The organism is Roseibium sp. SCP15, assembly GCF_040329435.1.
Lineage (GTDB): Bacteria > Pseudomonadota > Alphaproteobacteria > Rhizobiales > Stappiaceae > Roseibium.
Genome location: NZ_JBDZYI010000001.1, coordinates 1314805 through 1371472 on the forward strand (window position 1 = coordinate 1314805; position 56668 = coordinate 1371472).

Annotated in this window: 60 protein-coding genes (1 of these 60 cut by a window edge); 15 read left to right on the forward strand and 45 right to left on the reverse strand. The window is 54.5% G+C overall.

The window, feature by feature from the left end; translation table 11 throughout:
- The 5 genes in view from ABLO27_RS05925 to glp are tightly spaced (at most 23 nt apart) and all read left to right on the forward strand, a layout consistent with a single transcriptional unit that may run on beyond the window.
- Positions 1-1111, forward strand: partial view of a peptidylprolyl isomerase gene (locus tag ABLO27_RS05925; protein WP_353031235.1) — the 3' portion only. Its footprint begins 782 nt before the window's first position; 1111 of the gene's 1893 nt are visible here — the last part of the coding sequence; the start codon falls outside the window, past its left edge; it ends in the stop codon at positions 1109-1111.
- Positions 1112-1134: 23 nt separating this feature from the next.
- On the forward strand, positions 1135-2148 hold the full coding sequence (gene trpD / locus ABLO27_RS05930) for an anthranilate phosphoribosyltransferase (protein WP_353031236.1): 1014 nt from the start codon (positions 1135-1137) through the stop codon (positions 2146-2148).
- Between the two features lie 4 nt (positions 2149-2152).
- On the forward strand, positions 2153-2965 hold the full coding sequence (gene trpC / locus ABLO27_RS05935; RefSeq protein WP_353031237.1) for an indole-3-glycerol phosphate synthase TrpC: 813 nt from the start codon (positions 2153-2155) through the stop codon (positions 2963-2965).
- A 7-nt stretch (positions 2966-2972) separates the two neighbouring features.
- On the forward strand, positions 2973-3485 hold the full coding sequence (gene moaC, locus ABLO27_RS05940) for a cyclic pyranopterin monophosphate synthase MoaC (protein ID WP_353031238.1): 513 nt from the start codon (positions 2973-2975) through the stop codon (positions 3483-3485).
- Positions 3485-4690, forward strand: a complete 1206-nt coding sequence (gene glp, locus ABLO27_RS05945) for a gephyrin-like molybdotransferase Glp (protein ID WP_353031239.1) — start codon at positions 3485-3487, stop codon at positions 4688-4690. Before moaC ends, glp begins: the two co-directional genes overlap by 1 nt.
- Before the next feature lie 15 nt (positions 4691-4705).
- On the opposite strand, the gene ABLO27_RS05950 is transcribed toward glp, so the two are convergent.
- The 14 genes from ABLO27_RS05950 to ABLO27_RS06015 all read right to left on the reverse strand — a co-directional run bounded on the left by ABLO27_RS05950 (position 4706) and on the right by ABLO27_RS06015 (position 22550).
- Complete coding sequence (locus ABLO27_RS05950) at positions 4706-5980, reverse strand: HlyD family type I secretion periplasmic adaptor subunit (RefSeq protein WP_353031240.1); 1275 nt, start codon at positions 5978-5980, stop codon at positions 4706-4708.
- A gap of 62 nt (positions 5981-6042) precedes the next feature.
- Positions 6043-7791 carry a type I secretion system permease/ATPase gene (locus ABLO27_RS05955; protein WP_353031241.1) on the reverse strand — a complete coding sequence of 583 codons (1749 nt, stop codon included), beginning with the start codon at positions 7789-7791 and terminating at the stop codon, positions 6043-6045.
- Positions 7792-8079: 288 nt separating this feature from the next.
- A complete protein-coding gene (locus ABLO27_RS05960; RefSeq protein WP_353031242.1) occupies positions 8080-8880 on the reverse strand; it encodes an FAD binding domain-containing protein in 801 nt (266 codons plus the stop codon).
- 34 nt (positions 8881-8914) lie between these two features.
- On the reverse strand, positions 8915-9397 hold the full coding sequence (locus tag ABLO27_RS05965; protein ID WP_353031243.1) for a hypothetical protein: 483 nt from the start codon (positions 9395-9397) through the stop codon (positions 8915-8917).
- Entirely contained in the window at positions 9398-11758 is a 2361-nt protein-coding gene (locus ABLO27_RS05970; RefSeq protein ID WP_353031724.1) for a xanthine dehydrogenase family protein molybdopterin-binding subunit, read from the reverse strand.
- Positions 11759-11969: 211 nt separating this feature from the next.
- Positions 11970-12461 (reverse strand): (2Fe-2S)-binding protein, encoded by a 492-nt coding sequence (locus tag ABLO27_RS05975; RefSeq protein WP_353031244.1) that lies wholly within the window; start codon positions 12459-12461, stop codon positions 11970-11972.
- Between the two features lie 133 nt (positions 12462-12594).
- Positions 12595-13299: an SRPBCC family protein gene (locus ABLO27_RS05980; protein ID WP_353031245.1), complete on the reverse strand. Its 705-nt coding sequence runs from the start codon at positions 13297-13299 to the stop codon at positions 12595-12597.
- Between the two features lie 240 nt (positions 13300-13539).
- Positions 13540-15759, reverse strand: coding sequence for a bifunctional diguanylate cyclase/phosphodiesterase (locus ABLO27_RS05985; RefSeq protein WP_353031246.1), 2220 nt, complete (start codon positions 15757-15759; stop codon positions 13540-13542).
- A gap of 7 nt (positions 15760-15766) precedes the next feature.
- Entirely contained in the window at positions 15767-17368 is a 1602-nt protein-coding gene (locus tag ABLO27_RS05990) for a sensor histidine kinase (protein ID WP_353031247.1), read from the reverse strand.
- A gap of 436 nt (positions 17369-17804) precedes the next feature.
- Positions 17805-18614, reverse strand: coding sequence for a response regulator transcription factor (locus tag ABLO27_RS05995; RefSeq protein ID WP_353031248.1), 810 nt, complete (start codon positions 18612-18614; stop codon positions 17805-17807).
- Between the two features lie 297 nt (positions 18615-18911).
- On the reverse strand, positions 18912-20258 hold the full coding sequence (locus tag ABLO27_RS06000; RefSeq protein ID WP_353031249.1) for a FliI/YscN family ATPase: 1347 nt from the start codon (positions 20256-20258) through the stop codon (positions 18912-18914).
- A complete protein-coding gene (locus ABLO27_RS06005) occupies positions 20227-21030 on the reverse strand; it encodes a hypothetical protein (protein WP_353031250.1) in 804 nt (267 codons plus the stop codon). The genes ABLO27_RS06000 and ABLO27_RS06005 overlap by 32 nt, the downstream gene beginning before the upstream one ends.
- On the reverse strand, positions 21027-21758 hold the full coding sequence (gene flgF, locus ABLO27_RS06010; RefSeq protein ID WP_353031251.1) for a flagellar basal-body rod protein FlgF: 732 nt from the start codon (positions 21756-21758) through the stop codon (positions 21027-21029). Before flgF ends, ABLO27_RS06005 begins: the two co-directional genes overlap by 4 nt.
- Before the next feature lie 3 nt (positions 21759-21761).
- Positions 21762-22550: a DUF1217 domain-containing protein gene (locus ABLO27_RS06015; RefSeq protein ID WP_353031252.1), complete on the reverse strand. Its 789-nt coding sequence runs from the start codon at positions 22548-22550 to the stop codon at positions 21762-21764.
- A gap of 176 nt (positions 22551-22726) precedes the next feature.
- On the opposite strand from ABLO27_RS06015, the gene motA reads away from it, so the two are divergent.
- From motA to ABLO27_RS06050, 7 genes are all read left to right on the forward strand, one after another.
- The gene (motA, locus tag ABLO27_RS06020) at positions 22727-23626 is read left to right on the forward strand and encodes a flagellar motor stator protein MotA (protein ID WP_353031253.1); all 900 of its coding nucleotides are present in this window, start codon (positions 22727-22729) and stop codon (positions 23624-23626) included.
- A 3-nt stretch (positions 23627-23629) separates the two neighbouring features.
- Positions 23630-24589: a flagellar motor switch protein FliM gene (locus ABLO27_RS06025; RefSeq protein ID WP_353031255.1), complete on the forward strand. Its 960-nt coding sequence runs from the start codon at positions 23630-23632 to the stop codon at positions 24587-24589.
- Positions 24570-25136: a hypothetical protein gene (locus tag ABLO27_RS06030; protein ID WP_353031256.1), complete on the forward strand. Its 567-nt coding sequence runs from the start codon at positions 24570-24572 to the stop codon at positions 25134-25136. Before ABLO27_RS06025 ends, ABLO27_RS06030 begins: the two co-directional genes overlap by 20 nt.
- Before the next feature lie 116 nt (positions 25137-25252).
- Positions 25253-25528, forward strand: coding sequence for a flagellar motor switch protein FliN (gene fliN, locus ABLO27_RS06035; RefSeq protein WP_353031726.1), 276 nt, complete (start codon positions 25253-25255; stop codon positions 25526-25528).
- Positions 25529-25582: 54 nt separating this feature from the next.
- A complete protein-coding gene (locus tag ABLO27_RS06040) occupies positions 25583-26647 on the forward strand; it encodes a flagellar motor switch protein FliG (protein WP_353031257.1) in 1065 nt (354 codons plus the stop codon).
- A 51-nt stretch (positions 26648-26698) separates the two neighbouring features.
- Positions 26699-27775: a flagellar biosynthesis protein FlhB gene (gene flhB, locus ABLO27_RS06045; protein WP_353031259.1), complete on the forward strand. Its 1077-nt coding sequence runs from the start codon at positions 26699-26701 to the stop codon at positions 27773-27775.
- Between the two features lie 24 nt (positions 27776-27799).
- Complete coding sequence (locus ABLO27_RS06050; protein ID WP_353031260.1) at positions 27800-28246, forward strand: hypothetical protein; 447 nt, start codon at positions 27800-27802, stop codon at positions 28244-28246.
- Between the two features lie 116 nt (positions 28247-28362).
- On the opposite strand, the gene ABLO27_RS06055 is transcribed toward ABLO27_RS06050, so the two are convergent.
- The 31 genes from ABLO27_RS06055 to flgB all read right to left on the reverse strand — a co-directional run bounded on the left by ABLO27_RS06055 (position 28363) and on the right by flgB (position 54551).
- On the reverse strand, positions 28363-29337 hold the full coding sequence (locus tag ABLO27_RS06055; RefSeq protein ID WP_353031261.1) for an isopenicillin N synthase family dioxygenase: 975 nt from the start codon (positions 29335-29337) through the stop codon (positions 28363-28365).
- Between the two features lie 278 nt (positions 29338-29615).
- On the reverse strand, positions 29616-30074 hold the full coding sequence (locus tag ABLO27_RS06060; RefSeq protein WP_353031263.1) for a hypothetical protein: 459 nt from the start codon (positions 30072-30074) through the stop codon (positions 29616-29618).
- The gene (locus ABLO27_RS06065) at positions 30071-30469 is read right to left on the reverse strand and encodes a hypothetical protein (protein WP_353031264.1); all 399 of its coding nucleotides are present in this window, start codon (positions 30467-30469) and stop codon (positions 30071-30073) included. The genes ABLO27_RS06060 and ABLO27_RS06065 overlap by 4 nt, the downstream gene beginning before the upstream one ends.
- Positions 30469-30894 carry a rod-binding protein gene (locus tag ABLO27_RS06070; protein ID WP_353031265.1) on the reverse strand — a complete coding sequence of 142 codons (426 nt, stop codon included), beginning with the start codon at positions 30892-30894 and terminating at the stop codon, positions 30469-30471. The genes ABLO27_RS06065 and ABLO27_RS06070 overlap by 1 nt, the downstream gene beginning before the upstream one ends.
- A gap of 144 nt (positions 30895-31038) precedes the next feature.
- Positions 31039-31419 carry a flagellar biosynthesis protein R gene (locus ABLO27_RS06075; protein ID WP_353031266.1) on the reverse strand — a complete coding sequence of 127 codons (381 nt, stop codon included), beginning with the start codon at positions 31417-31419 and terminating at the stop codon, positions 31039-31041.
- Between the two features lie 4 nt (positions 31420-31423).
- Positions 31424-32200 carry a flagellar biosynthesis protein FliR gene (gene fliR / locus ABLO27_RS06080; RefSeq protein ID WP_353031267.1) on the reverse strand — a complete coding sequence of 259 codons (777 nt, stop codon included), beginning with the start codon at positions 32198-32200 and terminating at the stop codon, positions 31424-31426.
- Complete coding sequence (gene flhA / locus ABLO27_RS06085; RefSeq protein ID WP_353031268.1) at positions 32197-34287, reverse strand: flagellar biosynthesis protein FlhA; 2091 nt, start codon at positions 34285-34287, stop codon at positions 32197-32199. The genes fliR and flhA overlap by 4 nt, the downstream gene beginning before the upstream one ends.
- Positions 34288-34550: 263 nt before the next feature.
- Positions 34551-34817 (reverse strand): flagellar biosynthesis protein FliQ, encoded by a 267-nt coding sequence (gene fliQ / locus ABLO27_RS06090; protein ID WP_352943580.1) that lies wholly within the window; start codon positions 34815-34817, stop codon positions 34551-34553.
- A 31-nt stretch (positions 34818-34848) separates the two neighbouring features.
- Positions 34849-35250, reverse strand: a complete 402-nt coding sequence (gene flgD / locus ABLO27_RS06095) for a flagellar hook assembly protein FlgD (RefSeq protein WP_353031269.1) — start codon at positions 35248-35250, stop codon at positions 34849-34851.
- Between the two features lie 11 nt (positions 35251-35261).
- Positions 35262-35732, reverse strand: coding sequence for a flagellar biosynthesis repressor FlbT (gene flbT / locus ABLO27_RS06100; protein ID WP_353031270.1), 471 nt, complete (start codon positions 35730-35732; stop codon positions 35262-35264).
- 4 nt (positions 35733-35736) lie between these two features.
- Entirely contained in the window at positions 35737-36087 is a 351-nt protein-coding gene (flaF, locus tag ABLO27_RS06105; RefSeq protein ID WP_352943574.1) for a flagellar biosynthesis regulator FlaF, read from the reverse strand.
- Positions 36088-36135: 48 nt separating this feature from the next.
- Complete coding sequence (locus ABLO27_RS06110; protein ID WP_353031272.1) at positions 36136-37182, reverse strand: flagellar hook-associated family protein; 1047 nt, start codon at positions 37180-37182, stop codon at positions 36136-36138.
- A gap of 5 nt (positions 37183-37187) precedes the next feature.
- Positions 37188-38678, reverse strand: coding sequence for a flagellar hook-associated protein FlgK (gene flgK / locus ABLO27_RS06115; protein WP_353031273.1), 1491 nt, complete (start codon positions 38676-38678; stop codon positions 37188-37190).
- Between the two features lie 33 nt (positions 38679-38711).
- Positions 38712-39986 carry a flagellar hook protein FlgE gene (locus tag ABLO27_RS06120; RefSeq protein ID WP_353031274.1) on the reverse strand — a complete coding sequence of 425 codons (1275 nt, stop codon included), beginning with the start codon at positions 39984-39986 and terminating at the stop codon, positions 38712-38714.
- A gap of 160 nt (positions 39987-40146) precedes the next feature.
- Entirely contained in the window at positions 40147-40734 is a 588-nt protein-coding gene (locus tag ABLO27_RS06125; RefSeq protein ID WP_353031276.1) for a transglycosylase SLT domain-containing protein, read from the reverse strand.
- Positions 40688-41995, reverse strand: a complete 1308-nt coding sequence (locus tag ABLO27_RS06130) for a flagellar hook-length control protein FliK (RefSeq protein WP_353031278.1) — start codon at positions 41993-41995, stop codon at positions 40688-40690. Before ABLO27_RS06130 ends, ABLO27_RS06125 begins: the two co-directional genes overlap by 47 nt.
- A complete protein-coding gene (locus ABLO27_RS06135) occupies positions 41992-43221 on the reverse strand; it encodes a chemotaxis protein (RefSeq protein WP_353031280.1) in 1230 nt (409 codons plus the stop codon). Before ABLO27_RS06135 ends, ABLO27_RS06130 begins: the two co-directional genes overlap by 4 nt.
- Complete coding sequence (locus tag ABLO27_RS06140) at positions 43221-44696, reverse strand: MotB family protein (RefSeq protein ID WP_353031282.1); 1476 nt, start codon at positions 44694-44696, stop codon at positions 43221-43223. Before ABLO27_RS06140 ends, ABLO27_RS06135 begins: the two co-directional genes overlap by 1 nt.
- Positions 44696-45334, reverse strand: a complete 639-nt coding sequence (locus ABLO27_RS06145; protein ID WP_353031284.1) for a hypothetical protein — start codon at positions 45332-45334, stop codon at positions 44696-44698. The genes ABLO27_RS06140 and ABLO27_RS06145 overlap by 1 nt, the downstream gene beginning before the upstream one ends.
- On the reverse strand, positions 45334-46980 hold the full coding sequence (gene fliF, locus ABLO27_RS06150; protein WP_353031286.1) for a flagellar basal-body MS-ring/collar protein FliF: 1647 nt from the start codon (positions 46978-46980) through the stop codon (positions 45334-45336). The genes ABLO27_RS06145 and fliF overlap by 1 nt, the downstream gene beginning before the upstream one ends.
- A 140-nt stretch (positions 46981-47120) precedes the next feature.
- Entirely contained in the window at positions 47121-48044 is a 924-nt protein-coding gene (locus ABLO27_RS06155; protein ID WP_353031288.1) for a flagellin, read from the reverse strand.
- Positions 48045-48339: 295 nt separating this feature from the next.
- The gene (gene fliP, locus ABLO27_RS06160; protein WP_353031290.1) at positions 48340-49083 is read right to left on the reverse strand and encodes a flagellar type III secretion system pore protein FliP; all 744 of its coding nucleotides are present in this window, start codon (positions 49081-49083) and stop codon (positions 48340-48342) included.
- Entirely contained in the window at positions 49080-49580 is a 501-nt protein-coding gene (locus tag ABLO27_RS06165) for a flagellar basal body-associated FliL family protein (protein ID WP_353031292.1), read from the reverse strand. The genes fliP and ABLO27_RS06165 overlap by 4 nt, the downstream gene beginning before the upstream one ends.
- Positions 49581-49610: 30 nt before the next feature.
- Positions 49611-50315, reverse strand: a complete 705-nt coding sequence (gene flgH, locus ABLO27_RS06170) for a flagellar basal body L-ring protein FlgH (RefSeq protein ID WP_353031294.1) — start codon at positions 50313-50315, stop codon at positions 49611-49613.
- Positions 50315-50851, reverse strand: a complete 537-nt coding sequence (locus ABLO27_RS06175; protein ID WP_353031296.1) for a MotE family protein — start codon at positions 50849-50851, stop codon at positions 50315-50317. The genes flgH and ABLO27_RS06175 overlap by 1 nt, the downstream gene beginning before the upstream one ends.
- A gap of 132 nt (positions 50852-50983) precedes the next feature.
- Positions 50984-52087, reverse strand: a complete 1104-nt coding sequence (flgI, locus tag ABLO27_RS06180; protein ID WP_353031298.1) for a flagellar basal body P-ring protein FlgI — start codon at positions 52085-52087, stop codon at positions 50984-50986.
- Between the two features lie 3 nt (positions 52088-52090).
- Complete coding sequence (flgA, locus tag ABLO27_RS06185; protein ID WP_353031301.1) at positions 52091-52549, reverse strand: flagellar basal body P-ring formation chaperone FlgA; 459 nt, start codon at positions 52547-52549, stop codon at positions 52091-52093.
- A 16-nt stretch (positions 52550-52565) separates the two neighbouring features.
- On the reverse strand, positions 52566-53354 hold the full coding sequence (gene flgG / locus ABLO27_RS06190; RefSeq protein WP_353031303.1) for a flagellar basal-body rod protein FlgG: 789 nt from the start codon (positions 53352-53354) through the stop codon (positions 52566-52568).
- A gap of 53 nt (positions 53355-53407) precedes the next feature.
- On the reverse strand, positions 53408-53740 hold the full coding sequence (locus ABLO27_RS06195) for a flagellar hook-basal body complex protein FliE (protein WP_353031305.1): 333 nt from the start codon (positions 53738-53740) through the stop codon (positions 53408-53410).
- A 2-nt stretch (positions 53741-53742) separates the two neighbouring features.
- Entirely contained in the window at positions 53743-54159 is a 417-nt protein-coding gene (flgC, locus tag ABLO27_RS06200; RefSeq protein ID WP_353031307.1) for a flagellar basal body rod protein FlgC, read from the reverse strand.
- Positions 54160-54170: 11 nt separating this feature from the next.
- Complete coding sequence (gene flgB / locus ABLO27_RS06205) at positions 54171-54551, reverse strand: flagellar basal body rod protein FlgB (RefSeq protein WP_353031309.1); 381 nt, start codon at positions 54549-54551, stop codon at positions 54171-54173.
- A gap of 182 nt (positions 54552-54733) precedes the next feature.
- On the opposite strand from flgB, the gene ABLO27_RS06210 reads away from it, so the two are divergent.
- The 3 genes from ABLO27_RS06210 to ABLO27_RS06220 all read left to right on the forward strand — a co-directional run bounded on the left by ABLO27_RS06210 (position 54734) and on the right by ABLO27_RS06220 (position 56569).
- The gene (locus ABLO27_RS06210) at positions 54734-55264 is read left to right on the forward strand and encodes a hypothetical protein (protein WP_353031311.1); all 531 of its coding nucleotides are present in this window, start codon (positions 54734-54736) and stop codon (positions 55262-55264) included.
- Between the two features lie 9 nt (positions 55265-55273).
- Positions 55274-55642, forward strand: a complete 369-nt coding sequence (locus ABLO27_RS06215; RefSeq protein ID WP_353031313.1) for a PilZ domain-containing protein — start codon at positions 55274-55276, stop codon at positions 55640-55642.
- A 153-nt stretch (positions 55643-55795) separates the two neighbouring features.
- Positions 55796-56569, forward strand: coding sequence for a FadR/GntR family transcriptional regulator (locus tag ABLO27_RS06220; protein ID WP_353031315.1), 774 nt, complete (start codon positions 55796-55798; stop codon positions 56567-56569).
- Positions 56570-56668 lie beyond the last annotated feature (99 nt).

Consider the following 56668-nt stretch of genomic DNA (forward strand, 5'->3'; position numbering starts at 1 on the left):
CGATTTCTTCCAGCCCGAACGTCGTAAAGTGCGGCAAATGTCGTTCCCATCCAAGGAAGCTGCAGAAGAAGCGGCGGCCGAACTAAATGACGGCAAGACATTCGAACAGCTGATGTCTGAGCGTAATTTGGGCAACAATGACGTCACACTAGGTGTGATGTCGAAGAGTGACTTTCTTGACGAGGCACTTGGCGAGGCTGCCTTTTCCCTGAACGAAGGGGAATCCAGCGACGCTGTGGAAGGCCGTTTCTCCACGGTCATCTTGAATGTCGAGGAAGTTCTGCCAGAGAGCACGCAGCCATTTGATGAAGTCAAAGCTGGCATCATCGAAGAACTCGCAAAAGAGCAGGCAGAACGCGAAATTCTGGATCTTCTGGATGAAATCGAAGATGCACGCGCAGGCGGCGCTTTGCTGGATGAAGTTGGCGAGCGTTTCTCATTACCTGTTGAAGCTCCGCAGGCCTTCGACGCGTCAGGCATGTCAATGGCCGGAACCAATGTTGAGTTGCCAGAAGCTGAAGGCCTTGTTGCAGGCGCTTTCGACAGCGACGTCGGCATCGAAAACGACGTTCTTCAGCTCGGAAACCAGGGCTTCCTCTGGTACGACGTCGCCAAGGTGATCCCGTCGCGTGATCGCGATCTTTCCGAGGTTCAAGAGGATGTTATTGAGGCCTGGAAAGCCGATGAACTGTCCAAACGCCTTGACGAGACGGCAGCGGACCTGCTCGCGAAGGCCCAAAGCGGAACCCCGTTCATTGCACTGGCAGCTGAAAAAGGTCTCGAGGTGAAGAGCGTGTCGGACCTGAGAAGAAACACGCCGTCAGGTGACTTCGGCAATGAGGCCGTTTCCGCAGCGTTCAATGGACCGGTTGGAACCAGTGCAACCACGAATGCGGCAAGCGGCGGTAACCGCGTCGTCTTGAAGATAACCGCAACTTCAACGCCGGAGTTCGATGTTTCCGCGCCTGAAGTCTCTGCCCTTGGTGATCAATTGTCTCAACAGATCCAGGATTCGCTGCTTGGTCAGTTTATTACGGATCGCGAAGCCAAAGCCGGAGTGGAAATCAATCAGGCTGGCATCGCTCAGGTCATTGGCCTGAACCAGAATTGATACGAAGCGGATGGAAGACTGAAATGACCACGTTCAAGGACATCATCGCCAAAGTGGCGGATGGTCACGCTTTGAGCCCGGCGGAAGCGAGAGAAGCTTTTGACGTGATCCTTTCAGGATCCGCAACACCTTCGCAGCTCGGCGGCTTCCTGATGGCCTTGCGGGTCCGCGGCGAAAGCATCGCAGAGGTCACGGGTGCTGTGGCGACCATGCGGTCCAAGATGCTTCCGGTCGATGCTCCCGCGGATGCGATCGACATTGTCGGTACGGGCGGAGACAATTCCGGCAGTTACAATATATCGACCTGCACAGCGCTCGTGGTCGCCGGATGTGGCGTGCCTGTTGCCAAACATGGCAACAGATCGCTTTCCTCCAAATCCGGAGCTGCGGAAGCTTTGGCCCAATTGGGTGTCGATATCGACATAGCTCCTGAGAAGATTTCCAATTGCATCAACAGTGCCGGAATAGGCTTCATGTTTGCGCCGTTGCATCACGCCGCGATGAAACACGTTGGCCCAACACGGATGGAACTGGGCACCCGCACCATTTTTAACCTGTTGGGTCCGTTGTCGAACCCCGCAGGTGTCAAACGGCAGATGGTCGGTGTCTTCGCCCACAAATGGGTCGAACCTGTTGCCCATTCCCTAAAGGAACTGGGCTCAGAAAAAGCGTGGGTCGCGCATGGCTCCGATGGTATGGACGAAATCACGACGACCGGCCCGACCTATGTCAGCGAATTGAAGGATGGCCAGGTACGGTCCTTTGAGATCTCCCCGGCAGATGTCGGTCTTCCTGTATCAAAGGCAGAAGATCTCAAGGGTGGACAACCTTCTGAAAACGCGAAAGCCCTTCGCGAAGTGCTCGCTGGTGCCAAGAACGCCTATCGCGATATCGTGCTGTTCAATTCAGCCGCTTCCCTGCTGGTCGCAGACAAAGTGTCGAACCTGAAGGACGGCGTTGAAATGGCAGCCAACTCGATCGACAGCGGATCTGCTGCCGATACGCTCGAAAAGCTTGTTGCCGCATCAAACGGATAGTCACATGGCCGATATCTTGCAGAAAATCGAAGCCTACAAGCGTGAAGAAATCGCTGCGGCAAAATCAAAAATCCCGTTAGCGGAGCTAAAGGCACAGATCGCCGACGTGTCCGAACCTCGTGGTTTCCTGAAAGCCATCGAGACGAAACACTCCAATGGTGACTACGCTCTGATTGCGGAGATCAAGAAAGCCAGTCCCTCAAAGGGGCTCATTCGCGAAGACTTTGACCCGCCTTTGCTGGCGAAGGCGTACGAGGCGGGCGGAGCTGCCTGCCTGTCCGTGTTGACCGACAGTCCCTCTTTCCAAGGCAAGCCGGAGTTTTTGACGGCAGCGCGCGCTGGAGTATCCCTGCCCGCACTGCGCAAGGATTTCCTGTACGACACCTACCAGGTGTACGAAGCCAGGGCCTGGGGCGGCGACTGTATTTTGATCATTCTTGCTGCGGTGGATGATGACACCGCCAAGGCCCTTGAGAACACTGCATTTGAACTCGGCATGGACGTTCTTCTCGAGGTACATGACAATGCTGAACTTGACCGTGCCTTGAAATTGTCTTCCCGGCTAATGGGTATCAACAACCGAAACTTGAAGACCTTCGAGACCAGACTTGAGACCAGCGAGGAACTTGCGCCGAAGGTTCCATCCGACCGCATAATTGTCGGCGAATCCGGCTTGTTCACACCGGACGACCTTGCTCGCATGAACAAGGTAGGAATTTCGACATTCCTGATCGGCGAGAGCCTCATGCGTCAGAATGATGTGACATCCGCAACCAAGTCTCTTCTCACCCGCCCTCCTCTTTCAAAAGCTGTTTAGGCGGTCAATGTCCGACCAAGACCCAAAACTTACCCACCTTGACGAGGCCGGTGCGGCCAACATGGTGGATGTTTCGCAGAAAGAAGCCACCCACCGCATTGCAATCGCACGCGGCACCATCACAATGCGGCAGGAAACTCTGGACCTTATTCGTTCCGGAAACGCCAAGAAAGGCGATGTAATAGGTACGGCACGCATTGCCGGTATTCTCGCTGCCAAAAAGACCCACGAATTGATTCCGCTTTGTCATCCCCTGATGCTTTCAAAAGTGACGATCGACATTGACGTCGATGATAGTCTGCCGGGCCTTGCCGTGACCGCAACTACCAAGGTCAGTGGTCAGACTGGCGTGGAAATGGAAGCTCTTACAGCATGCTCTCTCACCTGCCTGACAATCTACGACATGGCAAAGGCAGTCGACCGGGGCATGGTGATCGGAGACATTCGCCTGGTGGAAAAAGCCGGCGGTAAATCGGGACATTGGACATTGGAAAAAGACGGCAGCGAAGGTGGAACCTGATGAGCCTGATGCCGGTTGCAGAAGCGCTTGAAAAACTCCTTTCAGGCGTTTCGCCCCTGGAAAGCGAACTCGTTTCATTGGATCAGGCCAATGGCCGGGAGTTGGCCGCCCCCTTGGCTTCCACGCGCACGCAGCCCCCGTTCGCCGCGTCTGCCATGGATGGATATGCAGTTCGCCATGAAGACCTGGCAGAAGGTCGTAAGACACTTACCGTTATTGGAGAGGCCCCCGCCGGACACAGCTACTCCGGCGAAGTGAAGGCAGGTGAAACCGTTCGAATTTTCACTGGCGCTCCGATACCAGACGGTGCCGACACGATCTTGATTCAGGAAAATGCAGAACGAACCGGAGACGAAATCAGGGTCCTTGAAGTCCCGAACGATGGAGCTTTTGTCCGCCCTGCCGGTCTCGACTTCTCCAAGCATGAAATTCTGCTGTCACAGCCCTTGAAGCTGACATATCGGCATCTGGCACTTGCTGCCGCAATGAACTACGCGACCGTTCCTGTTATCCGCAAGCCGAAAGTTGCCATTCTGGCGACAGGAGACGAGCTCGTCCGGCCAGGTGTTGAACCCGGACCTGATCAGATCATCGCATCCAACCATGCCGGCATCGCCGCACTTGTAGAGGATTGTGGTGGCTTACCCTTGGACCTGGGCATTTCACGAGACGATCCGGTGGAGCTTGCCAATCACGTTCGCCAGGCGATTTCAGCGAAAGCCGATATACTCGTTACGCTGGGAGGTGCATCGGTCGGAGATCATGATCTGGTTCAGGACGTGTTGGGTCAGGAAGGAATGGATCTGGCTTTCTGGCGGATCGCAATGCGCCCTGGCAAGCCATTGATGGCTGGACGGCTCGGCAAGACGAAAGTGCTCGGACTTCCTGGCAATCCCGTTTCCAGCCTCGTTTGCGGATTGCTTTTCCTGAAACCGCTCTTGAAAGCCATGCTTGGTCAGTCGACCGGTGAAACAGGAGCCAAACCCGCCGTCCTGGGATCAGAACTTCCCGAAAACGACAGGCGTCAGGATTATGTCAGAGCAACACTGGACGAAGATGCCGACGGTCGTTTGATAGCGACACCGTTTTCCAAGCAGGACAGCTCGATGCTCGGTCTTCTGGCTAAGTCCGGAGCGTTGATCATACGCCCCCCCCATGCTCCGGCTCAAGAAGCCGGAACGACCGTGCCGGTCATGGTCCTCTAGGTCTGATACGATCCGTCAGCGCTCTCTGAGCGCGTGGGCAACCTGATCAGTGATCGGTTTGACCAGGTAGCTCAGGACCGTACGGTCGCCCGTTGTCAGGAAAGTTTCAACCGGCATACCAGGTACAAGCGTCTGGGTGCCGAGCTTTTCCAGTTCATCTTCGTCAATTACCAGACGGGCAACGTAGTAGCTCGTGCCCGTGCGTTCATCCTGCGTAAGGTCGGCAGAAACCGTGAGCAGCTCTGCATTCAGTTCTGGCGTTGTTCTCTGATCGAAGCTTGGAAAACGCACTCTGGCCCGTTGACCTGGTGCCATCTGGTCAATGTCGACCGGACGAACCTGCGCTTCGACAATAAGCTGGTCTTCACGCGGGACGATCTGCATAACAGTTTCACCCGGCGCAACCACACCGCCAATCGTGTGAACCGAAAGCTGGTGGATGTATCCATTTTGCGGTGCGAGAATATCAACCCGTGTCAGTTCATCTTCAGCGGCAATCTTCTGTTCTTCAAGCTGCGCGATGCGTGAGCGCACTTCCTGCAGCTGCTCCAGAACTTCAGCTCGATAGGATTCTTCAATTTGCAGGATCTGGATCCGCCGTTCGCTGATTGCCTCATTGGTTCTGGCAATCTGTGCAATCAGGTCTCCATATTCGCCTTCAAGACGTGCCTTTTCCCTGCGAAGCGACGTGACGCGGCTCTTTGAGACAAGCTGCTTGTTCAGCAGACCATCGAGATCCGAAAGTTCCTCGTTGATCAGCTCGATTTCGGAAACCTTCGCCGTAACCTGCGCTTCCAGACCCAGGATCTGCTTGTTGAACTGACGGATCTGTTCTTCCAGCTGGTTCTTGCGCCCGTCCTTGGAATTCTGACGCGCCTGCAAAAGCAATTGCTGGCCACGCTCGATATCCGTCAGCTCCCGTTGTGCTGCGTCTGGCCATTCGATCGTGCGAATATCATCACGCTCAGCTTCCAGTCGCTGCTCTTGTGCGTTCAACTCAGTCAGCTGTTTGGTAATAACGGCGAGATTGGCACGCGTAACGGTATCATCCAGACTGATCAGAAGCTCACCAGCTTCAACAACATCTCCGTTCTTCACCTTGATGTCGCGCACGATGCCGCCTTCGCGATGCTGAACCTGTTTGATGTTGGTTTCAACAACAACTGTTCCTGACGAAACCACGGCGCCAGAGATTTCGGTGAAGGTCGCCCAGCCACCTATGCCACCGACAACAAAAATCGCGATAAAGAGAGCGAACAGGAGATGATTGCGCACTGTTTTGCGCAGCATGTCATCTGCATTTCCAGACACTTGTTTGGTCATTTTTCTGGCACTTTTCCCTGTTCAGGCCATTACCGTCCTGGTCCCATTCCAGCGCGAACACGCTGGACAGGCTGAACAACTTGCTTCAGGACCTCTTCCTTCGGACCGAATCCGGCCATCTTGCCTTCCTTGAGGCAAAGGATCTTGTCCACTGTTGCGATCGCGCTCGGGCGATGGGCAATCACGACCACGATCGATCCCTTTTCCCGCATCGCCTTGATTGCACCGGTCAAGGCGCTTTCACCTTCGGCGTCCAGATTGGAATTGGGCTCATCCAGCACGACGAGGAAGGGGTTACCATAGAGCGCTCGTGCAAGAGCAACACGTTGGCGTTGCCCAGCTGACAGGGATCTTCCAGTCCGTCCGATGACCGTGTTGTACCCTTCAGGCAACGCAACAATCATATCATGAACGTCAGCAAGTTTGGCTGCTTCGATAACCTTGTCCGGCGAAGCCTCTTCATTGAACCTGGCTATGTTTTCGGCGATTGTACCGTCAAACAACTGAAGATCCTGCGGTAGATAGCCGATAAATTCGCCCCGTTTTGTTGTCGGCCATTGCCCGAGCTCCGCTCCGTCATATCGAATAACGCCCTTGAGAGCGGGCGTTGCCCCGACAAGTGCCCTCGCGAATGTCGACTTTCCGGACCCAGAGGGTCCGATCACGCCCAGGCCATCGCCAGACTGAAGCTCCAACGTCACATTCTGCACGTAAGGCATTGCTTCGCCGAATGGACCACAGAAGACCTGCTCTACGTTGACCTTTTGGGTTGGCAGAGGCAGGTCCATCTTTTCAGGTTCGGAATCCGCTACCTGCAACACCTCTCTCAAGCGTTTCAGCGCCTGACGGCTCGCGACAAAGCCACGCCATTGTGCAACCGCCTGCTCGATCGGGGCCAGAGCCCTTGACGTCATGATCGACGCGGCAATCATGACACCCGGGGTAATTTCCTGTTTGATTGCAAGCCACGCACCAACACCAAGAATGGCAGACTGAAGCACAAACCGGATGGTTTTGATGGCTGTGCCGAATACTCCGGTGCGGTCGGAAGCGCGTCGTTGGGTGGCAAGATATTCGCCGTTTTGAGCATCCCATCTGGACGTAAGCGCACCTTGCATCCCCATCGCCGTAACAACTTCGGAATTGCGCTGTCCGCTCTCAACCACCGCAGCACGCCGGCCGGCCTGACCGGCAGCCTCTTCGGATGGACTTCGCGACATCGCCTCGTTGACCCCGATGAGGATCGTTATGATGATGGCACCCGCCAACCCAACGAATCCCAGCAGCGGGTGAAACAGGAAAACAATGCCCAGATAGAGCGGCAACCAGGGAATGTCGAAAATGGCTGCAGGCCCTGGACCTGACAGAAACTGGCGAATCGTGTCCAGATCCTGAACTGGACGCAATTTTGCGGCTCGCCTTCCCAAGCGAACCGGAAGACTGTTGGATACCTTGTAGACGATGCCGGACAAACGAGCGTCAACTCTTTGACCCAGACGAGACAGGATACGTCCACGTATGCCTTCCAGGATTCCGTAGAAAACGTAGAGCACCATCGCCAGTATACCGATCACGACCAGCGTCGGTACTGAACCACTTGCAAGAACCCGGTCATAGACCTGGAGCATGAACACCGGGCCGGTGAGCATCAGGATGTTGATGACAAAACTGACGACGGCAACGCCCCAAAACGCACTCCGGATGGGACGAAACGCCTTGGCAACAGGATTGTCTCGCCCGGTCAGCGGTTTTGCGGCTCCTTGCCTTGCTCCAACCATATAGCCCTCAGTATCTTGTTTTCGGTTCTACGTCTTTTCGCAGCCTGGCCCGCGAATCCGATCAGTATGACTGCCATATGTTCGAATCTGATGTCAGCTGAACAACGTATGGTTCAAATCATACGCCATTGCCAAGCGACCGGTTCAAACACAATCTAGCAGTCTGAACAAGATACAGCTTCACTTGCGGTCAACAAACCTTGACGACGACCGCAGCTAAAACACTTAAAATTTGTCAAAAACCCGGCCACATGGGACCGGGTTCTTCATTAGGCAAAAAAATTGACCTCAGCTCGCAGCGGAAACAGCGCGCTTGGCCATTACGGTAACCAGGTTTGCCCGGTATGCCGAAGAGCCGTGAATATCGTGGAGCATGCTTCCTGCATCCACCTTGATATCGGCAACAGCATCCGGCGACCAGTTGGAAGCGAGAGCAGATTCCATTCCACTCACCCGGAAAACGCCATAGTGCCCTGCCCCGGTGACAGCCACTCGCACACTTCCGTCACTGTGGCGCGCAACGAACACGCCAGCCATAGCGTAGCGAGAAGCCGGGTTCGGATACTTTGCGTATGCACCTTTTTCCACGATTGGAAAGGAAACCGACACAACGATCTCGTCTTCATCGAGCGCTGTATCGAACATGCCGATAAAGAAGTCTTCTGCTGACAATTCACGCTTGCTGGTCACGACAGTTGCTCCGAGCGCGACCAGCGCAGCCGGATAGTCCGCGGCAGGATCGTTGTTGGCAATGGAGCCGCCAAGTGTCCCCATGTGGCGCACCGCCGGATCCCCGATTCCACTTGCGAGGCTCGCAAGGCTCGGAAGTTTCTCCTTTACCACTCCGGACGATGCTACTTCAGCATGCGTGGTGGCTGCACCGATTGATATGCTGCCGCTACCTTCCGAAATGCCGTTCAAGTCGGCAATCTTCGTAACATCGACAAGATCGCTTGGAGCCGCCAACCTTTGTTTCATGGTTGGAAGCAGTGTCTGACCACCACCCAGAATTTTTCCGTCGTCAGATTTGCCCATAAGATCAGCTGCTTCAGCAACAGAACCGGCCCGGTGATAATTTGTTTCGTACATTTCGCGTCTCCCCAATAGCTGGGTTCAAGTGTCATCAAATTGCGTTGGCGTCACAGACAGGTTCAAACGGGATGGCCGACAGATCTCCCTGGAAAATCTCCCGGTCCTTGGCGCCTTGAATTTCAGCGCCGAGGTTCTTTGCCCGTTCCCACATATCAACCGCCTTGTCATGATCCCCGCTCAGAAGCAGGGCACGAGCCATGAGCTCGTAGGCATAGGCATGATCGAAGTCCTGCAGCTCCGAGGAATGGCGTTCGGTCAGGTCGAAGGTTCGCTCTGCGTGCCGCAAGGCAGCTTCCGCGACCCCAAGCACGACATAGACCCGGCCAATCAACCATTCGCCCCTTTGCTGCTGTACGGGACCGCCCGCCTGCAACCAATGCCATAAGCTGGCATGAGCGACGTGAACCATTTCATCGCGTTCCTCAGCTGTCCGGTCCTTCTTCTCCAGAAGAGACCAGATCCGCTGGTTCAGCGAAATCGCCAGGGCTTTATGATCCACGTCGGTCTGCGTCATTTATTCGGCAGCCTGTTTTGCTGTTGACTGGCAAAGCGCCCAGACCTTTTCCGGTGCGGCTGGCATCGTCAGATCATTGCTGCCGATCGCATCCGTAATGGCGTTGATCACGGCCGGTGGTGATCCGATCGCTCCTGCTTCACCACACCCCTTCATTCCTAAAGGATTGCCCGGGCACAGTGTTTCATGGGTTGAGAGCGAGAAGGAAGGAACATCATCCGCGCGCGGCATGGTGTAGTCCATATAGGACGCAGTCAGAAGCTGACCGTTCTCGTCATATGCGGCATTTTCAAGAAGCGCCTGGCCAATGCCCTGCACCAAACCGCCATGAACCTGACCTTCCACGATCATCGGATTGATGACCTTGCCGAAGTCGTCAGCGGCAACGAAGTTGACGATGTCGGTCTTGCCGGTCTCTGGATCGACTTCAACTTCACATATGTAAGTTCCAGCAGGGAACGTGAAATTGGTCGGATCGTAGAACGCGCCTTCTTTCAGGCCTGGTTCCATGCCTTCCGGGAGGTTGTGTCCTGTGTAGGCAGCAAGAGCGACTTCGGTGAAGGTTAGTTTCTTGTCAGTCCCGGCGACCTTCAGTTCACCGCCTTCGATCTGGATGTCTCCTTCCGAAGCTTCCATTAGGTGAGCAGCGATTTTCTTCGCCTTTGCCTCAACCTTGTCGAGGGCCTTGACGATCGCCGACATGCCAACTGCACCGGAACGCGACCCGTAAGTCCCCATTCCGAATTGGACCTTGTCCGTATCGCCATGAACGATCGAAACGGCATCAGTGTCCAGCCCGAAACGCTCACTCACCAATTGTGCGAAGGTTGTTTCGTGTCCCTGACCATGACTGTGCGATCCGGTCAAAACCTCAACGGTTCCGATGGGATTCACGCGGACTTCAGCAGATTCCCAGAGCCCGACGCCTGCACCCAGCGAACCAACGGCCGCGGACGGGGCAATGCCGCAGGCCTCGATGTAGCAGGAGAGCCCCATTCCACGAAGCTTGCCGCGTGTAGCAGCTTCTGCCTTTCGTGCTGCAAATCCGTCATAGTCCGCAGCTTTCAAAGCCGCATCCAGTGTCGTGTCATAGTCGCCCGCGTCGTAGCACATGATGACAGGCGTCTGGTGCGGGAAACTTCTGATGAAGTTCTTTCGGCGGAAGTCAGCCGGCGACAAACCAACTTCACGGGCAGCCGTTTCAACTATCCTTTCAAGCAGATAAGTTGCTTCCGGACGCCCTGCCCCGCGGTATGCATCCACCGGAGTGGTGTTGGTGTAGACAGCTTTCACATTGGCATGGATTGCCGGAATGTCATACTGGCCCGAAAGCAGAGTGGCGTAAAGATATGTCGGAACCGAGGAAGAGAACAACGACATATAGGCGCCAAGATTGGCGATGGTCTTCACTCTCAAGCCGATGATCTTGTTATCCGCATCAAGCGCAAGTTCTGCTTCGGAGGCGTGATCTCGTCCATGCGCATCCGTCAGGAAGGCTTCGGTCCGGTCGGAGACCCATTTCACCGGTCGGCCAACGCGTTTTGACGCCCAAAGACAAGCGATCTCTTCCGGATAAATGAAGATCTTTGATCCGAAGCCGCCACCGACATCCGGTGCGATCACTCGCAGTTTGTGTTCTGGAGCTACATTGTAGAACGCAGACAGGACAAGCCGGGCCACATGCGGGTTCTGAGAGGTTGTGTAGAGCGTATGATGCTCTTCAGCTTCGTTGTAGCTCGCAAGTGCCGCGCGCGGTTCCATCGGATTTGGAACAAGCCTGTTGTTCCTGATTTCCATTTTGGTGACGTGCGCCGCTTTTTCGAAGGCAGCGTTGACAGCAGCTTCATCTCCGATTTCCCAGTCGTAAATCAGGTTGCCTGCCGCTTCCGGGTGAATTTGGTGCGCTGACTCATGAATTGCAGCAACCGGATCGACCACCGCAGGAAGCTCTTCATAATCAACGACAACAGCATCGGCCGCATCCCGTGCCTGCGCCTGCGTATCGGCAACCACCACGGCCACGGCCTGGCCGACATGCCGGACGATTTCCGGCTCCAGGGCTCGCCATCCCCCCATATTCATCGGCGAACCGTCCTTGGAATGGATCATCCATCCGCAAATCAGGTTTCCGATACCGTCTCCAACAAGCTGTTCGCCAGTGAGAACGGCATCAACGCCTGGCATCGAAAGCGCCGCACTTACGTCAATATTGACCACCTTGGCGTGTGCATGCGGTGAGCGCACAAATGCCGCAAATCCCATACGCGGCATTACCATGTCGTCGGTGTATTGGCCTTGGCCGGTGATGAACCTCTTGTCCTCTTTGCGCAATGCGCGGGCACCAATCCCCTCAACTGCCATCATCTCTCTCCCAAAAACAGTTCGATCCGGTTCCGCCATTGCCGGAGAAATTCCAGTTGCCGGCATTGCCGGCAGTTTCCTGCACTTCGCGTTTCCTTCCAGGATCAGGCGGACAACCCAATCTGCCTTTTCCTCCCGGCAAACGATTGAGTTAATTGATCCTGGGCCTTCGCGTCAGCTCAAACGCGCATTCTGCAGGTGGTCCGGCAAGTTACTCTGCAGCCTGGGCCATGCCGGCCATTTGATCAGAAGCAGCTTTGATGGACTTGACGATGTTGTGGTAGCCGGTGCAGCGGCAGATGTTGCCTTCCAGCTCATGGCGAATGGTGGCTTCATCCAGGTTCCCAGCACCATAGCGGTTGATCATGTCGATCGCGCTCATGATCATTCCCGGGGTGCAAAAACCGCATTGAAGTCCGTGGTTCTCCTTGAACGCGGCCTGCACCGGGTGCAGATCTCCATTGGAAGCAAGACCTTCCACGGTCACCACTTCGGCGCCGTCTGCCTGTGCTGCCAGCATGGTGCAGGACTTCACGGACTTGCCATTTACATGAACGACACAGGCTCCGCATTGCGACGTATCGCAACCCACGTGAGTTCCGGTGAGCCCGCGCGCCTCACGGATATACGATACGAGCAGCGTCCGATCTTCGACATCCGCCGAAACCATCTTGCCGTTCAATACCATCGATACTTTCGACATTAATTTCTCTCCCTCGTGAAATTCTTTGAGCGAATGCTCGAAAACAGACCGGCTTTTCACCGTGTTTTTGTCGTAGATCCTGGCGAGCAATTATTCGTCAGGATCAGATCTTTTCAAATTCGGTGCAGTCAGGTCAACTTGCAATGGCAAGGACGACTATCAACGCCGCCAGAAGGATCAGTCCCCACACCATCGGTCCGCCAAAAGCGTTCCGCCCGGCTGCCGCCTCCAAGTTTTCCTCCGCCTTGTGCAGTGTTTCTTCAACCGCGTGTTCTGCCTCTTCAATGGCATGCATGACCTCGCCGGGTGCTTCTTCGATTGCGATACGCTTGGCTTCCTCGGCGACACCGGGGTCGAGCTCATCAGCTACCGGTTCGGCAGCAGCCGGTTGCGCAGCGTCCCCACCGACCATTTCCGTGAACTTGGTGAAAAAGTCTTCAGCCATTTTCTTGGCAGTGGAATCAATCAACCGGCTGCCAAGTTGCGCAAGTTTTCCGCCCACTTGGGCCTTGGCCTCATAGGTCAGGACGGTTTCATTGCCCTCTTCGGTCAACTTCACATCCGCAGAGCCCTTGGCAAATCCGGCGACACCGCCCTTGCCTTCACCCGAAATGGTGTAGCTCTCTGGCGGGTTGATGTTTTCCAGAGTGACAGAACCTTTGAACTTCGCCTTTACCGGTCCGATCTTGGAGGTCACCGCAGCCGTCATTTCCGTGTCGGAGGTTTTGTCCAGGCTCTCACACCCGGGAATACAGGCTTGCAGGATTTCCGGATTGTTCAGCGCTTCCCAGACTGTTTCCCTCTTGGCCGGAATCCGGTGGGAGCCGTTCATGTCCATTTGTTTTCTCCCCAAGTCATCCTATGCCACAAACTGGCAAATTATCAGATGACGCTCTCCGCTAATGCGCGCGCGTACAAATCACGTTCTCGCTATGAGAGCGTGCTTCGTTCAAAATTTCAATCGCTTAAATTGCTTTGACGCCAGAATAGAGCTTTGCACCGCCGCCTGTTGTGTCAACTGCCGCGTGATTGCCAAAGACGCATAATACGCACTGGGGCCTTGGTTGGAGTGTAGGTGTCACCCGTTGGCTTTGTGAACGAAAGCCGGGATCTCTGTGCTGCTGAGCGGTTTGGCGTAGTGGTAACCCTGGAGGTAATCACACCGAAGTTCCTGCATGATGTTTTTCTGGGTTTCGGTTTCCACACCTTCGGCCGTAATGCTGAGATCAAGAGCCTGCGCCACGGCAATGATTGATTTCACAACCGCTAGAGCGTCGCTATCCTGATCCATGTTCATGATGAAACTGCGGTCAATCTTGATCCCGTCGACCGGAAGTTTTCGCAGATAGCTGAACGAGGAATAGCCGGTGCCAAAATCGTCGATCACAACCTTGGCGCCCTTGCTGCGAAGCCAGCTAAGCAATGAAACAGTCACCTGATCATTGCTGATGAACAGACCTTCCGTAACTTCGAAAACCAGGCGGTTCAGTGGCAGGTTGGCGGCGGTCACAGCCTCCTCGATATCTTTGTAAATTCGATTGGATTGAACTTGCCTCGGAGACAGATTGACATTCAAACGTGCGCTCTCCGACAGCCCCTGCATCTGAACAAATTCGGAAAAAGCGGACTTGAACATCCAGGCGCCAATTTCGGATATCAATCCACTGGCTTCAGCTGCCTCGATCATGCGTGCGGTATTCAGATAGCTGCCGCCCGGGGTCTTGAACCTCATCAGCGCTTCAAAGGAGGCAATGCTCTCGTCCCTGGCCTTCATGATCGGCTGGTAATGAACCGAAAACTCAGTCTGATTGGAGGAACCGGTCAAAAGAGAGGCAAGCCGAAGCCGCTCAAAGGCTGCTTCCTGCATCAAGGGGTGGAACACGGCGTGGTTCGTCAAACCTTTCTGCCGAACGTCATTCAAGGCGATTGAAGCAAACCGGATCGTCTCTTCAGCCCCCTGGTTTTCGTTGTCCCTCGTTGCAAACCCGAGCCGCAACCTCAGGGAAATCTGATTGTCGTCAATCGCAATCGCGTCCTGAAATGCATCCTCGACCCGCGCTACAACATCCTGAACCTTATTGTCTTCTCCACCTTTCAAAAGAATGAGGAACTCATCTTTTTCCTTTCTGGCTATGGTCAGCGCATCCGGGAAAGTCTGCGATAAACGGTGTCCCGTCCTACGCAATACCGCACTGGCTTTTTCATCACCAATACCATCAACGATCACACCGAAGCGTTGGATCTCGGAGTGAACAACTAGCAGCGAAGTATGTTGAGAAGAGTTCCGTTGAAAGGACTCGATGAAGCCGGAAAAGGTCGACAACCCAGTGACCCGGTCGACATAAGCCAGATTACGTATGTGCTCCAGCAATCCCGTTTTTTCATATCCCAGAGCGACGTTGGAAACGAAAAGCTTCACGACTTCCGGACCGACAAGCTCCTCCAGAGCAGCTTCCGTTATGCCGAGATACAAGGCACCTGCCATGCCGTTTCGCGTAACAAGCGGCAAGGCAACGCCTTGAGATGTCGAACAGGTTTCGTGGCTCTCGATACATTCATTGATCGAATTGCGGATGGCGTCATCACCCACAAGTTCAACCGGTAGATCAATCTTGTCCTCAAAATCGCCCGAGGCAGCCAGCACCCTTATTTTGGACCTGTCGATTTTTCCGTATTCCGGCAAGGCCTCGAGACCACACAGCAGGCAATCGACCGGCTGACCGACAAGATCGTCAAAGTGCTTGAGAACGGCGGCAGCAAACTCGCTCAGTGCGTTCTTTTCAACGATCGCAGCAAAATGTGCATTCAGTTGCTGCAGTTTCTGGCGGTTGGTTTCGAGCGACATGACCAGCTTGTAGCCGCGCAAGGCGGTGACAATTGCCGTGATCAGTTTGGTACGCGACAACTCGGCTTTTTCGGTATAGCCGTCGATATCGAACTTCATGATCACGTCGGTCTGAGGCGCATAGCCCGGTTGCCCGGTCCTCAGGATCAAGCGGGTGAAATGATTGCCCAGTTCGGACCTGATCCACCTGACAAGTCCAAGCCCCGCGGTGTCGCTTTCCATGACCACATCCACCAGGGCAACGGCAATATCGTCATTGTCGCTCAGGATTTGCCGCGCTTCCTCCGCAGATAGAGCATGAACGAGTTCAAACGCACGATCTTCGAACACACACCCGGCAACAGCGATTTTGGTAACTTCGTGAACGTCGGGATCATCATCGACGATGAGAATTTTCCAAGGAGCTTTCGTGCTCTTCTTCACCTCGGTATGAGAGGGTGCAAGAAAGTCCATTACCATCTCAATGCGCCTTCTTTCTGGTCGCAGCTTCAGGCTTCGACGGTGTCTCCACCGGAACTTCGATCGTAAACTCCGTTCCGGAACCAACCTTGGAGGTAACGGAGATCGATCCATTCAAGGCCTCTGTGACCAACTGGTAGCAAATTGCCATCCCGAGCCCCGATCCACCTTTTCCAAATTTCGTTGTGAAGAAAGGCTCGAAGACCTTCTTCAGATTTTTCTCCGGAATTCCAACACCATAGTCTCTGCAACTGAAGACAATCTTTGATTTCGGCGTTCCGGTGCTGTTCTGGTCTTCCGATTCCACAACTCGTGACGACAGCTTTATTTTGCCTTCACTTCGTCCCTCGTATCCATGCTTCATTGCATTTTCCACGAAATTCGAGACCAGCTGGCTTAACGCTCCCGGATAACTGTCCACAACCTCATCAGCATTCAGGTCCAACTCCACATCGAACGAGGTCTTTTTCAAGGTCGGCTGAAGGGTCGCAAGGGTTTCCCGAATGATATGGTCGAAATTGAACGAGCGCTTCTTTTCGCTCTGACGGTCAACCGCCACCTGCCGGAAGTTACCCACCAGATCACGCGCTCTCCCGAGCGTCTTTTCAATGATGTTCGCAGTATCCGTGATGCGTTGAACTTCATTCTCGAGAGCCTCCTTGCTAAGGCTTTGCTGCTCGAGTTCGGTCTGCAGGTATCCAGTAGAATCCTTGATCGTCGTTGCCGCCATCAGGGCGTTTCCAAGCGGGGTGTTCAATTCATGAGACACGCCGGCGACAAGTGCGCCAAGCGCAGCCAGGTTGTCTGCCTGGATGAGCTCCTCCTGTACAAGCTTCAGTTGCTCGGTGCGGTGTGCGACGAGATCTTCAAGATTCGTCTGGTACTCTTGGATTTTTTGAAGGTCCAGATGCCGACGCTGGACCATTGATTGAAGGCTGGCTGACAAGATACCGATCTCATCCACTCGTCCGGGCATAAGCTCAGCCTTTGGTGGATCTTCGATAAGTCTTGGAGTGGACAGATAATTTACAATCGCCGACAGAGGTCGGCCGATCAGCCGTTTGAAAACAGCTCTGATTACGACGGCCAACAACATCAGATAAACGATAATTGCCGTAACGATGAAGCCGACAGTCGAGGCGATTTCATACGAAATCGTATTTCTATCGATCAAGATATAAACCTGACCGATCGCGTCCTTATGCAGGATGGTGCTTGGAGAGTTCAGCGTATAGCTGAGCGCTTCTGCCTGGCGTGTTCCAGTTACCGGCTCACCAAAATTTCCGGTATCGGGCGTTTCCACCCAAACCCTTTCGACAACCTCCAGGCTTTCAAGTCCCCGGATAAGTTGCAGGGTCGCATCCGCGTTTACGGTCCAAATTGCTCTTTCAAATGGGCGTTTGGTCGCCTGAAAGAATGCCTCTGTTACGCGGATTGCGCGGGCATGCGATGCATCCCAGGTAATCTTCGTTAGAATTCCGATGAAGATCAGGCCGAGCAGAGCAAACAGACCGAGCGTATAGAGAATGAAAGTTCGTGACAGGCTGGCCCGGCCCATCTCTTTGGGAGTGTATGGCAACGACGCACTGCCGCTTAGACTCAAGACGCCCACCTCTACCTGCGGGAAAGTTCCCGTTTCCGGTATTCATGTAAATCAGCAGAATCTTCGCCAGCTCACCTTAAGGCAAATATCTGCGATCAACCACAACCTATGTCTTGAATGGTCGATTCAAGAACGCTTCAACGTCCTTGGCGCGCATGGTTTGCAGCGCATGGTTTTCGGCCGAATCCCGCCCCAAGGATCAAGAGCGGATTGTGCGCGGGTTTTCTAAATTTTCCATAAAAATCAATTGTAAATTGAACCGGTCGGGATTCTGCCTCTATCAAGGGTCGACGAAATACCTGAAGAGCACTTCAATGATACTGACGAGCGGCTTTGCTTCATGCAAATATCTCTGGTGATAAGTCATTCCAGTCCGCTCTGCCGAGCCTTAAAAAGGCACTTAACCGGCACAAACATTCGCTACTCGAAGAATTGCTCAGGCGCCAACCACTGACAGATAGGGTTTTTTGCCATTGCTGCTGCTAGAGGTGGAACCGAGTTCCATTGGCTGATGCGTGACTTGAGACGCCTGCACAGGACGGCGTGTGTCGGTCGACTTTTGCTTGGGCGTTGCCCCGTCTTTGAGCATGTAACCGATGTACCGGGTCGATTCGATGGCATCGAATCCCAGGCGGTTCCGCAATTTCTTCCGCAATTTTGAAATGTGGCTTTCAACAACACACTCATCGACGCCGTCGTTCATAACGCCATAAACCGCGTTGAATATCTGTGTCTTCGTGACACGACGCCCTTTGTTTTTCACGAGATACTCGAGGATCCTGCGTTCTCGGCGCGGCAGTTCCATGACGTCGCCGCCGATCATCGGATCCCGGCCATCGAAAAACACTTCAATTTCTCCGGTTCCCACCGAAGTATTTTTTGCCGAAATGCGCCGTCTGAACGCTCCTACCCGTGCAATGATCTCGCGCACATGAACCGGCTTTTTCAGGACATCGTCTACTCCGGCTGAAAACAGCCCAAGCGTTCCGTCAAGACTGGCACTGTCTTCCAAGGCCACGATTTGCGCCTCCGGGCAGCGATTTCGAATTGGTGCGACAAAGCCGACACGTTCCTCACACTCCCCCAGCAAAATCGCATCAACCGAGCCAAGATCCTGCGAGCAGGTAATCTCAAGCCAGTCTTTGAGTTCCGACGGATGAAGTTCCAGTGAAGCGTACCCTTCACGTTCAAATGCCGAGGCATAGCCAGCGGTCACTATTTCCCTTGTATCTACGATGATGAACATATTAGCCCCTTGGATTTATCAACAATCAATCCGTAGAATTGCAGGAGCATTAGGTCAATATTTCTTCCCTGACTTGAAATCTATTTTGAGATTTAAAGTATCGATAATTCATATATCCACACTTCAATCTAAATAAAAAAACAGAGTTATTGAGAATAAACTGAGGGAAAAATTTATTAAAATTTCGAAATCCGCCGATTTCTGCTAAATTCCCGATGTTTGAACCGAGGTATATACGAAAAACATCGCTTGAAAAAGCGATATTTGTACATTTTTACTAAGAAATATTTGAATGGTTTACGAAGAGCCCGCGAGCGCTTGTGCCAATTCAGCAAAAGGATCAGCTGGTTGAACCTGATCGGCGCGCTGGCGCATGGCCTCGTAGATCCTGGGAACCAACCTGCAGGCTTTCTCAAGCTGCTCATCCCCCGAAGTCTGAAAGCCTCCCATCATTCTGAGATCTTTCGTATCTTCAAACTGAGAAATCAGCCCCTTGATCCTGTGGATCAGTTCCTGTTGCTCGGAAGTCCAGGCCCGATTGGCAAGTCTTGATGTAGATCGCAGGACATTAACAGGAGGATAGTGCCCTGCTTCCGCAATCTGGCGGTCCAGAACCACATGACCATCCAGTAGCCCCCGGATTGTGTCGGAGACCGGATCATTGTGATCGTCGCCATCGACCAGAACAGAAAATATTCCCGTAATCGAGCCTTCGCCAGAACATCCCGGCCCCGCTCGTTCGATCAGCCTGGCAAGGTCTGCAAAGACACTCGGTGGATAGCCGCGAGCCACAGGAGGCTCGCCTGCAGCAAGCGCAACGTCCCGGGCCGCATGAGCAAAGCGGGTGGCAGAATCCAGTATCAGCAACACGCTGTGTCCCTGGGCACGAAAATACTCGGCGACGCTCATGGCTGTTTTGGGAGCAAGACGCCGCTGCATGGCACTTTCGTCACCGGTTGAAGCAACGACCACCGAGTTCGATAAGGTGTCACCAAGAATATCATCGATGAACTCACGAACTTCGCGTCCGCGTTCTCCAACCAACCCCACAACAACCGTGTCGAAATCTCCAAAGCCCGCGAGCATGCCCAACAATGTGGATTTGCCGACGCCAGACCCTGCAAAGACCCCAACTCTTTGTCCAACACATAAGGGCGTAAACAGATCAATGACCTTCACCCCGGTTCTGACGCCTTGGGAAATCTTCTCTCGGTTCATTGCAGGAGGCGGCGCTCGATCGAGCAGAAAGGCTTCAACGCCGTGACTGAGCGTCCCGAGTTCATCAATCGGCTCCCCTAGAGCATTGATGATCCTGCCGCGCCAACTCATGTCGGGATGAATTGCCAGACCGCCTGTAACCGAAGCAATGCTTCCTATTCCAATGTCGGTGACGCGCTCAAGCGGTTTGATAACAACATCTCTCTGGTCCAGGCGGATTATTTCGCCTTGCCGGATCCCCGCTTTGCCTTCGAATTCGACCAGATCCCCGAGGCAGACCACGCGAGACAATCCAGAAACCCTGATGGCCTCGGCCGAAACCTGAGTCACGCGCCCACTGAGTTTAACCGGACCGGTTTCCGTTTCCAGGGCGGTCAACGCCGCCGAGATTTGATCAAGTGCGTTCAGATGCGGTGCGTTCGGCATGGCGTTCCTGCAAAGCCTTCAAGACATCAAGTGGAAGGTGATTTGATTTGTGGCCGGCGAGACGGTTGAGATCTTCATCGTCCGGGACCGCCTTCACAGAAGCTTCTCTCTGGTCGGTTTCATTGACATACGAAATGGACGAGGATTTTTGCAGGACATCATCTGAAGCATTGTTTGGTCCGGAGCGTTGCCCTTCCCTGACCTGGGCGCCCGCTCCCTTCAGTATCTCGTGAAGAATCAAGGGAGTACCACTGGTACCAACCGCTGCTACCGTTTCGCCCAGCACTGTTGGGGTTCCGGCCGACTTTTCAGGTGCGCCTTCGTCAAGAGTTTCAAACCCTTGGGTTCCCGGTTTGGGCTCCGGGACTGGTATCTTTTCAGCGCCACTTGAGCTTGGAGGCACATCAGATGCTGCCAACACCGTTTCTGAGTGAGGCTTGTCACCGGTAGATCCGTAGTAATGATCGCCGAGCGCATTGTAGGCCATCATTGCCCCGAGCCCGATCGGCCCGCCGAGCGCAAATCCGTAAATTGCGTTGCCTGATTTCCGAACCTGATCCGAAATCTGGTCGTTCGTGATCGAGCGATATATTTCAGCAACACCCGGGATATGCTGGAGTGGATTGATCAGATCTATGAAATCACCAAACTTAAAGCCCGAGTGCTCCCGTGAGGACGAAGCAACGTCTTTACTCTCTGCTGGAGGAGCTCCGGAAATAACCTGATGAGAATTTGACGAAATCGACGCACCGGTCGCCTCAATCGGGGTCATGAGGTTGCACCGAGTTCACGAATAGCCTTTTCCTGGCTCTCATTGCTTGTGTCGATCATTTTTGTTGCGCTTTCGAATGCGCGCGAAATCATGATCATTTTTGTCATTTCACGAACCGGATTGATATTCGCCCCTTCAACATAACCTTGGCGAACACCGTTCTTGTCGAACACCTGGACCGGAACTGCCGGCAAATCGGAAACAACTGCTGAATTTTCTTTTCTCGTCAGCTTGGCTTCGCTCGGGATCAGAAACAGGCCAATTTGTCCAACGACGCCGTTTTCTCCCTGGATGATCTCCCCTGATTGCGAGATCAAAGGAGAGCCGGCTTCAGGATCCAGTGCGATTGGTTGTCCACCTGTGCCCAGGATTTGCTGCCCGGTTAATGTCTGAAGAGCGCCGTCCTCGGTGATCTTCAGTCTGCCGTCTCTGGTGTAGGACAAATTTCCATTTGCATCTCGAATGGCAAACCAGGCCTCTCCCTCGATTGCAAGATCAAGGGGATTATCGGTCTTGTTGAGGCTGCCGCCCTGTCGCGAAATATACATCTCACCTCCGGTCGCAAAACTAACCTGGTCCTGCCCAGCCTTTGAAATCAATTCAGCAAACTTTACCTCGTCGGCCCTGTAACCGGCGGTGTTCATATTCGCGACATTGCGAGCGACGGTTTCAAGCCGATTGGAAAGTGCCACCTGGGCAGACAGCGCGACATAAAGAGCGGATTGCATTGCTTAAAAGCCTCCAAGGCGGAAATTCTGGATACTGGAAAGAAGCCCTTCCCCCATTTGAACAATGCCGTTGCCATTGCCAAAGACGGCAAGCGTCGGAGACGATCCTGCTTGCGGACCCTGGGATAGATCGTAAAGCGCTGAAAACCTGTTCAGGAACTTTGACAGGTACTCGGCATCACCGAACTTATCGAACTCAAGATGCTCTTCCAGATAGGCAGCCTGCTTGTCGATGTCCGACAAGGCAAACTCCTGCGGCAATCCAAGCGCCGTATAGACTGCTTCCGCGAGCGCTCTGTCCGCCAGAACGTCATAGGCGTTTGTGATATCCGGCGCTCTTCTCTCGAAATAGAGCGCCAGTCGCACACCCTGGTTCTGTTCGCCTTCACGCACTTCCAACGTCTGACGGTGAAACTTCTGGACGATCTCTTCTTGAGTTCTCGAAAACGAAGTTGTTGTTGAGCCGTATCTCTCGAAGTTGAAAACTTCGGCGAAATTTCTGTATTTGGTATCGGCAAGCTGATTGGCAAACGCACTGTTTTCGGAAACACCTTCCTCCAGAACTTTGCGCATGAATGCCTTGGCGTAGATCATGTCGTCCAGACCCATCGCCGTCATTGCGTAATTGTAGATCCGGTCGTCAGCCAGAAAGTCGTCGATCGACTTAATGTTGCGGATATTGTCTCTGTAATACTCTGTCTGTCGCTCAATCATAGGATCGGCTTCGACAGTTTTCAGAGACCTTTCCATGTTGGTCCTGACGATTTGTACCTGGGTCAATGTATTGATCATGTCCTGAACCCCATGCGGGTGAATCCGTTTCAGGAACCTTCAGGCTTAAAGCTTACGTCAGGCTGACGCACCTTGTTGCAACCTACAGACCCACATTCGGGTCAGCTTCAGACAAGTCTCGCGCTCTAGCGTTTTCCCGATCGCAGTTGAATTCATCACCAGTCGGGAGCTGTTAGGTGACCATTATTATTGGCCTGATAATCGCGGGCGCATCTCTCATCGGCGGCTTCGCCGCACTCGGAGGCAAGGTCTCCGTACTTTGGCAACCCTGGGAACTTCTCATCATTCTCGGCGTTGCAATCGGCGCATTCGTCGTCGCCAATCCGATGAAAACAATCAAGGGAACCGTCGTTGCCGTCTCCGACGCTCTACGCAATGCCGTGCCGAACAAGCGGGAATACCTGGATGTCCTGGCACTTCTCTACGGTCTGATGCGTGAGCTGCGGGCGAAAGGACGAAACCAGGTTGAACCTCATATCGAAGATCCCAACACATCGCCGATATTTCAGAAGTATCCATCGGTACTTCGGAATGCCAATCTGACGACTTTCATCTGCGACTATTTCCGCCTCATCATCGTCGGCAATGCGCGGGCCCATGAAATCGAAGCTCTGGTGGACGAAGAGCTGCACACGATCCACCGGGACCAGATGAAACCGTTTCATGCGATGAGCAGCGTTGCGGACGCCTTGCCGGCGATTGGCATCATTGCCGCCGTCCTCGGCGTGATCAAGGCAATGGGAGCGATCGACCAGTCCCCTCAACTGCTCGGCAGTCTGATCGGTGCAGCTCTGGTGGGCACCTTTGTCGGAATCTTCTTCTCGTACTCGCTGTTTGGGCCGATCGCCGCAAAGATCAAGAGCGTCCGCGAAACGCGTCTGCGGACGTACATCGTTGTCAAGCAAACGCTGCTGGCCTTCATGAATGGTGCTGATCCTCAAATCGCACTGGAACATGGCCGGAAAACGATCTCCGACTACGACCGGCCGACCATCGATGAAGTCGAGAACGAAACCATGAGTGTGGGTGCCGGCGCCAGTGCCGACAACGTCCAGGACATGCAGGGAGCCGCCTAAGTCATGATCGAAGCAGCAACTGCCAGCTCGAACGCATCAAACTCCGAACGGGCCATGATCGCCGACCGGTTGCTTGATGCGGCAGGGATCTCAGTCGACCGTCTGCCGATGCTTCCGGTGGTGTTCGACCGTATGGCACGCCTGATGGCGGACGCGATGCGACAGAAGTCCCCTTCGCCTTCCTACATCTCGGTCAGTTATGTTGAAAACAACCGGATTGGCGACGTACTCGACGAATTTGAATCGAACGCGCTTGTTGCCGTTCTCTATTCTCCAGAGTGGGACGCCCGCGTACTTGTCGGTTTCGACCGAGATTTCATCTTCACCCTTGTTGACGTGCTATTCGGAGCGGACGGCACCGAACCGCCAATCGATGAAGAGCGTCCGTTCTCCAACATCGAAACGCGCATTGCGCGAACGATGTTCGAACTTGCAGCAAAGTCACTGGCAGAATCCTTCGCCCCCATAGCGGAAACCACCTTGAAGATCGAGCGGATCGAAAGCCGCATGGACTTCGCGGTTGTGGGCCGCCGGAACAACCCAGCCGTTGTTGCCAGGTTGCTGCAGCAGGCCATTGGGCGCGGCGGTGAAGTTTTTGTAGTAATGCCGCACTCGACACTCAACCCTCTCCGGCAACGCCTGTCTCAGGTGCTATCGGGCGAAATGTCGGGCCGCGACAAGCAATGGACCCAGCACTTCCACAATGAGATCCAGCGAACCGAAGTAAAGCTGGAAGCCATTCTGGAAGAACGTGAGATGTCGCTCGGAGATCTCTCGGACCTTCAGGTTGGCCAGGTCATCGAGCTGCAAGCGACAGCCCGCTCCCCTGTCACCCTCGCCTGCAACGAACAGCCCGTATTTACCTGCCAGCTCGGACAGCTCGACGGTTCCTACACGTTACAGATCGACGAACTCATCCACGAAGAAGAAAAGGATCTATTCGATGATCTCCGCAATCGTTGATGGTGTGCTGCTGATTGCTCTTGTTGCCACCACGGTCAGAATGGTCTCCATGCACCGCGAGTTGCGGCGGCTCGGGACCTATCACGAAGATTACCAGCGCATATTCGATCAGACCGCCCTGGCGCTCGACGGTATCGAGGTTTCCATTCAGGAGATCAATGTCAAGGGAGCCCAGATCCTCAATGCACTCGGCAGCCGCATGGACGATGCCCGGGACCTGATCGCCGAAATCGATGGTCTGACGAGGGAGGCCAAGCGACAACAGTCTGTGCTTCGAGCCGAACTGAAGGAGTTGTCGAAAGCAACTGCGCTTCTTGAGAGTTCAAAACGCTTCACGCCCACCCGCGACGACTTCGAGATCTTTGCGGAAGATGCACAGGCTGACAGTCCCAAACCGGCACTGGTCCGGTCAAAAACAAAGACTGACGCGACGGTCGTCCACCACGGCCAACAAGCAGAACCAACTCCTACTCGCATCCACCGCATCGAAGATTCACTTGCAAGCCCGTTTCGTACGGTCTCCATGAACCAGAAGGATAGCATGTAATGTCGGACACAATTATCGATCACGTTGCATCTGAAACCGGGCCAAAGGCCAAGCCAGCAGATGCAACCAATTTTGCCAAGGTCGAGGCACCGGACAAGGACCAGTCCACCGGAACAATGGGCGATGACAAGAACCTCGACACCATCCTCGGAATTCCGGTCAATATTCAGGTCGTGCTCGGCTCAGCCACGATGCTGGTTTCCAACCTTCTCAAACTGGGTCGCGGTGCCGTCATTCCGCTGAACCACAGGGTCGGAGAACCCATCGATATTGTCGTCAACGGACGGGTTATTGCCCGCGGCGAAGTCGTTGTCGTTGAAGACGACAATTCACGGTTCGGCGTCTCGCTCACTGAGATCATCAATTCGCAGCCAGGTGCTGTTGAAGCCTGACTTCAACAACGCCCCAATCCATCGATACTCCGGCATTCTTAGGACCGCGCGACTATGACGAGTTCAGCCGCTGCAACAGTTGCACCCGCAGCCAATTTGCCTCAACCACCGGCGCCCCCGGCCCGCCGTTTGAACGGTGTTCAAAGGGTGGCTGCGCTTCTGCTCTCATTGGGAAAGACCAGCTCCCAGCGTCTGTTGCAACACTTCGATCAGGAAGAAATTCGGCTGATCACCGTTTCAGCCGCGCAGTTGGGCACAGTGGCGTCGGAAGAGCTTGATGTTCTGGCCGAAGAGTTCATACATCAGTTTTCGACTGGAACGACGCTCTATGGCTCTGCCAACGAAGTTGAAAAGATGCTGGAGGGCGTCCTGCCGGACGACCAGCTGGCAGATATCATGTCGGATGTCCTGGGCAACTCGAACCGATCCATCTGGGACCGCCTGACCACGGTCTCCGAAACGGTCTTTGCCAATTATCTTCTCAAGGAACACCCGCAAACAGCAGCGCTGATCCTCACAAAGATCAAACCGAGTGCAGCGGCAAAAGTTCTGGGGCAGATCAATGCCAAGACCCGCAATCAACTGGTCAGACGAATGCTGTCGATCAAGGCGGTCGTTCCGGAAATCATGCGGGACGTTGAAAAAACCATGCATGAAGATTTCATGCTGAACCTTTCCGGCACGTTGGAAGCGGACTCTCATGCGCGTATGGCGGACATCCTCAACAAGATGGACCGTGAACACATGGAAGACGCACTTGAGAACCTGAACGAGGTCAAGCCGAAGACGGCGGAGCTACTGAAAGGTCTTCTGTTTACCTTTGACGACATCATCAATCTCAACGCTCGCACCCGGATGGCAATTTTCGATCAGATCCCGACTGACCGGATCGTTCTTGCTCTGAAGGGGACAAATGCACAGTTCCGCGAAGTCATCCTGTCTTCACTGACCTCTCGCGCACGGCGCATTGCCGAACATGAGCTGGCGGCAGGAGAACCCGCGGCTCAAAGAGATGTGCTTGATGCGCGAAGCGCAATCACCAACCTTGCGTTGGAAATGGCGGGGCGCGGCGAAATCGAACTCAATCCTAAGCAGGATGAAGGAGCATTTTTTGCCTGACCGCTGTCGCTTTGATCCAGTCGTTTCCTAAGCCACATCCCGGGTGAGCCGATGGCAGAAGAAACAGACAAGGATTCAAAAACTGAAGAACCCACCGAAAAGAAAATTCGGGATGCGATCGAGAAAGGCAATACACCGGTTTCGCGAGAAGCACCGGTACTTGCAACCTTCATCGCATCACTTCTCATAGGTGGTTTTGTTTTAACTTCAGGAGCACGTCAGCTGGTCGGAACGCTGACTCATCTTCTGGACATTTCGGGTGGAGTGGATCTTGGAACAAACGCTGACGCCTTGCTCCTTTCACATGCAGTATCACTTGAAATCGCAAGGTTCCTGGCGCCAGTGGCCGCTATCCTTGCGGTCGCAGGACTGGCATCCGCATTTCTTCAGAACTCGCCCAGAATTGTCCCTCATCGGATTAAGCCGGACTTCTCAAAACTGTCTCTCGGAAAGGGCTGGAACCGGTTATTCGGTGCGCAGGGACTGGTCGAATTTCTCAAGGCGGTTTTCAAGTTCAGTACGGTCAGTGCCATTGTCTATGGCCAGTTCCGGGCGAACGAGGCGGAATTAATCAACGCCATGTTTACAGATCCGAGCGCACTTCCCGAAGCCATTCTTCAGATCTCCATGCGACTGATTGCCGGCGTCTGCATCGTGACGATCCTGCTGGTCACCGTTGACGTGCTTTGGTCGAGGTCACACTGGCGCAGAAATTTGCGAATGAGCAAGCAGGAAATCAAGGACGAACACAAGCAGATGGAAGGCGATCCGATCGTCAAGGCGCGTCAGAAATCGCTGGCACGTGACCGGGCCCGCAACCGCATGATCTCCGCTGTGCCACAGGCAACCCTGGTTGTGGCAAACCCGACGCATTTTGCCGTTGCGCTGCGCTATGACGGTGACAACAGTCCCGCCCCGGTTGTGGTGGCTAAGGGTCAGGATCTCATCGCGCTTAAAATCAGGGAAATAGCTGAAAACAACGGAGTTCCGGTCATCGAAGACCGGCAACTGGCCCGTTCTCTTTACGCGGCAACCGAGTTGGAGCGAATGATACCACCAGAATTTTACAGGGCGGTTGCAGAAATCATTTGCTACGTGTACTCACGCCAAGCCAAAACTACTGCATAATTTAATGCATTGGAGGTCCGAGGAGTGCACGATTTGCCTGAAGAGCGTGGGAACAGACCGTCCTCGATAAACAACGACCGACAGCGCCAGCATGCAATTGCTTCCGCTTTGGCTGATTTTATTGAAGATTTGAAACTCGTGGATGTGGTCGATTTCGTCGCCTATATTCGCACTGACCAACACGGTAACATCGAAGAGCTGATCAAGACGTCGGCCGAGCTTTACTTCAAGGAAGGCAGCCTGAGATATTCAATGGCAGCCAGCGCGGAACTGGAGTGGGACACAACACCAAAAGTGTCCCTGGATCTGGAGTTCTTCAACAAGGGAGTCTGGATCTATTTCACTCTCGTTCTTGCCTGGCCGGACAACGCGGTAAACGTTTCCTATGTCGAGGTCCCGGACGCTGGAGGCAACAGGGAAAAGGAAACGGAATTGTTGCTCGCAGCCCTGAAGGACGCACGTCTGAAATAGGTTGTGGCAAGATGCCCTTGCGAACTCTGGGGATGTAGTCCTTCCGCTTGCTTACCGCTGCCGGAGACAAAACAACGTCACAGGCACGCGCAATCACGGTATGGCGGAATCCCGGATCACACTTCTCCAGTTTCCGCCCTCGGTCTTGCATAACTCGCGTCGAGTCTTGACTTCAGATAGTCTGCCCCGGAAATCGGAGCATACTTTGCTGGACTGTCTTCATCCATACAACCTGGCAGACAGGAAACAATTGCATCAGGATTGGGATCCAGGAAAAAAGCAATTGAATACCGCTCACGCCCGCTGGAATTGATCACGCGATGGGGGGTTGAAACGTAAATGTCGTTCGACCACCGCATCAGGCAATCGCCGATGTTGCACACGAACGTCCCGTCGATATTTGGCGCCTTCAGCCAGACACCATCTCTACGACGGACTTCCAGTCCCCCGACTGAATCGGGAAGCAGGATCGTGATGTTGCCGTAGTCGGTGTGTTCGCCGGCACCAATCTGCCCGAGCTGGACTGTTTCAGACTGAGGCGGATAGTGCAGCAGGCGGAGAGTTGCCAACGGAGCGTCAAGCTTGTCCTCGAAAAAATCCGGAGCGGCTCCCAAATCAACGGCAATTGCTCTGTGCATCTTGCGCCCGAGATCCCAGACAGCATCGAAATATTCTAGCAGCTCCTCCCGCCAGCCCGGCAATTCAGGCCACTGATTGACTGCACGGAACGGTTCTCCGTTCAGTATCCGCGGATCGTCTGCTGCCAGGTCGAGACCAATGTTAAAGGCTTCCTTCAGGTCTGACGGTTTCGTCGGATCCAGATTTTCTCCTTCCATCGGCACGTAGCCACGATTTGTTTTGAAGAAGTCTTTGGTCAGATCCATCTTGAAATCGTGAGATTGAGAAAAAAAGGTGCGAGCAGCAACAAAGGTCTTCTCGATAAATCCTGCGTCGATGCCGTGGTTCTTCACATAGAAGAACCCGATCTCCCGTGCTGCCCGTCCGATACTCTCTGAAACTGTTTCAAGACCATCAGCGGCGCTCGAGACCAGGGGCTCAAGATCGATTACGGGGATCTCTTTGTCTGTCATGGTCCTGATACCCTGATTGCTTGGACTTTCCTCAATGCACTAAGTCAAAGCCAAGCAAACAACAAATCTGTAGTCAAATGTATTCGAGTTAATGTTACGCGTTTGAATAAATGAATCCAATCTTCAAACAACGTTATGCTCATGAAGTAAAAACGCATAAAAGAAACGCACCATCAAGAACATGCACTCAAGAATACATCAAAAAAATGGCGCTTGCATAGGAGCAAGCGCCAGGGCCTGGGAGGCAGAGGGGCAATTTAGAATTCTGAACGTCAACACTAATGCGTAATCACATCGTCCTTGTTGAAGTAATTGAACTCTTCGACAAGTACATCGTGCACGACCATCTGTCCGATACGCGCATTTGTCCGATCTTTCAGATACTTGGTAAAGGCGTCCAGGTCGTATCGCTCCAGATTGGTAAAATCGAGAGTATCGTCCGAATAGAGCCGCCTGAACGCTTCATCGACCAGGAACGGATGAGGTGGAACAGGAAGACGGCGCAGCACATCGCTATCTGCGGTAAACACCAGTTTTGCAACGACATATCCTTGGAGTGTCCCTTCAAACAGCATGGGGACATTCACGGGTTTGACGGTCTCATAATCCAGGCCGACGAATGTCGGTTCGTTCGCATCCCCGATCCGCTTCTGAGAAGCAATGTATTGAGTGGTTCCATATCCGGAGGCCAGCATCGTCGCGGACATCCAGATGCCGGCTACCAGGATCTTCATCATCGTGACGGCTCCGGAAATGGCGCCTGATACGTGCCGTCGCTGTCAAAGTCGATCATCGTCCTGGACAACATCTCGACCACTTCTGAGACCGCATTCATGTGAAGACTCAAAAGGTCGATGTTTTCCTGTAACACGCCCTTGAATTCCGCCAGATCTTCCTTCAACTGCTCCGGCATCAAGCCTGGAGGAACCATTGTTCTGGCACGGGTCAGATCGAGAAGCGCCCTGCTCTTTCCATATTCAAAAACTTTCAGGTCAGCTGTCGGGTTCGCTCGTAGCGCCCTGGTCTCTTCTCGTATCGCGTCAGTGGCTCGCCGGACGGCCAACGTCAAAGGAGCCGAGATCTGCGGATCAGGCTTGTTGACTACCAACTCAAGGTCGTTTCCCGTTTCCATTATGTTTTCACCTGCTCGTTCAATGTTCCGGAAATCAGATCGGCGATACCGACACCACCACTAGCTGCCAGTTGTCCGGCAACCTGTTCCGCCATCATGGACTTCCAGATTTCGCCGGTGGCCCCTTCTCCGAACACCGCCTCTGCATTGTCAGGCAGCATGGTTTCGACGAACTGGCTGAGGATCATTGCTTCAAATTTTTCAGCGGGAGATTTCTGGAGCTTCTCACCGCTTGCTGCTGTTTCCGCAAAGCTGTCAAAAGCCTGGCCGGCCTGATCTGAAGCCCCCGCGAATGCAAGGCCAAAGCCCTCTCCCGTTGCAGAACTGGCTATCGTCCGCAAACGGCTGGTTGCCTGCTGTAGGCTCGCCGGGTCTGCCGCCTTGGCAACATCCAGGATCAGATCAGAAGGGGGCGCAATCGCCATGTATCGGCTCCTTGGTTGAATGTTGTGTGCAAACAAGGCCCGACAGACGACAGGCAAGGCAAGCAGGGAAGCTTTTGCCAGACCTTGTTTGCAGGACAATTTCTAGCTGCCTCAGCTTGTGGGAGGCTTGCGAGACGGATCGTTTTAGCCGTATCGCCGATCAAGAAGGTCCAGAAGATCGCGTTCCTCTTCTGCCCGCTGTTCCTCGCCCCGCATCTTGGAAAGACGTTCCGCCATCAGCTTCAGCATCATTCTCTGTCGATCATGTTCTGAATTCACTCTGGCACGCGCCTCGCTGAGACGCGCCATTTCTTCGATGATCCGTCTCAGTCTCTCGGCTGCATTCGCGATGAACCGGTCATGCTGCGCCAGATCTCCACTCGACAAAGCCAGCAGGATACGGCGCTCTTTCTCGTTGAGCTGGTAAACCTGAGCGTCGAGCTTTTGCAGAAGCCACGACGAAAACAGAAAAATCTGCTTCTGCATCCGAAACAAACGTTCGATTTCCTGACTGTTGCGTGCCATCGAACTAACCTACCTGAAGCCATGTGAAGTACCCGTCGAGGAAGATCATGATTGCTTCCGCAATGACGAGGTAAAGGAAGTAAAGACCGCCTGCGATTACAAACGGTAACGAGATGAAATAGACCGGGATCTGTGGTGTCAGCTTGTTGACCAGTCCTACGGCCAGGTTGACGACGATCGTGTAGACCACGAACGGACTGCACACCCGCAGAGCTAGAATGAAGGTTTGCCCCATCTGGTTTGCAAACTGCTCCAGACTGCTGACAGCTGCCAGGGGATGTCCTGCCGGAATTGCTTCGTACGAGGCAACGAGACCACGCAGGATCTCCCAGTGCTGGTTTGTGATGAACACCATCGCAGTTGCAGTTACGGTGAAAAGGTTGGCGACCGGAGGCAGCGAGTCCGTGCCGTCTATCGGCATTCCCGGCATGTTGGACATGCCGATCGCCATTGATACAAGCGTTGTCAGTGTTTCCAGCGCAGCAAGGAAGGCGCGCCCGAGGAATCCGATTAAGGCACCGGTTAGAAGCTCGGCACCGATAAACCGGAAAACAGTCGCAAGCTGTTCATCTGGCAGAGACTGTTGGATCTCACCCGCCAACAGAGGAGACAGGGCAAGCGATACTGCCAGCGCTATGAACAATCGGACACGAACCGGAACCCTGTTGCTGCCAAAACCCGGAATAATCATCAGGCAGGCGCCGATCCTGCAGAAAAGCAGGAACACGGCCAGAAGCAATGACGCGCTGAATGTGCTGAAAAACAGCCCACCGGTAATCACGAGACACTTCCAAGGGCAGCCACATCAACGCCTCTGGCGATCTCGAGGTGCGACAGTACCGGCAATGTCGGGAACATGCGTTCCACGATCATCCGAACGTAAGGCCGGGCGTCGGGAGCGGCCACCACGGCAAACCTGCTTCCCTCCTTCATGTGCTTTTTCACTGCCTCTGACATCTGAGTGCCGAAATCCTCAACCAGCTGTGGCTCGATATCGAATTCGATAACTTCGCCTTTCGCATCCCGCTTCAAGGCATTGTGGAAGGCTAGGTCCCAGCGGTTACCGAGGCGCAAGACCTTGAGCGGGCCACCTTCGGCCAAGTCGCCACAGATCTGCTGCGCGATGCGCATTCGCACATGCTCAACCACCTGCTCGGATCGACGAACATGCGGAACGATCTCCGCCACAGCTTCCAGAATAAGATTGAGATTGCGAATGGAAACTCTTTCCGCCAGCAACAGCTTGAGCACCGCCTGCAGCCCCGAGAAAGACGTATGTGCCGGACAGATATCGTCGAGAAGCTTCTGATACTCGTTGTCCAGCCGATTGAACAGGATCCGCATGTCCTTGTAGGACAACAGCTGCGGCAGGTTGTTCCGGATCACTTCGCTGAGATGGGTCAGGATCACGGTGATATTCTCCGCTGGAGACATTCCGCGCCGCTTCAGTTCGTCCTTGTATGCCGGTGCGACCCAGAACGCGGGCATACCGAAGGCAGGCTCCCTGGTTTCATCAGCGGGCACAGGCAGGGCATCGTCGGTCGTGGGAATGACCAGCAACTCCCCGACCTTCAATTGCTGTGCAGCAACGATCGTTCCATGAATCTTGATCTGGTAGCTTTTTGGATCGAGCGTCAGACTATCGGTCACGCGTATATCGGGCACGACAAAACCGAACTGTTCCGCAAACTTCCTCCGCATCTTGGCGACCCGTCGAGAGAGTTCGCCATGCTTAGTCAACAATTCGGCAGAAAGCTGTTTGCCAAGAACCAGCTCGACCTCGGAAGACTTCAGTGTCTCCTTGACTGAATCCTTCTCTTCCAGCCTGGCCTGGTCCTCGGCTTCTTTGCGCTTTTCTTCCTCCGCCTTCTTTTGCGCGGCAAGCCGCCTGGGAATGGTGTAGCCGATAAAACCCATCAATCCTGCAAGCAGCATGAAAGGCAACATCGGCAAGCCCGGCATAAGCGCGAACACCGCCATGAGGATAGCCGCAACGAAGAGGGCTCGCGGGTAGCCGCCAAGCTGCCCGAGAACTGCCTTGTCGGCAGAGCCCCTCGTGCCGCCTTTCGAAACCAACAGGCCTGCGGCAAGCGAAACAATAAGAGCCGGTATCTGGGAAACAAGGCCGTCGCCAACCGATAGCTTGGTGAAGACATCGGCGGCATCTGCAACACTCATGTCGTAGCGTGTTGCACCGATGATGATACCACCGAGAATATTGACGGCGGTGATGATCAGACCCGCGACGGCGTCCCCGCGCACGAACTTCGAGGCACCGTCCATGGCACCGAAGAAGGAACTTTCCTCCTCCAGCTCCTTGCGCCGGCGCTGGGCCTCCTTTTCATCGATCAGACCGGCCGAGAGATCGGCATCAATCGCCATCTGCTTGCCAGGAATGGCATCAAGCGTGAAACGTGCGCCGACCTCGGCAATACGTGTCGCCCCCTTCGTAATCACCATGAAGTTGACGGTTATCAGGATTGCGAAAACGATCAGTCCGATGACGAAATCGCCACTCATCACGAATTGCGAGAAACCGTTGATCACATAACCAGCCGCGTTCAGGCCTTCATAGCCATTGGCCAGGATGACACGCGTCGTCGCGATGTTGAGCGACAACCGCAACATGGTCGCGATCAGCAGAACTGTTGGAAAGGATGAAAAGTCCAAGGGGCGCTGGATCCACAGCGCCACCATCAGGATCAGGACCGAAAGCGCAATCGACATGGCAAGGCCAATATCGATCAAAAAAGTTGGAATCGGCAGGAACAGGACTGCCAGAATGACGACGATACCCAAAGCAAAACCGACATCGCGGCGACTTTCGGGCGTTGCGGTAGCGATGGGTGAAATGGAGGTGTCTGACATACCTTCCCTCAGCGGCGTAATCGAAGGTCTGCAAAATCGCCTTTCAAGCTTGCGCGAAGCTTTTTGGGGCACCTGCCGAAAGAAATTTTCAGGATGCCAAGCAAGATCATCAGTTTTGCGAATGCAGAAATTGGAACCTGATTGAAAGCAGCAGAGAAAGACAATCTTGCGAAACATCAACGTTGGCAAAAACGCCAAAGGGCAGGTTTCCCATATTGTTGGAAAATCCCGCCCAAACAGCTCATGTCAGTTTCGAAACAGAACTAAAACCCCGTCTCGATCCGATTGTAGATCAGGGAAGTAAGTGTGTAGATCTGACCTCCGATAAACGGGCCTGCGATAACGATCATCACCAGGATCGCAACGATTTTCGGAATGAAAGTCAGTGTGATTTCCTGAACCTGCGTCAGGGCCTGTAGCAGGGCAATTCCGATACCGACAACCATCGCCGGCACGATTGCCGGAGCTGAGCCAACGAGGATTGTCCAGATTGCAGACCTGACAAGGTCCAGGGCATCAACTTCGTTCATTTAACTCTTGTCCGCGTCAGTCCGTTTGGCTCTACGAAATCTTCACGCCCGGGCCGAGCAGAATTCCCTGACCGTTATCGAGGCCCAGGATTGTACCGTCCGAGTAGATCTCAACATGCTCAACCTTCCCGGTCGTTCCATTCATGTCGGTGACCGTTCTTCCAATCAGATCATCGACCTGACTGAAGGACATGTTGGTCAACATGGTCTCAAGCTTCGCGTTGGTCTGAATAGCCTGCTCAACTTGGCTGAAGCTTGCGAGCTGAGACAGTTGTTCGGACGCATCCATCGGATTGGTCGGATCCTGATTTTGCATCTGCGCCATCATGAGCTGCAGGAACGTGTCGTAATCGACTGTCAGCTGCTGTTGTGCGCCCGAAGCATTTCCTGCTCCCTGGGATTGCGCAGCGCCGACGCTTTCAACACTCGTCATTGGGTTACTCCTTATACAACGGCCAACTGCGGGCGTTGAGAAAACTCATTTCCTGCTGGAATTGCGGAAACGTCTGGACTGGCGGTTTCGTCTTCACTCTGCCGCGCGTCCATCACAACAGCCTCGACCGGGTAAAGTCCCCGGACGACTTTCATCGCTTCGAACCATCTCTGGGTCTTGGCCAGCTCCTCCACGTCATCGAGCCGCTTGAGGATTTCTTCGTTTGAGAACGCGGACTTGATCGACCCAAGAACAAGATGAAACATGTCCTGCGCAGCCCGGGCAGAAACAGGATCGATGATCATTGTCTGAAGAATGAAATAAAGCTGACGGAGCGGCGTCGTCGCCTCTTCAGGCTGCAGAACGTGTGCTTCGAGCAGAAACACGGCATCATTCAACAGTTCGATATTGGTTTTGCGTTCAGCTCGGATAACCGCGCCGTTAATGAACAGGCGCTCGCCTGCCTTCAAACCGATTTTCATATGTTTAACCGTCCAGGCTGTCGCGGATGATTGCATTGATCTGAATGATGTCCGAGAAGTCCTGCTGCTCCCACTGGCGCAACGCCTCGACTTCTTTCAGAACCCAGATGCCGACCGAGATGAGGTTGGCCCTCGTTTCAATCGGCAGCTCGTTGGCATCATCGGCAAGATGTTCGAGGAAATAGCTCCACAGTCGACGGGTGTAGAACAACGCGTCCACGGCTTCGGGCGATTTGACTCCCGTCTCTTTCGCTACTGTCAGTTTGTCGAGAACAATCGACATCGCCTCATGTTCATTGAGCCGCTGATCGCTGCAAAGATCGTCCATAACCTCTGCGTAAGACAGGTTGTACATGGGCCCTCCAGGGTTTGTTTTACGTGAAATATCTGGGACTTAGGGATTTCAGATGTAATTGAGTATGCTGAGCCCCTGCATACGGGCTGTCACTGCATAGGTGGTCTCCAGCTGGGTCAAAGCCGTGTTCAGACGAACAGAGGTTTCCTCAAGATTGACGCTCTCAAGGTCGTTGACCCTCTTGTTGAGAATATCCGTCTGAACTTTCAGCCGGTCGCTCGCCAGTTTGACCTGTTCCTGCACGTTGCCGAGCTTGCCCATTTCGCTGGTGATGCCGGCGATCCCTGTCCCCAGCTTCTCGATTGCCTTGTCGATCACCACCTTGTAAGTGCCCGGATCCAGGTCTTCATTCCCGAGATCGGACATAAGCGTGTAGGCCTGCGCCAGGTCCCGGAAAGCCTGTTCGTTGGCACTCACGGAACTTGTCACCGTCTCACTGGCGGAAATCCGGCTGACCATGGCGTTGTCCGAAGCAGACGACCACGTAGCACCCCAAGCAGGATCCGCGAACATGGCATCGAATGCCCCGTTCAGATAGGTGTCCATGGCAGCCGGTGTAATCGTGGAAACAGCCGGATTGGTCTGCGCCATGCCGAACTCCGCCAGAAAGGCAGCATCAGCGGCAACCTTGTTGGGAGACGCTGGATCCGAATAGTCGGCGATCGGCTCCTGATCGGAGTTGATCCCGGCGAACACGAAGCTGCCGTTCAGCTGGGTGTTGAGGCGCGATGTGAGCAACTCCATGTTGCCGATCGCATCCGCCTTAACGATGTCCGAACTGGTCTCGTTTTCCCGAAGCGCGACAAGCGTTTTCAGAAAGTCCTGTGCGTCTGCCAGCATATCGCCCATCGCGGCCTGACTTACATCCAATCGGGATGTCGTCAGAGCATTGGTGTCGATTATGCCATCCAGAAAATGGAATTCCGAGCGCAAGGACACGCTTTCTCCGGTCTTTGTGCCGAGATCCAGTCCGATATCGTATTTGCGACCTGATGCCAGTTCGACGCTTAACTTGTTGACCTGGCTTGCCTGGTTCATGATCTGCCGGCGGGAAGCATCCGCAAGTGAGATCGTTGAAATGTAGGTGGTTTTCATGCCGGTTACCTCGCTGCGGCCAGTAGGTCTTCAAGCATTGAATCGACAGCGGTAATCAACCGCGTGGCAGCTGAATAGGAACGCTCGATTTCAAGAAGAAGGGTCATTTCTTCGTCGATGTTGACGCCGGTTTTGTTGTTCAGGTTTTCCGCTGTCCTGCCAATAAGGACTGACTGGACTTCAACATTGCTGGTCATCGTCTTCCGACCGCTTTCCAGCCAGCTGACGGAAGAGGACGCAAAGCCACTCAGCGAATCTGACGGATCCAGCTCGACACCAGCATCAAAGACCGTGTCGGCATCAAAGGCTGAAACAAGTTCCTGCAAGCGGTCAGAAAAACCTGCGGCTCCGGATGGGTTGTAGTCATAGTTCGGGTTCAGAGGATCCGAGATGCCGCCATCACGGATAAGATCCAGATTTCCTCCCTGATCGGGATCCGCATTCGCATTGACCACAATCTCCGACGCGAGACCCGGAACAAGCGTTCCTGCTGCCGGTAGAGCCGGCGCTCCGGACCAGGTGAACAGACCGGCTTGATCCGGTCCGCCGCCGCCTAACTGATCACTTTCGGCAAACGCTTCGATCAATCCCCGGGCAATCTCGTCCAACTGGTTCTGATAGGTTACCGACACTTCGTCTCGAAGTTGGGCAAGGCCGTGCAGACGGCCAGATTTGACTGGCATGACGGCACTCGGTCCCGCGACCGGCACCCCATCGACCAGGACGTTGTTGCCGACAGTCGTGGCGTCATAGACAACGGTCGGCTCAAAAGTCACCGACCTTGCCTTCGTTTCAAACAGGGTGACGCCGCTGTCGGTATAGACCACGATATCGCCGTCACTGCGGTTGAGCGTCGTGATGCCGATCTCTTCGGAGAGTTTCAGCAGAACCTGATCACGGGAATCCAGCGCATCCGTGACATCCGCGCCGGACTGGGTCCCCTTCACGACCAACGCATTCAGATCCTCCAGTTGACCGAGGAGATTGTTGATCTCTCGCACGGAGGTTGCCATGTCGGTGTCCGCATTCGCACGCACTTCCTGAACAAGGTCTGAACTCGACTGAAGAGTTTGCGCCATATCCTTCGCGGACTGCAGGACATCCTGAGCCTGGATGGCATTGTTCGGATCCGACGCCAGGTTCTGGATCGACAGTTTCAGTTCACCCAGCTTTGCAGCCGGAGACATCTTGAGTTCGGTGTCTCCGGTTGTTTCCGAAAGTCGGGTCAGTCCTGCAAGCACAGCTTCCTGGGATGTTCCAGCAGACGTGGTTTGCAGGAGAGAGGCATAAAGCGCGCTGTCCGTAACGCGGGCAATACCGTCAACGCGGAGCCCCCCCGCCTGACCTGAGTCAGTATAGGATTGCGACAGGAGGACCGATTTTCGTGAATACCCGGGATCCTGCGCTCCCGAGATGTTCCTGGCAACGACGGAAGATTCTGTTTGCCGGGCGGCCAGCGCGGATTGCGCGACCTGCAACGCTACAGACAAACTCATGACTACAACTTTCTGGTTTGAGAATTAGCCGGCTTAGCGAGCCAGGTTCACCAACTGCTCGAGAAGATCGGAACCAGCCTTGAACACCTGTGAGTTGGCGGTGTAGCTACGTTGAGACTCAATCATGGACGTCAGCTCATTGCCGAGATCGACGTTCGAGTCCTCAAGCCCGCCAACCTTGATGTTGCCCATACCCCCCTCTCCGGCAAAGCCGACCCGCACGTCACCGGAATCAACCGACGGGCTGTAGACGTTGCCGGACTTCGGATCGAGTTTGTCGGGGCTCGGAACGTTGGCCAGCGGGATCTGATAGATGGCTCTGCGATCGCCGTTTGTGTAGATCGCATAGAGCGTGCCGTCTTTGTCGAACTCAACGTTCTTCACCGAGCTCGGCGCGTTGCCGTCGGCATCAACATTAGTGACCGTAAAATCTGCGTTCAGGTAAGTCGATTGCGCAAGATCGATGTCAAACGTGCTGCCGTTCGGAACCGTAACGTTGATGTCCGTCGGGCTGGCTCCGGTGAGATTTCCGTTGGTTACATCAAATGTAATCGTCTGGGTGTTTAGTGCCGGCGAAGAATAGGGAAAGCCACCGCCTGCTGCGGCATCCGCCGCGTTGTAGATCGATACTTCCCAGTCAGAATCCGCAGCCGTCTCCGTGACCTTGGAATAGTAGACATCCAGTTTCACTTCATTGCCGAGATTGTCGTAAACGATCATCGAGGTTTTGTGAGAGAAGCTCGATGTCGCGACGTTTGCTGACGGCAGGTCCGCCGCCGGAACAATGGCCGCATCTTCGCTTACATTGACCCTCAGAAACGCATTGCTTGTTGGTGTAGCTTCAAGCTGGTTCTGCGTTGTGTTGATGCGCTCCAAACCACCAAGTCCATTCGCGACGGTCGTTGGTGCCGTGCCATCCGTCACAGGATAGCCTTGAAGATAATACCCGGCTGTATTGACCAGGTAGCCGTCGCCATCCGGAACAAAGTGCCCGGCACGGGTCAGGTAGCTTTCACCGGCCTCGTTCGCAACCACAAAGAAGCCATTTCCGTCAACCGCAAGGTCGGTCTTGGAGGTGGTGAAGCTCACATTGCCCTGCTTCGTGACGTTGTATTGCGTGTGAGCTTCAACACCGCCGGAATTGAATGATCCGGAGCCCTGTGAAACCACGAGCGAGGAAAACGCAGACTCAGCTCTCTTGTAGCCGGTCGTACTAGAATTCATAATATTCTCAGCAACCGTACCAAGTTTGCTGGATTGTGCGTTCATGCCTGAAACGCCGCTGCGCATCACTCCGAAAAGGCCCATGACAGGTCTCCTGTGTCCAAATCAACTGACCACAGTCAAACCGACATAACTTGCGCGAAGCTGTTCCTCGAAAAGAAATTATTGTTTATATTCATATACTTAATTATCTAAATATTTATCTATCGGGCAAAATGAAGCGTGTTTCCAAATTTCTCCAAGATTAAGCTTTGCCTGAAGAACAGAATTTCTTGGAATTCTTTGTCCATTTGCCGAATCCAGCAGCGATCATGTTCCTGATCACGGTGCAAACATAACGTTTTTGTGCCGGGTTGTTGTTCGGCCCGGCATGATACCTGGCGACCGCCATAGTCCACGAGCCTTGTCGGGTGCGGAGCTCTTTCAAAAATCTGGCCGCGTATTGCACGTTCGCACGCGGTTCTAGCATGTGATCGACTGAGCGGAACTGATCACCGTGATAGTGGTGATTGATCTGCATGCACCCGATATCGATAAGTTTCTTGCCGTGCTTGCGTGCTTTGCTCACATCCCGCTTGGCAGCCTGCCTGCTTGGCGGAAACACCGACTTACCCTCGATATTCAAAGCGTAAGGGTACAGCGAGTTTCTTCGTCCGGTCTCTGTCAATCCAACGGCATAAAGTACGCCGAGCGGCACACCATATTTCTGAGCAGCCGCGACCATTTCCCGTTCGCAGATGTTTTGCACTTCAGCCTGGGCCGGGATTGCGAAAAGCGCGACGAGACTAAAGATAGATACCCTCAGAGAGGTCGGGACGGGAACGTTCTTCATCACCTGTTCCTTTCAGGTTTTCGTCTGAATAGACAGGGTCTTCACCCTGACGGCCTGCACGCTCTTGCCGGCGGTCGGAATTGCTGTCGTTGAAGTTCTGAGATTGACCGCTTCCATTCGCATCGCCATTGCCGCCAGGCTGGCCCGACGTAGAGCTACCGGTCGACGTGTTGCCGGTCTGAACCGTGAGACGATCGTCTGCGGCCTGTACGGTAATCGTCTCGGCCTTGAAACCCGTCGTTCGCAACATCTGGTCCAGCAGTTGACGGTCCTGTTTGAGCAGTTCTGCCGTTTGCGCCTTGCTTGTCAAAAGGGTCACTTCGACATCGTCACCAACCATCCTGAGAGACACTTTCACGGTGCCGAGTTCATGAGGTGTGAGCTGAATGTCCAACGTTTTCAAAACAGGCCCTTCAGCCCGTGCATTCAGGCCGGTCTGAATGCGTCCATTGTCCTTGGGAAGGTCCTCCAGAAAGCTGGTGATCTGATCCCCCACCTGCTGAGCAGGAGATAAACGCATGTTGGGAGCAAAGTGCGTTTCCTGTCGAAGCACCTTCACTGTGCCTGAAGCCTCTTCCGGCAAAACAGTCCTGCCTGTCGGAGTATCCTGGGCTACCTCTGGCTCCACACCAAACTGTGCAAACAGCGAAGTCGTTCCGGTCTTTGCGGTTTCTGTCGCGTCCGGCCTACCTGGAAGAGAGGCAAAATCGCTGGCATTTGCCGCGGATCCGCCAATTGTACGGTTCGGCGAATTGAGACTGACGACTTGCGACCGATCACCCGTTCCTACGGTGATGATCGCACTGAACCCAAGACCGGTCGAAGTAACCGGCCCTCTGTTCGGCTCTATCGATCCGGTGTCCTGTGTGGTGGATGGATCAGGTTCCTGAGAGCCTTCGTCGATGCCCTGCTGTGCCAGGACATTCTGGGAGGCCTTGCGCAGCGCATCAGCTAGATTGCTCGTTGAAAACGAAACGCCCTCACCTGATTTCCAGACATTGCCGCTCTTGGCATCTGACGTCCCGGGAGACGTTGCTTCTTCCGGACCGGCGTCGGATGCATCAGCCTTTTTTCCAGTTGAGTCGGCCATGTCTTTTTCGCTTGACCCACGCTGATTCCGGTTTTTCATCCCATCGATAACCGATTGAAACTTTGCAGCGGTTTCACTCGAAGACTTTTCTCCCCTTTCGGACGATTTGCTGTCAGCCGGTTTGCCTTGTGCGGAAGGCGTCGGAACCATTGCGGGAGTGTTCACACTCATTGTCCTTCTCCAAGTAGCGCAAGCGAACGACCTGTCCGACGCAAAAGTTTTTCGGCAACTTCCATATCTGCGGTGAGCCAGGCCCTCTCGTCCGGAGCCTTGATACCGCTGGCCACGTTGAATTCTCCGATGACGTTGTCGGGCGGTTCCGGAAAGTGCCGAATGGAATTCAGAACGGTATAAACCCCGTCTAGAAGCTCCAGATCTTCATCCGCCAACATTGCCTTGTTGACAGACCAAAGGAGATCCCGATTGGCGGAAATGTTCTCTGCATCTAGTCTTGTGGCCGAAAGATAGATCTTCAGGATCTCTTTTTCCTGAGTCCCGTCAACGGCAAGAAAGAGAGCTTCGTCTGTCGACTTGCGGGCCACTTTCAAATGTCCCGCCAGCAAGGCAGAGCGCGCCAGCCGCAGATAGAGTCCTCTCCTGGAATCGGCGTCAAACTCGCGCAGAACATCGTCGAGCAAAGCAAACTTGTCCTCGCTTTGAACGAATCCAAGCGTGTCCAGAGCGAGCGCAAACCGGCGGCGAAAATCTCCCGCGTAAACAGATGCTCTGAAACGGCGCAGATATCGAATGCTAAGAACCCGGAAGCGAGCAACATCACCCATCATTCCCGCGACAAATACTTCCCTGCGGAGAGCAGCCTCCTCAACCAGCGTCCCCGGCATCAGAAGGCTGGCAACCTGAAGCAATTCCATAGCCTTTGCAGGTTCTGAGCGAATGAACGGGGCGGCTTTCACCAGGGCGACATGACCGCCCAGAGAAGAAGGCAGGTTGAGCGGGTCAATGTCGCTGAGCAATTCCTGCATGTCCTCTTCACGGCCTTCTACATAGGCAAGCGAAGCCTCCATCAGCTTTTGGTCTATTGCCGGCAACGGATCGAGAGACAGAAGATGCTTCATGACCCTCGGATGCCCACCGCTAAGCAAGTGGACAACAGCGGCTCGTGCGTTTCGGGGGTCCTGCCAAACCTCGACTGAAACATTGAGATATGCTTCGTCCATTTTTGCCAGAAGAGTTCTTTGAGCCTGCATGGCGTGGGTGTTGCCCTGTGCAATCTGCTCCTGCAGTCCCTGCAACGATCTGGTCATCTCAAAGGGGGCCAGTTCATTTACCTGATCTTGAGGACCTTCTGCTCGACTGCCATTTGCAACACAAACGGCGATGCTGAGGGTCGCAATCAGTCTGACAATTCCGGTGCCCATTTGTGAAAAGGCATGCATTATTCACTACCCTCCAGAAGATAGATTTCAATTCTCCTGTTGCTGGCAGCAAACGGGTCCTTCGGATTGTTCAAGTGCCTGTCAGCATACCCTTCGACGCGATCGAAACGGTTCTTATTCACGCCGCCTCTCACAAGCATGTACAGCGCCATATGGGCTCTTGCCGAGGACAGACGCCAGTTGTCGTAGGTCTTGCTGCGGAACGGACGCGCATCGGTATGCCCCTTGATGACAATCTGACCGGGTGTGTCTGCAACAACCTTGCCGATACGCTTGAGCAGCTTGACCAATTCCGGTCTTGGTTCGGCAGACCCAATTGCAAACATGCCGAAGTTCTGGTCATCGGTCAGGCTTATGAGAGTGCCTTCGCCCTCACGCGTTACAGTGATTTTTTCGGCAGTTTCTTCCAGGATCGTCCCCCTGGTGTCCTCCAGGACGTCCGATAGTTGCGCAACCAGAGTTTCCGAGGTTCCCGGCTCTAGAGAAGCTGCCTGTTGAGCCAATGAGGCGTTCGCTGGTTTCAGGTTGGTGCCACGACCCTCCCCGCTGCGGCCCATGACGTGCGCTACCACCGGATCCAGTTTTCCGGCACCAATGTTCTGTGCCAGGGCCAAGCTCCCGCCTTTTTCCTCGGCTGTTACGGTCGCCCGAGCCATCATTTCGGTCTGTGTTTCCGTATTCAAAACTTGTCTGGAGTTTTGCTTCGCCAGGCTGTCGTCGATCTGGCTCTCTTCTGCTTCAATCGAAAGCGTGGTCTCAGCAACAACTTGCGAGCCGCTACCAGGTCCCGCGCCTCCCAGCTCTCCCTCGGTCGGTGATTGCGGCAGCGCCTCAACACCCTCTACACCGCGGCCAGGCCGGAATTGCCAGAACATCGGGTCGAACGGATCGCGATAAGCCTGACCTCCCTGAGAGCCTTCCTGTTTCTGCATACCGGAGCCAATGCCCCTTGGATTTGCCTCAAGCGATTCCTCTACGCGTATCTTTTCCGAAAGCGTGTCCAACACCGCATAAGGATCTGAAAACAAGATCGATTCTGAATGGATTTGTGTAAACTGACCCGCAGCCGGTGCCCCGCCCTGTTCCGGTTTTTCTTCCGTCTCTTCGATCCTGTGACCAGCTTCAAGGCCTTGACCGAAGTTTTCATCCTGATCGACCGGTTGTTCGGATCCACCAAGCTTGCCCATGAACAGCTTCGTTCCGTTCTCGTTGGTATCTCCGTTGATTTGCGGATCGTTCAGTCCCTTCCGGTTGGGCGCGGTGGACGCAAGTTTGACGGGATTGAAATATTGAGCAACGCCGCGGCGAACACTGTCGTCAGTGACGTTGATCAGCCACATCACGAGGAAAAACGCCATCAGTGCCGTCATGAAGTCCGCGTAGGCAATCTTCCAGACACCGTGAGGCAGGTCTTCGTCTTCCCAGCTGTTCTTGCGCCGGACAATGACAATCTCGTTTGCAACACCATCCAGCATCAATCAGTCTCCCGCAGCAGATTTTCCAGTTGACCTATCCATTGACCAAAACGGGTTTCGATCATGGTCTCGTCGAGTAAGGCGATCAGTTCCAGTTCATCCGCAATCTCGACCTCGATCCGGTCCTGCAGGGCTGGAAGTTGCACAACAACCTTTTCGACAAGCCCCTTCGGCCCTCTCAGCCGGATCAGTTTTTCGCTACTGTCCTGCGTCAGCTGACGAAGATTTTCAGTAAATGCAGCGACAAGCTGTTCGGTGACCTGCTCTTTCAGGAAGGACTGCAGCAGTCTGGACAACGAATAGGAAATGCGTTGCTCCATCACGTCCAGAAATCGTTCGATGGCCGCACTGACATTCGCCGCTTCGCGCATATCGAATTTGATCTGCTCTTCTTCCAACGATTTTGCGTGCGCCTCGCGGGCAGTTTCCAGAAGCGTTTCGTAGTGCGCGCGTGTTTGCTCTTCCCCTTCACGGCGTCCCCGCTCGAATTCAGCTTGCAGTCTGTCTTCTTCGTTCGGTTGAGAGACAAGATCTTCGTCTGGCTCAAGCACATCGACCAACGCCGGATCGTATGCCCCGAGAGCCTTGAACTTCGGAATGGAAAGCACCGGTATGTGAGAAGCAGCAGAGTTCGACATTAGACACGCTCCGATTCATAGAGCCATTGACGCAGGATCGCTGCAGATTGCTCTTCGTTGAACTCCAGTAACGACTCCAGTTTCTTGAGCGCGGATTGGTTGCGCTTGCTGTTCAGATCCTGAAGAAGGTCGGAATGATCGGGCGGCACCAGATAGGTCTGCTCGCCTTCCATCGCTTCGGTTTCGACTTCGATCCCCTCAGGCAGCATGCCGAGTTCGGCAATTTCCGCTTGGGGCTTGGCGACCTGAGGCACCAGGGCGGCAACCGCCGGGCGCAACCCGAACCAGATCACCAGCATGGAAACCGTCAGGATAGCCAAAGCATTGATGATGTTGCCGGACTGGCGCAGCAGATATTCCGAAATGCTGAGCGGTGGGATCGGCTCCATTGCGCGGCCGCCGTCGACAAAATCCACGACCGCAACTTTGACATTGTCACCACGAGCTTCCTCGATGCCGGCTGAAGAGGCCACAAGCGCTTCAATTTCCGTCAGCTGCTCATCGAGCTGCGCCTGGGTCGGATCGCCACCGAGAGACTGGGCGAGCCGGGTCTGGTCGACAAGAACTGCGATCGAGAGTTTTGAAACCCTGTAGCCGTCTTGCGAGGTTTCGATCCTCTTGGAGGAAATCTCGTAGTTGACTGTCTCTTCGCGACGCTCGTTTTCTTCCGTGGAACGTTCGCCGTTTTCTGCCGCAACGTCTTCTTCAGGCAGGTTCTGTTCCACGGTTGTCGGAGCGGATGTGCTGGAATTCTGCGCGTTTTCATTTTCCCGGATCGTTCGAACCGACCGTTCAATCCGTGAATCCGGGTCATAGATCGTTTCAGCGATCATTTTCCGGTCTGTATTGAGCTCAGCAGCAACGCTTACCTGAAAGTTGTCCAGCCCGAGATATGGCGTCAGTGTTTTTCGGATATTCTCCTGGATCCGACTGCTGACCGCGGTTTCAAGGCTTGCCATTTGACCTGCTGAGGCCTTGGTCGGGTCTTTGCCCGCAGCAAGAATTCCACCGGATGTGTCCAGAACCGTGACCTTGTTGGCCTCCATTCCAGGAACACCGGCAGCGACCAGGTGCCGAATGGCGTCGGCGGTCCGAACATCGTCAGGAACATCGGATCTGATAACGACGGAGGCGGACGGCGGCTGCTGATCACGCCGGAAAGAGCCTTTTTCCGGCAGAACGATGTGAACACGCGCTGCGCGAATGCCTTTCATCAGCTGGATCGTTCGGGCAAGTTCGCCCTCGAGCGCCCTGACGCGCGTGACTTCCTGCATGAAGGATGTCAGGCCCAGAGATCCGAGCTCATCGAACAACTCATATCCAGAGTTTGCTCCGCGCGGCAGCCCCTTTTCAGCAAGCAACATACGTGCCTTGGCAGTTTGTGCGTGGCTGACCATCACCGCGCTTCCGTCCGCACTGATGTCGAACGGAATACCGGCGTCCCGCAGGGCCGAGCCGATGCGGGTTACGTCTTCTCCATCCAGACCGGTATAGAGAGCTGCTTGCTCGGGCCGGCTCAGATAATAGGCGCCGGCACCAACGGTTGCGATTGTAGCGAGACCGATCAGAGCGAGCGCGACCAGTCTGCGCACTCCCAGCTCCATCAGGTTTGCCCAAAGTTTTTCGGCGTGTTCACGGCCCGGCATGCATCACCCTTTCATGCACGTGTCTTCTGGTTTCCGCCACTATCGGAAATGGACCTTGCGCGAGCCTGTCATTCGCCTGGCAGAACAAAAAAAGACCGCGCCCGGAAGGCGCGGTCCTCTTTTCCGAATATCCGGCTGGATTAACGGAACAGGGACAGAATGTTCTGAGAGCCCTGGTTGGCGATCGACAGAGCCTGAATACCAAGCTGCTGCTGTGTCTGCAGAGCCTGAAGACGTGTCGATTCCTTGTTCATGTCAGCATCAACCAGCTGTCCGACACCACGATCGATGGCGTCACGCAGAGCAGACACGAAGTCCGTCTGAAGGTCGACACGGCTCTTCACTGAACCCAGTGTGGTTGCAGCGTCAGTGATGTCGCCGAGGGCGGCATCAATGCCGGCAATCACAGTATCCAGACCAGCAAGGTCAGCATCGGTCACAGCGGAAATATCGAGATCCGCAATGCCGTTACCTGTGATGTTGGTCAGGGCTGCAAAACCACGGTCCTGGTCGAGGATGCCGGATTGGTCGGCAGCATCGTAAAGTTCAGTTCCGGTGGTGTCGACGGTGACGGTCTGAATGGTGATTGCACCACCAGCACGTGAGAAGGATGCCACGATGTCCTTGTTGGCAGCATAGCCTGCTGCACCGGAGTCTACGGACAACCAGTTTTCACCGTTGAAGACAGCCGAGTCAGCCGTGTTTTTCAGCTGGTTCTGCAGCTCGCTGATGTCGGACTGGATCTTGCCGCGGTCAACACCCGGAGTACGAGCAGCAACGACTTTGGCCTTGATTTCGTTCATGACATCAACGGTGCTGTCCATTGCAGTGTACATAACGTCGACGGTCGCAGCACCAAGACCCAGAGAGTCTTCAACGGCGCCAAGAGCCATGTTGTCGGAACGCATGGTTGTTGCGATGGACCAGTATGCTGCGTTGTCTTCCGCGCCGGAAACGCGATAACCTGTGGAGATGCGGTTCTGCGTCTCGGCCAGGTTTGCGTTGGTGCTCCGCAGGGTCTGCAGAGCGGTCATTGCGGAAGCGTTCGTCATCAAGCTAGACATGATATGTCCCTTTCAATGTTTCAGTAGGTACTGGAATTTGTTTGGGACATGCCGGGTTCTCACCGGCACAACAGGAGCAGCTTCATGCTTTTGAACCGAGAGCAATGCGGTTCAACCTGCTGTGAGAAGAACACTAGAGGCTCTATCTTGCGCGAACCTTACGCCGATCATTTCAATTCGATCTTTTAAGGCGTCCCGTTGCACCGGACAATTAAATCGCCAGAGACTTGGTCGTAAACGACAAAAAACGGGGCCATGTGGCCCCGCTCTTTTCTTCAATGGTTTCTTCATATTGCTAGAAGAATGACCGAACCAGGCTACCGACCAGCAAGTTCCATCCATCGATCAGAACAAAGAACAAAGCCTTGAACGGCAGAGATATAACGGTTGGCGGCAGCATCATCATGCCCATGGACATTGTGATCGTCGCCACGATCATATCGATCACGAGAAAAGGCAGTGCGATCAGAAATCCGATTTCAAACCCGCGACGCAGCTCAGATATCATGAATGCGGGAATGAGAACTCTGAGTTCAACCTCTTCCGCGCTCGCCGCCTCTGTTTCTGTAACCCGGCCGGCGGCAAGGTCGTCGAAGAGAACAAGATCTTCTTCCCTTACCTGGCTCAACATGAACTCGCGAAAAGGAGTTGAAATACGAACGTAGGCTTCCTGTTCAGAAATCTCATTGTTCATGAGCGGTTGAACGCCTTCTTCCCATGCTTTGTCAAAGGTCGGCCCCATTACATAGAAGGTCATGAAAAGAGCGAGCGAAATGAGGATCAGATTGCCCGGTGTTGTCTGCAATCCGATTCCGGAACGCAAAAATGAGAACGCGATGACAAACCTGGTGAAACTGGTCACCATGATCAAAATGCCCGGCGCCAGTGACAGAACCGTCAAGAGCGCGATGACCTGAATGATCCGACCACTCGCACTTCCCTCGCCTTCCGGCAACAGGGATGTCAAATCGGGGACCTGGGCGACAGCGCCGCTGGTCAGCAGAAAGACAAAGGCACCAGATAGAAGCAACCGGATCATTGAATAACCACCGACTCCAGAATAACTTCGCTCACTTGGCCTTTGGTACGTGTTTTTGCCCGCTCGGTCAGGTCTTCCCGCAAGTGCTGGAGACCTACGCCACCCTCCAGATGGCTCAATGTGAGCGTGCGCATGTAGGCGAGGAAGTCGTCTTCAACCTTCTTCCGCAAGACACCGACATCCCTGTCTTCTTCATCTACCAACAGGATCGAAGCCTTTACCCGGATCCAGGCTTCTTTCGGAGACGCCAGATTGGTCACCAGCGGGTCGAGTTTCTGGAGGCGCGTTGACGCAGCAAAGGGAAGAGTGTCAGCAAAGGATTGCTGCTGCCGAAGACGCCCGTGCACTTCCTGCTCCGTATAGTCGGAAACATAAGCAGCCAATCCGGCGCCCGCGCCACCGCCGATTAATGTGAGCAGGATCAAGGCGGCAACGAAGCCGACATTACGCGCGGGTTGAGACACCCCATCCAGCGGAGCTTCAAGTAAATTGGACATATACGTATCCCGTTGGTTCCGGTCTGCGGATTAGAATGGCGTGATGATGTCGTAGATCTGCTGCCCCCAGGCGGGTTGCTGCACTTCTGTTATGCGGCCACGCCCACCGTAGGAAACTCGTGCTTCCGCGATCTTGTCGTAGGGAATGGTGTTGTTGCTCTGGATATCTCGCGGTCTGACAATTCCCGCGATCTGCAGAATGCGCATTTCATAGTTCACACGCACTTCCTGTGACCCGGAAATTACAAGATTGCCGTTTGGCAACCGGTCCGTAACAACCGCTGCGACAGACAACTTGATCTCTTCAGAGCGATCGATGGATCCTGAGCCGGCAGAACCGGAACCTGAATCAATGTCCAGATTTGCCTCACCGTTGCTGGTGTTGCCATCCCATGTCGCTCCGACAGAACCACCGATCCCTATATCGGATGTCCGCCGACGGTCGGAACTGTTATCCAGATTTGCCCTGTCGTTGATGTGGATGGTCACAGTCAGAACATCACCAACCTTCTTTGCTCGCGGATCCGAGAAGAAGTTGTCACGTCCATTCATCCAGAGAGAATTGTAGTCCTTGATCCCGCCTGGCCCAAAAGTGCTGAGCGGATAGACCGCCGTCGATTGCGTTGCCAGCCCGTATCCGACAGGCGACATCTCCGGCGCCCTGCCGATATCTTCCAGTTGACCGGCACACCCGGAAAGCATCATCGCTCCAAGGGGAATGAAAATCGCGCGCATCAGAAACTCCGTTGTGCTTCCGGATAGGTCAGGCCCATCATCGATTGGGTCAATTGTGCGGCCCTGGAGGGCTCCATTTCATCGAGAATGCTGCTGGCGACCCGGGCCTTGAGCTTCAAGAGAACTCCCACCGCGGCCTCTTCATCCGTTGTCGACAATTGTGCCGCAGCTGCTTCCGGGCGCATGCGGCCAATGATCGTGACGACCTGATCCTCCACTTCGTTGAGGAGATCTTCCCGCCGTTTGACCCATGTCTCGAATTCGCGCTCCTTGCGCTGCAGCTCAGCGATCCTGTCACGAAGACGGGCTTCCAGACTGATCAGTTTCCAGGTCTGCCACTGGATGCGCGCATCAGAAGCTGCTTCCGCAATGTTCTGACAGTAAAGCTCGCTGTCTCCAGGAGGTACGATCACTTCAGCCTTCGGCTTTCCGCGCGGGGACTGGGCATTCGCGCCTGGCGACCCCACCAAAGCAATTGAGAATGCCAGAGCTGCCAGAAAGCCCGTCCTCCGGCAGATGTCCAAATTGAAAGGCATAAAACGCCGTCCTTCATGCTTAACCCATTGGCATGCACATTCGACGATCGAGCTTGTGTGAGGCTGTCGAACAAAGAAAAAACGCCGCTTTCGGAGCGGCGTTTCAAAGTTCGGCGACAACTGCTTCAGTATCTACTGAACGACAAGCTCCGCTTGCAGGGCTCCAGCAGTCTTGATTGCCTGCAGGATCGCAATGATTCCTGTCGGTCGAAGCCCGATCCGGTTGAGACCACGCACAAGTGTCGGCAAATCAGTGCCACCGACCACAGCCAACTGCCCACCACTCTCCTGTGCATCCACGTAAGTCCTTGGCACAACAACTGTCTGACCATTCTGGGAAAATGGCGACGGCTGCGAGACCTCGGGCGCCTCCGAAATTCGTACCGTCAGATTACCGTGCGTTATCGCAACGGTGGAAATCTGCACGTCCTTGCCAATGACAACAGTGCCGGTCCGCTCGTCGATCACCACCTTCGCTGTCTGGTCAGGTCGTACGCGAATAGCTTCGATTTCGGAGATAAACCTGGTGATGCTCACATGCTTTGGCGGTGCAAGGTGGACGGAACGGTAGTCGCGTTCCTTTGCAACACGAACACCATACCGCTCCTTGGTGTAGCGGTTGATCGCATCGGTAATACGGACAGCCGTTCTGAAATCGGGATTGCTGAGTTCCAGCACCAAAGCAGGAATCTGCGAAAATTTAGCCGGCAAATCTCGTTCGATCAGACCACCATTTGGAACCCGACCTACAGTTGGAATTCCCTGAGTAAGACTTTCCGCCTGCCCCAATTCGGCGAAGCCTGAAACGGCGACCGGACCTTGCGCGACCGCATAAATGTGCCCATCCGCCCCTAACAGCGGTGTGGCCACCAATGTTCCGCCCGCGAGTGAAGTCGCATCGCCAAGGGACGAGACACTAACGTCAATCGTCGATCCCTTGCCGATAAAGGACGGCATTTCCGCGGTGACCACAACGGCTGCGACGTTACGTGTTCTAAGCCTGGAATCCCGCACGTTCACACCAAGACTATCGAGCATCGACTGCAGTGACTGCTCGGTGAACGGTGAGTTGCGGAGACTGTCTCCTGAACCTTTCAGGCCGATCACCAGACCGTACCCGACAAGTTGGTTGTCCCGAACCCCCTGCAGGCTGGCGATGTCCTTGATCCGCACCATGGCCGAAGCCGGTGCAACCGCCATGACCAACGCCAAAAGACCACACACAAATCTGAGCATCGATCAATTCTCCACCCGGATGGTTCCGTCTTCCTGCACCCGGCCGGACACAACCAATCCGCTATCAATGTTTCGAACGCGCACGAAGCTGCCCGCGCCACCATTCTGCAGGGCTTCCACCTGCATGATGATCATCAGCCCATGCTCTCTGAAGACGAGCCGGGCCGGCTCACCGCGACGGACGAGGACTTGTTTTTCAACCGCATTGACCGGTACGGGTTGCCCGGGAAGCAACGTCCGGCGTGCGATCATGCCAACGAGCTGACCTCGATGCGTAGACACAGCGAATTGCTGGGCTGTACGGCGCGGGAATTTGCGCTCAACCAGATGCTGATGAGAAATCTCGTCTCCGGGATGAATTGTCTGACGCGGAACAGGGAGTTCCACTCCAGCCGCCCCAGCTATCTGGCCGAAAGCAGATACGAAAACTGCGAAAAGCAGCAGCCTGACCATCGTGACCATTGCACCTGTCCTGTTATCAGCGGATACCGTTGGTCACGGTTCCGGCCATCTCGTCCGCAGCCTTCATGACCTTCGAGTTCATCTCGTAACCACGCTGCGCATTGATCAATGCCGTGATTTCCTTCACCGGATCAACGTTGGAACTTTCCAGATATCCCTGGCGGATAACTCCAAAACCTGGATCACCCGGCACCCCAGCTACAGGTGTTCCGGACGCTTCCGTTTCCCGGAAGAGATTGCCGCCCACCGGCTCAAGTCCAACGTCATTGGCGAAGTTGGCCAGCGTCAACTGACCAAGCTCGCGCGGCGCGAGTTCGCCATCAACCTTGGCAAACACCTGTCCGGACTCGTTGATCGCCACTTCGATTGTTTCTTCAGGAACGATAATGGCCGGTTCAACCGGATAACCGTCGATCGTGACAAGGCGTCCATCTGCGTTCTTGTTGAATGAGCCCGCGCGGGAATAGAGGGTCTCGTCATCCGGTCCGGTAATCTCGAACCACCCTCGCCCATCCAGAGCGACATCAAACTGGTTACCGGTATTGGTCAGAGACCCTTGAACATGCAGCTTTCGAATACCGGCTGTTTTCACGCCAAGGCCGAGTTGCGCGCCCTCAGGAACCGGATCTTCACCACCACGGTTTGGAACTCCTTGAAGTCTTTCGGCTTGATAAAGAAGGTCGGAAAACTCTGCCTGAGACCGTTTGAACGATGTTGTGTTCATATTGGCGATGTTGTTGGCGACGACTTCCACGTTCAACTGCTGAGCGCTCATGCCGGTCGCAGCGATAGCTAGGGCTTTCATCGGGTACTCTCCTAAAACTGAGCCGGACTGTCCGGCAGATCCGAAATCGCGGATCAGATCGACATGCGGCTGACTTCCTGGTAGGCGGACACCACCTTGTCGCGAATGGCGATCGCGGTCTGAAGCGTTGATTCAGCGGCCATGACCGCTTCCACCACCTGCTGCACCGACGCCTGGCCATCAACACCTGCAATGGCGGTCGCTTCGCCTTGCTTGATCTTGTCGATCGCGCCTTGCGATACATGCGCCATCGCATCGCTGAAGCTGCTTTCAGCGACTTTTTCCGTTCCGCCAAGATCCGGGGTACCAACGGAATATCTTGTCGTGGACGATGTATTCAGAACTCCGTCCGTCGACGAAGTAAGAGCGGCAATTTCGTTGATCATGATCAGTTCCTCAGCAGATCGATGTGGCGCATAACCATCTCGCGGGCCTGCGTCATGACTTTCAGGTTGGCTTCATAGGAGCGGTTGGTCTCGCGCATGTCCGCGAGTTCCAGCAGCGTGTTGACGTTCGGCATCTTCACGTAGCCGTTCTCGTCCGCAGCCGGGTGTCCAGGTTCATATTCAACGGTGAAGGGCGCCTTGTCGGCGCCAACCCCTTTCACCGACACGAGATTGGCCTGGGTCGCCCTGTTGAATTCACTTTCAAAGGTAATCGTTTTCCGGCGATACGGGTCGTCGCCCGAGGTTTCGCCGGTCGAGCGCGCGTTGGCCAGGTTCTCCGAAACAACCCGAAGCCTTTCGGATTGTGCCCTCAATCCCGAACCGGAAATTTGGAGCGTTGCTGCAAGCGGATCTGACATCAGATTATTCCTTATGGCTTCACGGCGGCGAGGTACATGCGATGGAATGACTTCGCGATACTGGCGTTCAAGGCATGATCGCGCGCGACCTCTCCGGCTTTGACCATCTCCTGTTCCAGACTGACTGAGTTGCCTGAATGGCTCACCGTCCAGCTGTCCGCCTTTTCAACGTCGGAAGAACGGGAAACTTCCATCATCTGTCCGAGATGGCTTCCATGCGTTGCGGTCATCGCAAGTTGCGTTTTGCTGACAATTGACGTGAATGGCTCGAGATCCTTTGCACGAAAACCGGGGGTGTTCGCGTTGGCTATGTTTTCGGCAATCGTTGCCTGGCGCACGGACAGCCAGTCATTGTTATGAGAAACAAGTTTGGTCAGGAACACCGGCTCCATCGAGAACCTCCTATCAGTTCAGGTCCTCCACTTGGTAAGCAGGCAACCTTGCCCGAGGCTGTTCCAGGCGTGATCCATGGCCTCCGGCAACACAAGCTTCACGCAACCTTCACAGTGCATGCATTGATGACACGGGCTCCACCCGTTCTGGACCAAAGCTAATTGTGAGAAAGAGAAACCGGATGGATTGGCTGACGCATGGCCTTTTTCAAATACCAGCAAGTTCGAACAGCGATTTGTGCACGATCCATCGATCTGCAACGAATTCCGCCACATGGCTCCTGCTTGCAACCCTGTCAGTGTTCACCACCGTTTCATCGGCCAACGCGGGCGGGCTCCCCATTGACTGTGAGAGCTATGCTCGCGCCTACGCGGACGCTCACACCACCGGAGATCCTTCCGATCTGACAATTGTCGACGGCGCAATGCGCGGAGCTGTTATCGGTGGCGGCTGGAGGGGGCCAAGCGGAGCCCGACGAGGCGCATTGGCCGGTGGAGCGCTTTCGGTTCTGGATTCAATCGGAAATTATCCAGGCGGATGGCAAGGCATGTATGACCTTGCGTACCGAATGTGCCGAAATGGCCAGTCTGGCGTCACCCACAGGCCAAAAACGCTTGGTGATCCGACTTATCGTTCGCGGCGCTCCAGTCCCCAAGAGCTTGTCCCACCCCTGCCACCTCAAAGGCAGTTGCCGCCGATACAAAGTCGCTAAGGAACCAACATGCTGAACTTCCTGAACGCAAAGAAAGAGTCCCTGACAAGGGCTATCCAACGACGCCTTCATCCCCGGCAGCGCACTAGATTGCGCCCCGCCAAACTCGCCAGTCTCGACAATGAGTTCATCTGTGATTGCACGATACGGGACATGTCCGAGGGTGGCGTCAGACTGGTGCTGAACGAAGACACTGACCTTCCAGAAGAATTCTACGTTTTTGATGCCGTGCCAAGGACGGTCGCAGAGGTCCAGCTCCGCTGGCGGAACGGACTTGCAGCCGGCGTCGTCTACATGGTTCCGCCCGCCAGCATCAAACACTTCAGCAACACCGGCGTACGCAAACTCGCACAAAGACTTTATGCGCTGGACGGCTAAGGTTGGTTCGCCTGGGCAGGAACAAAAGCCGGCAGTTGGCAGACCTTCTCAATTCTAGTCTTCACAATGAATACACTGTAAAACGGAAAGGAGATTCCCCAGGGGGCGCGTTCGGGTAATGGGCGGTCGCTCCCGACCACCTGAGCGTTCGGAATGAGCAAAGCACACCCATTTTCCTTCGAGCTACCGGACAAGGTCCTGACGTCTCTGCCAACGGGTGCCGTAAAAGACACTGTTGAGCATCTCGGACAGCGTATTGCTCGCGGTTACTACAAGATGGGTGCCATTTTGCCCAAGGAAGACGAGCTGGTCGAAGCGCTTGGCGTATCACGCACAGTCGTTCGCGAAGCCATCAAGGTCCTGTGCGGGAAAGGGCTCGTGCGAACAGCTCGGCGGTATGGTTCGCGGGTCTGTCATTTTGATGATTGGAACCTCCTCGACCCGGATGTCATCCGCTGGCACGACCCTGACAGTCCACTTACTTCCAGAATCTACTCCGAGGCGACACACCTGCGTTTCATCTTCGAGCCGGAAGCAGCTGCTCTTGCAGCCGTGAATGCGTCGGAAGCCCAGCGCGAGACGATATTGGCCGCAGCCAAAAGCATTCACCCGGAAACCAGCGAACCGGAAATGATCGGCGCAGATTATGCCTTCCATTCAACGATCCTGCAGGCGAGCGGCAATCTCATGCTCTCCCAACTGCAAAACCTGATCTATGCAGTGTTGATCTTCTCCTATTCAGCAGGTCAGAAAAGAGCTCCGGATGAGCAGGTTTCGCGCAAAAGCCACATTGAAGTCGCCGAAGCGATCTTGTCTGGTGACGCAGAACTTGCCCGAACGCGCATGCGGGACATGCTGACACAAAACAAGCTCGTAGCAGAAAAGATCGCCATTTCGACCGCGGCGCAAAAACCAAACAACGTCTAGTTCAGCTTGAAGACGTTCCTTGGCACCTCATCAATCAAGGCAAATTCACAAATACCTGACGCAGTATAGACAGACTTAGCTCGACACATCGCCGTTTTC

What these genes read in the sequence shown, in the direction of transcription:
- trpD (WP_353031236.1), top strand. Translation starts at nt 1,135, where the DNA reads ATGACCACGTTCAAGGACATCATCGCCAAAGTGGCGGATGGTCACGCT.
- trpC (WP_353031237.1), top strand. Translation starts at nt 2,153, where the DNA reads ATGGCCGATATCTTGCAGAAAATCGAAGCCTACAAGCGTGAAGAAATC.
- moaC (WP_353031238.1), top strand. Translation starts at nt 2,973, where the DNA reads ATGTCCGACCAAGACCCAAAACTTACCCACCTTGACGAGGCCGGTGCG.
- glp (WP_353031239.1), top strand. Translation starts at nt 3,485, where the DNA reads ATGAGCCTGATGCCGGTTGCAGAAGCGCTTGAAAAACTCCTTTCAGGC.
- ABLO27_RS05950 (WP_353031240.1), bottom strand. Translation starts at nt 5,980, where the DNA reads ATGCTGCGCAAAACAGTGCGCAATCATCTCCTGTTCGCTCTCTTTATC.
- ABLO27_RS05955 (WP_353031241.1), bottom strand. Translation starts at nt 7,791, where the DNA reads ATGGTTGGAGCAAGGCAAGGAGCCGCAAAACCGCTGACCGGGCGAGAC.
- ABLO27_RS05960 (WP_353031242.1), bottom strand. Translation starts at nt 8,880, where the DNA reads ATGTACGAAACAAATTATCACCGGGCCGGTTCTGTTGCTGAAGCAGCT.
- ABLO27_RS05965 (WP_353031243.1), bottom strand. Translation starts at nt 9,397, where the DNA reads ATGACGCAGACCGACGTGGATCATAAAGCCCTGGCGATTTCGCTGAAC.
- ABLO27_RS05970 (WP_353031724.1), bottom strand. Translation starts at nt 11,758, where the DNA reads ATGGCAGTTGAGGGGATTGGTGCCCGCGCATTGCGCAAAGAGGACAAG.
- ABLO27_RS05975 (WP_353031244.1), bottom strand. Translation starts at nt 12,461, where the DNA reads ATGTCGAAAGTATCGATGGTATTGAACGGCAAGATGGTTTCGGCGGAT.
- ABLO27_RS05980 (WP_353031245.1), bottom strand. Translation starts at nt 13,299, where the DNA reads ATGGACATGAACGGCTCCCACCGGATTCCGGCCAAGAGGGAAACAGTC.
- ABLO27_RS05985 (WP_353031246.1), bottom strand. Translation starts at nt 15,759, where the DNA reads ATGGACTTTCTTGCACCCTCTCATACCGAGGTGAAGAAGAGCACGAAA.
- ABLO27_RS05995 (WP_353031248.1), bottom strand. Translation starts at nt 18,614, where the DNA reads ATGTTCATCATCGTAGATACAAGGGAAATAGTGACCGCTGGCTATGCC.
- ABLO27_RS06000 (WP_353031249.1), bottom strand. Translation starts at nt 20,258, where the DNA reads ATGCCGAACGCACCGCATCTGAACGCACTTGATCAAATCTCGGCGGCG.
- ABLO27_RS06005 (WP_353031250.1), bottom strand. Translation starts at nt 21,030, where the DNA reads ATGACCCCGATTGAGGCGACCGGTGCGTCGATTTCGTCAAATTCTCAT.
- flgF (WP_353031251.1), bottom strand. Translation starts at nt 21,758, where the DNA reads ATGCAATCCGCTCTTTATGTCGCGCTGTCTGCCCAGGTGGCACTTTCC.
- ABLO27_RS06015 (WP_353031252.1), bottom strand. Translation starts at nt 22,550, where the DNA reads ATGATCAATACATTGACCCAGGTACAAATCGTCAGGACCAACATGGAA.
- ABLO27_RS06025 (WP_353031255.1), top strand. Translation starts at nt 23,630, where the DNA reads ATGATCGAAGCAGCAACTGCCAGCTCGAACGCATCAAACTCCGAACGG.
- ABLO27_RS06030 (WP_353031256.1), top strand. Translation starts at nt 24,570, where the DNA reads ATGATCTCCGCAATCGTTGATGGTGTGCTGCTGATTGCTCTTGTTGCC.
- fliN (WP_353031726.1), top strand. Translation starts at nt 25,253, where the DNA reads ATGGGCGATGACAAGAACCTCGACACCATCCTCGGAATTCCGGTCAAT.
- ABLO27_RS06040 (WP_353031257.1), top strand. Translation starts at nt 25,583, where the DNA reads ATGACGAGTTCAGCCGCTGCAACAGTTGCACCCGCAGCCAATTTGCCT.
- flhB (WP_353031259.1), top strand. Translation starts at nt 26,699, where the DNA reads ATGGCAGAAGAAACAGACAAGGATTCAAAAACTGAAGAACCCACCGAA.
- ABLO27_RS06055 (WP_353031261.1), bottom strand. Translation starts at nt 29,337, where the DNA reads ATGACAGACAAAGAGATCCCCGTAATCGATCTTGAGCCCCTGGTCTCG.
- ABLO27_RS06060 (WP_353031263.1), bottom strand. Translation starts at nt 30,074, where the DNA reads ATGATGAAGATCCTGGTAGCCGGCATCTGGATGTCCGCGACGATGCTG.
- ABLO27_RS06065 (WP_353031264.1), bottom strand. Translation starts at nt 30,469, where the DNA reads ATGGAAACGGGAAACGACCTTGAGTTGGTAGTCAACAAGCCTGATCCG.
- ABLO27_RS06070 (WP_353031265.1), bottom strand. Translation starts at nt 30,894, where the DNA reads ATGGCGATTGCGCCCCCTTCTGATCTGATCCTGGATGTTGCCAAGGCG.
- ABLO27_RS06075 (WP_353031266.1), bottom strand. Translation starts at nt 31,419, where the DNA reads ATGGCACGCAACAGTCAGGAAATCGAACGTTTGTTTCGGATGCAGAAG.
- flhA (WP_353031268.1), bottom strand. Translation starts at nt 34,287, where the DNA reads ATGTCAGACACCTCCATTTCACCCATCGCTACCGCAACGCCCGAAAGT.
- fliQ (WP_352943580.1), bottom strand. Translation starts at nt 34,817, where the DNA reads ATGAACGAAGTTGATGCCCTGGACCTTGTCAGGTCTGCAATCTGGACA.
- flgD (WP_353031269.1), bottom strand. Translation starts at nt 35,250, where the DNA reads ATGACGAGTGTTGAAAGCGTCGGCGCTGCGCAATCCCAGGGAGCAGGA.
- flbT (WP_353031270.1), bottom strand. Translation starts at nt 35,732, where the DNA reads ATGAAAATCGGTTTGAAGGCAGGCGAGCGCCTGTTCATTAACGGCGCG.
- flaF (WP_352943574.1), bottom strand. Translation starts at nt 36,087, where the DNA reads ATGTACAACCTGTCTTACGCAGAGGTTATGGACGATCTTTGCAGCGAT.
- ABLO27_RS06110 (WP_353031272.1), bottom strand. Translation starts at nt 37,182, where the DNA reads ATGAAAACCACCTACATTTCAACGATCTCACTTGCGGATGCTTCCCGC.
- flgK (WP_353031273.1), bottom strand. Translation starts at nt 38,678, where the DNA reads ATGAGTTTGTCTGTAGCGTTGCAGGTCGCGCAATCCGCGCTGGCCGCC.
- ABLO27_RS06120 (WP_353031274.1), bottom strand. Translation starts at nt 39,986, where the DNA reads ATGGGCCTTTTCGGAGTGATGCGCAGCGGCGTTTCAGGCATGAACGCA.
- ABLO27_RS06125 (WP_353031276.1), bottom strand. Translation starts at nt 40,734, where the DNA reads ATGAAGAACGTTCCCGTCCCGACCTCTCTGAGGGTATCTATCTTTAGT.
- ABLO27_RS06130 (WP_353031278.1), bottom strand. Translation starts at nt 41,995, where the DNA reads ATGAGTGTGAACACTCCCGCAATGGTTCCGACGCCTTCCGCACAAGGC.
- ABLO27_RS06135 (WP_353031280.1), bottom strand. Translation starts at nt 43,221, where the DNA reads ATGCATGCCTTTTCACAAATGGGCACCGGAATTGTCAGACTGATTGCG.
- ABLO27_RS06140 (WP_353031282.1), bottom strand. Translation starts at nt 44,696, where the DNA reads ATGCTGGATGGTGTTGCAAACGAGATTGTCATTGTCCGGCGCAAGAAC.
- ABLO27_RS06145 (WP_353031284.1), bottom strand. Translation starts at nt 45,334, where the DNA reads ATGTCGAACTCTGCTGCTTCTCACATACCGGTGCTTTCCATTCCGAAG.
- fliF (WP_353031286.1), bottom strand. Translation starts at nt 46,980, where the DNA reads ATGCCGGGCCGTGAACACGCCGAAAAACTTTGGGCAAACCTGATGGAG.
- ABLO27_RS06155 (WP_353031288.1), bottom strand. Translation starts at nt 48,044, where the DNA reads ATGTCTAGCTTGATGACGAACGCTTCCGCAATGACCGCTCTGCAGACC.
- fliP (WP_353031290.1), bottom strand. Translation starts at nt 49,083, where the DNA reads ATGATCCGGTTGCTTCTATCTGGTGCCTTTGTCTTTCTGCTGACCAGC.
- ABLO27_RS06165 (WP_353031292.1), bottom strand. Translation starts at nt 49,580, where the DNA reads ATGTCCAATTTACTTGAAGCTCCGCTGGATGGGGTGTCTCAACCCGCG.
- flgH (WP_353031294.1), bottom strand. Translation starts at nt 50,315, where the DNA reads ATGCGCGCGATTTTCATTCCCCTTGGAGCGATGATGCTTTCCGGGTGT.
- ABLO27_RS06175 (WP_353031296.1), bottom strand. Translation starts at nt 50,851, where the DNA reads ATGCCTTTCAATTTGGACATCTGCCGGAGGACGGGCTTTCTGGCAGCT.
- flgI (WP_353031298.1), bottom strand. Translation starts at nt 52,087, where the DNA reads ATGCTCAGATTTGTGTGTGGTCTTTTGGCGTTGGTCATGGCGGTTGCA.
- flgA (WP_353031301.1), bottom strand. Translation starts at nt 52,549, where the DNA reads ATGGTCACGATGGTCAGGCTGCTGCTTTTCGCAGTTTTCGTATCTGCT.
- flgG (WP_353031303.1), bottom strand. Translation starts at nt 53,354, where the DNA reads ATGAAAGCCCTAGCTATCGCTGCGACCGGCATGAGCGCTCAGCAGTTG.
- ABLO27_RS06195 (WP_353031305.1), bottom strand. Translation starts at nt 53,740, where the DNA reads ATGATCAACGAAATTGCCGCTCTTACTTCGTCGACGGACGGAGTTCTG.
- flgC (WP_353031307.1), bottom strand. Translation starts at nt 54,159, where the DNA reads ATGTCAGATCCGCTTGCAGCAACGCTCCAAATTTCCGGTTCGGGATTG.
- flgB (WP_353031309.1), bottom strand. Translation starts at nt 54,551, where the DNA reads ATGGAGCCGGTGTTCCTGACCAAACTTGTTTCTCATAACAATGACTGG.
- ABLO27_RS06210 (WP_353031311.1), top strand. Translation starts at nt 54,734, where the DNA reads ATGGATTGGCTGACGCATGGCCTTTTTCAAATACCAGCAAGTTCGAAC.
- ABLO27_RS06215 (WP_353031313.1), top strand. Translation starts at nt 55,274, where the DNA reads ATGCTGAACTTCCTGAACGCAAAGAAAGAGTCCCTGACAAGGGCTATC.
- ABLO27_RS06220 (WP_353031315.1), top strand. Translation starts at nt 55,796, where the DNA reads ATGAGCAAAGCACACCCATTTTCCTTCGAGCTACCGGACAAGGTCCTG.